At 35.7% G+C, this 57,671-nt stretch carries 49 protein-coding genes (1 of these 49 running past the window's edge); 29 read left to right on the plus strand and 20 right to left on the minus strand.

Annotated elements, in window-relative coordinates:
• Positions 1-387: 387 nt before the first annotated feature.
• The 4 genes from A6M55_RS08570 to A6M55_RS08585 all read right to left on the minus strand — a co-directional run bounded on the left by A6M55_RS08570 (position 388) and on the right by A6M55_RS08585 (position 4,014).
• Positions 388-1,110 (minus strand): hypothetical protein, encoded by a 723-nt coding sequence (locus A6M55_RS08570; RefSeq protein ID WP_229235497.1) that lies wholly within the window; start codon positions 1,108-1,110, stop codon positions 388-390.
• Between the two features lie 174 nt (positions 1,111-1,284).
• Positions 1,285-1,770: a hypothetical protein gene (locus A6M55_RS08575; protein ID WP_156511011.1), complete on the minus strand. Its 486-nt coding sequence runs from the start codon at positions 1,768-1,770 to the stop codon at positions 1,285-1,287.
• 149 nt (positions 1,771-1,919) lie between these two features.
• Entirely contained in the window at positions 1,920-3,419 is a 1,500-nt protein-coding gene (locus A6M55_RS08580) for a hypothetical protein (RefSeq protein ID WP_064197242.1), read from the minus strand.
• On the minus strand, positions 3,409-4,014 hold the full coding sequence (locus tag A6M55_RS08585) for an RNA polymerase sigma factor (protein WP_064197243.1): 606 nt from the start codon (positions 4,012-4,014) through the stop codon (positions 3,409-3,411). Before A6M55_RS08585 ends, A6M55_RS08580 begins: the two co-directional genes overlap by 11 nt.
• A 153-nt stretch (positions 4,015-4,167) precedes the next feature.
• On the opposite strand from A6M55_RS08585, the gene A6M55_RS08590 reads away from it, so the two are divergent.
• From A6M55_RS08590 to A6M55_RS08635, 10 genes are all read left to right on the plus strand, one after another.
• Positions 4,168-4,869, plus strand: coding sequence for a hypothetical protein (locus A6M55_RS08590; RefSeq protein ID WP_064197244.1), 702 nt, complete (start codon positions 4,168-4,170; stop codon positions 4,867-4,869).
• 152 nt (positions 4,870-5,021) lie between these two features.
• Complete coding sequence (locus A6M55_RS08595) at positions 5,022-5,306, plus strand: hypothetical protein (RefSeq protein ID WP_064197245.1); 285 nt, start codon at positions 5,022-5,024, stop codon at positions 5,304-5,306.
• A 369-nt stretch (positions 5,307-5,675) separates the two neighbouring features.
• Entirely contained in the window at positions 5,676-7,046 is a 1,371-nt protein-coding gene (locus tag A6M55_RS08600; protein WP_064197246.1) for a protein-disulfide reductase DsbD, read from the plus strand.
• A gap of 128 nt (positions 7,047-7,174) precedes the next feature.
• Positions 7,175-7,759, plus strand: coding sequence for a hypothetical protein (locus A6M55_RS08605; protein WP_064197247.1), 585 nt, complete (start codon positions 7,175-7,177; stop codon positions 7,757-7,759).
• A 28-nt stretch (positions 7,760-7,787) separates the two neighbouring features.
• Positions 7,788-8,231, plus strand: a complete 444-nt coding sequence (locus A6M55_RS08610; RefSeq protein ID WP_064197248.1) for a thioredoxin family protein — start codon at positions 7,788-7,790, stop codon at positions 8,229-8,231.
• On the plus strand, positions 8,218-9,150 hold the full coding sequence (locus A6M55_RS08615) for an FAD:protein FMN transferase (RefSeq protein ID WP_064197249.1): 933 nt from the start codon (positions 8,218-8,220) through the stop codon (positions 9,148-9,150). The genes A6M55_RS08610 and A6M55_RS08615 overlap by 14 nt, the downstream gene beginning before the upstream one ends.
• Before the next feature lies 1 nt (position 9,151).
• Positions 9,152-9,370 carry a DUF4266 domain-containing protein gene (locus A6M55_RS08620; protein WP_064197250.1) on the plus strand — a complete coding sequence of 73 codons (219 nt, stop codon included), beginning with the start codon at positions 9,152-9,154 and terminating at the stop codon, positions 9,368-9,370.
• 144 nt (positions 9,371-9,514) lie between these two features.
• Positions 9,515-10,804, plus strand: coding sequence for a DUF3570 domain-containing protein (locus tag A6M55_RS08625; RefSeq protein ID WP_064197251.1), 1,290 nt, complete (start codon positions 9,515-9,517; stop codon positions 10,802-10,804).
• Positions 10,805-10,831: 27 nt separating this feature from the next.
• Positions 10,832-11,362: a hypothetical protein gene (locus A6M55_RS08630; RefSeq protein ID WP_064197252.1), complete on the plus strand. Its 531-nt coding sequence runs from the start codon at positions 10,832-10,834 to the stop codon at positions 11,360-11,362.
• 9 nt (positions 11,363-11,371) lie between these two features.
• Positions 11,372-12,265, plus strand: coding sequence for a glycerophosphodiester phosphodiesterase family protein (locus A6M55_RS08635; protein WP_064197253.1), 894 nt, complete (start codon positions 11,372-11,374; stop codon positions 12,263-12,265).
• A 17-nt stretch (positions 12,266-12,282) separates the two neighbouring features.
• On the opposite strand, the gene A6M55_RS08640 is transcribed toward A6M55_RS08635, so the two are convergent.
• Both A6M55_RS08640 and A6M55_RS08645 read right to left on the minus strand, forming a co-directional pair.
• The gene (locus tag A6M55_RS08640) at positions 12,283-12,948 is read right to left on the minus strand and encodes a hypothetical protein (protein WP_064197254.1); all 666 of its coding nucleotides are present in this window, start codon (positions 12,946-12,948) and stop codon (positions 12,283-12,285) included.
• Positions 12,945-13,277 (minus strand): PadR family transcriptional regulator, encoded by a 333-nt coding sequence (locus A6M55_RS08645; protein ID WP_064197255.1) that lies wholly within the window; start codon positions 13,275-13,277, stop codon positions 12,945-12,947. Before A6M55_RS08645 ends, A6M55_RS08640 begins: the two co-directional genes overlap by 4 nt.
• A gap of 228 nt (positions 13,278-13,505) precedes the next feature.
• Between A6M55_RS08645 and A6M55_RS08650 the strand changes: the two genes are divergently transcribed.
• Positions 13,506-14,426, plus strand: a complete 921-nt coding sequence (locus A6M55_RS08650; protein WP_064197256.1) for a fasciclin domain-containing protein — start codon at positions 13,506-13,508, stop codon at positions 14,424-14,426.
• A 198-nt stretch (positions 14,427-14,624) separates the two neighbouring features.
• Entirely contained in the window at positions 14,625-15,125 is a 501-nt protein-coding gene (locus A6M55_RS08655; RefSeq protein WP_064197257.1) for a LytTR family DNA-binding domain-containing protein, read from the plus strand.
• Between the two features lie 8 nt (positions 15,126-15,133).
• Here the strand turns inward: A6M55_RS08655 and A6M55_RS08660 are convergent, their stop codons facing one another.
• Together A6M55_RS08660 and A6M55_RS08665 are read right to left on the minus strand one after the other, a co-directional pair.
• Entirely contained in the window at positions 15,134-15,886 is a 753-nt protein-coding gene (locus A6M55_RS08660) for a LytTR family DNA-binding domain-containing protein (protein WP_064197258.1), read from the minus strand.
• A gap of 31 nt (positions 15,887-15,917) precedes the next feature.
• Positions 15,918-16,979, minus strand: a complete 1,062-nt coding sequence (locus A6M55_RS08665) for a sensor histidine kinase (RefSeq protein ID WP_064197259.1) — start codon at positions 16,977-16,979, stop codon at positions 15,918-15,920.
• Positions 16,980-17,317: 338 nt separating this feature from the next.
• On the opposite strand from A6M55_RS08665, the gene A6M55_RS08670 reads away from it, so the two are divergent.
• The 7 genes from A6M55_RS08670 to A6M55_RS08700 all read left to right on the plus strand — a co-directional run bounded on the left by A6M55_RS08670 (position 17,318) and on the right by A6M55_RS08700 (position 25,466).
• Positions 17,318-19,864 carry a TonB-dependent receptor domain-containing protein gene (locus A6M55_RS08670; RefSeq protein ID WP_064197260.1) on the plus strand — a complete coding sequence of 849 codons (2,547 nt, stop codon included), beginning with the start codon at positions 17,318-17,320 and terminating at the stop codon, positions 19,862-19,864.
• 255 nt (positions 19,865-20,119) lie between these two features.
• A complete protein-coding gene (locus A6M55_RS08675; protein ID WP_064197261.1) occupies positions 20,120-20,980 on the plus strand; it encodes a dienelactone hydrolase family protein in 861 nt (286 codons plus the stop codon).
• 39 nt (positions 20,981-21,019) lie between these two features.
• Positions 21,020-21,535 carry a heme-binding domain-containing protein gene (locus A6M55_RS08680; RefSeq protein WP_064197262.1) on the plus strand — a complete coding sequence of 172 codons (516 nt, stop codon included), beginning with the start codon at positions 21,020-21,022 and terminating at the stop codon, positions 21,533-21,535.
• A 132-nt stretch (positions 21,536-21,667) separates the two neighbouring features.
• Positions 21,668-22,231, plus strand: coding sequence for a YceI family protein (locus A6M55_RS08685; protein WP_064197263.1), 564 nt, complete (start codon positions 21,668-21,670; stop codon positions 22,229-22,231).
• A gap of 135 nt (positions 22,232-22,366) precedes the next feature.
• Positions 22,367-23,065 carry a hypothetical protein gene (locus tag A6M55_RS08690; protein ID WP_064197264.1) on the plus strand — a complete coding sequence of 233 codons (699 nt, stop codon included), beginning with the start codon at positions 22,367-22,369 and terminating at the stop codon, positions 23,063-23,065.
• A 27-nt stretch (positions 23,066-23,092) separates the two neighbouring features.
• Positions 23,093-24,103 (plus strand): TraB/GumN family protein, encoded by a 1,011-nt coding sequence (locus A6M55_RS08695; protein WP_082892965.1) that lies wholly within the window; start codon positions 23,093-23,095, stop codon positions 24,101-24,103.
• Positions 24,104-24,221: 118 nt separating this feature from the next.
• Positions 24,222-25,466, plus strand: coding sequence for a DEAD/DEAH box helicase (locus A6M55_RS08700; RefSeq protein ID WP_064197265.1), 1,245 nt, complete (start codon positions 24,222-24,224; stop codon positions 25,464-25,466).
• 124 nt (positions 25,467-25,590) lie between these two features.
• On the opposite strand, the gene secG is transcribed toward A6M55_RS08700, so the two are convergent.
• The 5 genes from secG to miaB form a co-directional block, all read right to left on the minus strand.
• Complete coding sequence (gene secG / locus A6M55_RS08705) at positions 25,591-25,959, minus strand: preprotein translocase subunit SecG (protein WP_064197266.1); 369 nt, start codon at positions 25,957-25,959, stop codon at positions 25,591-25,593.
• Positions 25,960-26,080: 121 nt separating this feature from the next.
• Positions 26,081-26,743 carry a hypothetical protein gene (locus A6M55_RS08710; RefSeq protein ID WP_064197267.1) on the minus strand — a complete coding sequence of 221 codons (663 nt, stop codon included), beginning with the start codon at positions 26,741-26,743 and terminating at the stop codon, positions 26,081-26,083.
• Between the two features lie 79 nt (positions 26,744-26,822).
• Positions 26,823-27,380, minus strand: a complete 558-nt coding sequence (locus A6M55_RS08715; protein ID WP_064197348.1) for an LptE family protein — start codon at positions 27,378-27,380, stop codon at positions 26,823-26,825.
• A gap of 7 nt (positions 27,381-27,387) precedes the next feature.
• The gene (locus tag A6M55_RS08720) at positions 27,388-28,716 is read right to left on the minus strand and encodes a sigma 54-interacting transcriptional regulator (protein ID WP_064197268.1); all 1,329 of its coding nucleotides are present in this window, start codon (positions 28,714-28,716) and stop codon (positions 27,388-27,390) included.
• A 93-nt stretch (positions 28,717-28,809) separates the two neighbouring features.
• A complete protein-coding gene (gene miaB, locus A6M55_RS08725) occupies positions 28,810-30,234 on the minus strand; it encodes a tRNA (N6-isopentenyl adenosine(37)-C2)-methylthiotransferase MiaB (RefSeq protein WP_064197269.1) in 1,425 nt (474 codons plus the stop codon).
• 259 nt (positions 30,235-30,493) lie between these two features.
• Here miaB and A6M55_RS08730 point away from each other — a divergent pair, with 259 nt between their 5' ends.
• Complete coding sequence (locus A6M55_RS08730; RefSeq protein ID WP_064197349.1) at positions 30,494-31,810, plus strand: gluconate:H+ symporter; 1,317 nt, start codon at positions 30,494-30,496, stop codon at positions 31,808-31,810.
• A gap of 135 nt (positions 31,811-31,945) precedes the next feature.
• Positions 31,946-36,982 (plus strand): 3-coathanger stack domain-containing protein, encoded by a 5,037-nt coding sequence (locus A6M55_RS08735; protein ID WP_064197270.1) that lies wholly within the window; start codon positions 31,946-31,948, stop codon positions 36,980-36,982.
• Positions 36,983-37,090: 108 nt separating this feature from the next.
• Here the strand turns inward: A6M55_RS08735 and A6M55_RS08740 are convergent, their stop codons facing one another.
• Positions 37,091-37,606: a hypothetical protein gene (locus A6M55_RS08740; RefSeq protein WP_156511012.1), complete on the minus strand. Its 516-nt coding sequence runs from the start codon at positions 37,604-37,606 to the stop codon at positions 37,091-37,093.
• Positions 37,607-37,724: 118 nt separating this feature from the next.
• Between A6M55_RS08740 and A6M55_RS08745 the strand changes: the two genes are divergently transcribed.
• Positions 37,725-41,714: a 3-coathanger stack domain-containing protein gene (locus A6M55_RS08745; RefSeq protein WP_064197272.1), complete on the plus strand. Its 3,990-nt coding sequence runs from the start codon at positions 37,725-37,727 to the stop codon at positions 41,712-41,714.
• Here the strand turns inward: A6M55_RS08745 and A6M55_RS08750 are convergent.
• Positions 41,711-44,083, minus strand: coding sequence for a BamA/TamA family outer membrane protein (locus tag A6M55_RS08750; RefSeq protein ID WP_197491682.1), 2,373 nt, complete (start codon positions 44,081-44,083; stop codon positions 41,711-41,713). The two genes, A6M55_RS08745 and A6M55_RS08750, sit on opposite strands and share 4 nt — an antisense overlap.
• Before the next feature lie 188 nt (positions 44,084-44,271).
• Here A6M55_RS08750 and A6M55_RS08755 point away from each other — a divergent pair, with 188 nt between their 5' ends.
• The 7 genes from A6M55_RS08755 to A6M55_RS08785 all read left to right on the plus strand — a co-directional run bounded on the left by A6M55_RS08755 (position 44,272) and on the right by A6M55_RS08785 (position 53,749).
• Entirely contained in the window at positions 44,272-45,021 is a 750-nt protein-coding gene (locus A6M55_RS08755) for an RNA methyltransferase (protein ID WP_064197274.1), read from the plus strand.
• Positions 45,022-45,126: 105 nt separating this feature from the next.
• The gene (locus A6M55_RS08760) at positions 45,127-46,437 is read left to right on the plus strand and encodes a serine hydrolase (protein WP_064197275.1); all 1,311 of its coding nucleotides are present in this window, start codon (positions 45,127-45,129) and stop codon (positions 46,435-46,437) included.
• Between the two features lie 151 nt (positions 46,438-46,588).
• Complete coding sequence (locus tag A6M55_RS08765; RefSeq protein ID WP_064197276.1) at positions 46,589-49,426, plus strand: TonB-dependent receptor; 2,838 nt, start codon at positions 46,589-46,591, stop codon at positions 49,424-49,426.
• Between the two features lie 184 nt (positions 49,427-49,610).
• Positions 49,611-50,975 (plus strand): FGGY-family carbohydrate kinase, encoded by a 1,365-nt coding sequence (locus tag A6M55_RS08770; protein WP_064197350.1) that lies wholly within the window; start codon positions 49,611-49,613, stop codon positions 50,973-50,975.
• A 179-nt stretch (positions 50,976-51,154) separates the two neighbouring features.
• Positions 51,155-51,952 carry a ParA family protein gene (locus A6M55_RS08775; protein WP_064197277.1) on the plus strand — a complete coding sequence of 266 codons (798 nt, stop codon included), beginning with the start codon at positions 51,155-51,157 and terminating at the stop codon, positions 51,950-51,952.
• A 108-nt stretch (positions 51,953-52,060) separates the two neighbouring features.
• Positions 52,061-53,158, plus strand: coding sequence for an acyl-CoA desaturase (locus tag A6M55_RS08780; protein ID WP_064197278.1), 1,098 nt, complete (start codon positions 52,061-52,063; stop codon positions 53,156-53,158).
• A 6-nt stretch (positions 53,159-53,164) separates the two neighbouring features.
• A complete protein-coding gene (locus tag A6M55_RS08785) occupies positions 53,165-53,749 on the plus strand; it encodes a Crp/Fnr family transcriptional regulator (protein ID WP_064197279.1) in 585 nt (194 codons plus the stop codon).
• 137 nt (positions 53,750-53,886) lie between these two features.
• Here the strand turns inward: A6M55_RS08785 and A6M55_RS08790 are convergent, their stop codons facing one another.
• The 5 genes from A6M55_RS08790 to A6M55_RS08810 form a co-directional block, all read right to left on the minus strand.
• The gene (locus tag A6M55_RS08790; RefSeq protein ID WP_064197280.1) at positions 53,887-54,561 is read right to left on the minus strand and encodes a response regulator transcription factor; all 675 of its coding nucleotides are present in this window, start codon (positions 54,559-54,561) and stop codon (positions 53,887-53,889) included.
• 78 nt (positions 54,562-54,639) lie between these two features.
• Positions 54,640-55,431, minus strand: coding sequence for a sensor histidine kinase (locus tag A6M55_RS08795; protein ID WP_064197281.1), 792 nt, complete (start codon positions 55,429-55,431; stop codon positions 54,640-54,642).
• Positions 55,410-55,970 (minus strand): hypothetical protein, encoded by a 561-nt coding sequence (locus tag A6M55_RS08800; RefSeq protein ID WP_082892966.1) that lies wholly within the window; start codon positions 55,968-55,970, stop codon positions 55,410-55,412. The genes A6M55_RS08795 and A6M55_RS08800 overlap by 22 nt, the downstream gene beginning before the upstream one ends.
• Positions 55,971-56,136: 166 nt before the next feature.
• On the minus strand, positions 56,137-56,496 hold the full coding sequence (locus tag A6M55_RS08805) for a hypothetical protein (RefSeq protein ID WP_064197282.1): 360 nt from the start codon (positions 56,494-56,496) through the stop codon (positions 56,137-56,139).
• 310 nt (positions 56,497-56,806) lie between these two features.
• Positions 56,807-57,671: the 3' portion of an MFS transporter gene (locus A6M55_RS08810; protein ID WP_064197283.1), read on the minus strand. The gene runs 722 nt beyond the window's last position; only the last 865 of its 1,587 coding nucleotides appear in the window; its start codon lies off the right edge, out of view; it ends in the stop codon at positions 56,807-56,809.

Here is a 57,671-nt window from a genome sequence, read left to right on the forward strand (position 1 = left end):
GCCTTTCCCGCTACTAAATCCACACAACTTTTATCTTTAATATTTTATTTCTATATAGAATACGAATTTTTTTTGCAAAAGGTTGCACCGAAGTGCGAAAATATTTGCGTTCTCAATTATGATTCAAAGATAAAACAAAAATATATGTTGTTACAAGTATTTTTTTATTTTTTTCTCTTTGATGACACAAACATATAAAGAATCTTATGCAATTGCAACAAAAAAAAATAAATTTTATTGTATGAAACCATAAAAATATTTTTTTATCGAGCGGTATCAAAAAAAGTAAAGCCACAACTCTTAATTTATGCTCGCAAAACAAAAGTAGAGTTATTTTTGGGTTTTCCTAAAAAATATGGAGTTTTATTTTCAAATTTTAAAGCTGTTTTAATTAATTATGTTTTCAGGCTTTTTATTTTTGAATATCCATTTGTATAGGTCTGTCAATAGTTCTAATTGCACGTTTGCTCCCAAGCTATAATAAAGACCATTGTAGTTTGTAGGAATATTTCTTTGATGCATAGCATAACGGTAGCCTCCTTGTACGGATAATCCACCCCAACGAGTAGCTTTCCAACCAATATAAACTCCTGCTTGAATCGGAATAAAATAATCTTTTCTTTTCCAAATAAGAATTTCGTTGAATAAGCCTACATTTTCGTTTTTGGTTGCACCAATACCAACTTCAACAGGAACGCTTACTCTCCATCGTTTATTATTGATGAAGTTTTTCCAGTACATTAGACTAAAAAAATACAAGTCAGTTTTGGTGTAATAGTCAAGATTTACTCGTTTAGCAGCCGATTTTCTTAGGTCGAGTAAGCGTAAGTAAGAATTAAAGTTGAGCCAATAATATCCCAAAGTAATCTGATTTCTTTTTCTACCTAAAATAATACCTGTATTTACGCCCCAAATGTTTACTCGTTGCTCTTTAATTATTGAGCTACGAGCATCCCAGTTGATGGCATAACTGAGCCGTGGTCGAAGACTATCTGGATAAGTGACAATTATGGTATCTGAAAGCGAATTTTGAGCGAATACCTTAAAAGAAAATAGGACAAACAATAAGCAGAGAAATCTACTATAAATTTTAATTCTTTTGAAATTCAAAAATATAATTTTGTTTATTTTCTTCACAAACGGTTTATTAAACTTATTTTTTAACGCAGTTATTTACGGGATATTATACTATTTGGCTTTTTAAGGTATTAAAAATTGTAGATTCATGATAAAAAAGGCTCTCATTTTATTAAATAAGAGCCTTTTCATCAAAAATACAGGATTTTATTTCTTTTTACCCTTTTGGGCTTTGGCTTTCACTTCTTGATAGGCCTTAAATTGCTCAGGAGTAAAGATTTTTTCAAGTTCTTTATCTTTCTTTGCCTCCAATGCTTCCATTTTTTCTTTAGCGTTGGCTATTTGGGCAGGCGTTGGTTGAGTGCTACCAAACTCTTTTTTGATAAGCTCGTATAAATCTTTCCGTTGGTAAGCATAATCTTCATTGAGCGATGAAACCAAGATTTCTTGTTCTTCATCTAACTTAAATTTCTTTACCATTATGCGGGTTTCTTCTTTTGCTACTTCGTCGGGGTCGGGTGGCGGTTTTGGTTTGCCATTATCGAATCCTGGATTATTGAAGGCACTGTTATAGCCTCGGCCATAACCACCGTAGCCACCACCATATCCACCACCGTAATATTGAGCATAGCTACTCAAGATACAGCCCAAAACGAAGATTGTCGAAAGCACTATTTTTTTAGAATGCTTCATAGTAATATTTGTCATTAATTTTTCAAGGTCATCTGATTGCTCAAATTTAATACATTCTCATGATTTTATAGAATTCAAACCGTTTTTTTACAATAAAAAAGCCCAAATTAGCGAACTAATCGGGCTTTGGGTAAGTAAGTTGTAGTGTTTTATCTGCTCAGTCGATAAAAACCGTTGAGTTTTATACCAATTTGCCAGTTTTCTTCTTGGTATGAAATCGGTTTTATTTGTGTAATAAAATACGGACTTAGCTGAATGGAATACTTTTGCCAACGCTTCTCAATACCTGTCGAAAACAGTAAATTATTGAAAAGCTGCGTATTACCTCTGATGCTAAATCGGAAATGGTCTTTATCTCGGAATGAATTTTGGTCACTGAAAGACACAAACTGACGACTGTAAACATCAAGATTGCTCCCAGCTGTTAACAAAACCGTAAAGTTTTTAGGTAAAGGCAGTCGATAATTAAAATAAACGGGTACTTTAAAAAGTGCCTGATTGATATGAATATCGTTGATTTGGCTATTATCATTGATTCGAGATTCGTATTCTTTTCTGAAATCTTTCTTGGTATCTCTTCTAAATTCTTCTTCATCATCAAAGTCTTTCTCATCAAAGAATGTCGATAAACCAATTCCTGTTGTAATACTCCATCGTTTACTTAGCAAAATATCGGTTAACACATTGAAACCACCGTATTCGTCGGCCATTTCTACGCCAAAACCAACTCGGTATTTTAGATTTGGCAGTGTTATAGTTGGCAATTTGAAAGATTTCTTCTCGCTTATTTTTACAGACGATTTTGGTAAAATGAAATCTCTTCTTGATAAGTCAAAAATAGCTTTATTTTCATCAAAATTGTAGCTACGATGCGATAAATGAGCATCATTGAATCGGAAGCTTTCAGTTGCTTTGGCGACCGAATTGGGCGTTGAAATTGGTAACGTTGCACCAATAACGTTTGCCGAAACCTGTTCAGTCAACACAAAATCTGCTTTTTTAGTATTTGTACTTTTTAAAGATATAGCGTTTTCGTTTACTGATTCGCTATGATACTTTGACTCCGCATTTTGCTTTCCGTCTTTTCTGACTGAGGTTTCCGTTTTTCTAACTTTAGAAATGTTTTTATCTAAATTATTTTCGCTTGAATTTGTTATAATATGCTCTTTATCAGTTAGTTCAATGTTGTTTTTTGTTTCTTTTGTTGATTCATCTGCAAATTTTGGAGAAGTGTTTGGGATAGTGTTTTTTGTAATTTCACTTTCCACTACTTCGCTGTCATTGTTTGCAGGTATCGGTATATATTTTGTGACAAAAACAGTATCTGTTTTTTCGATTACAATCTCCTTTGGGGCAATAGTCTTAGTTAAGGAGTCAGCTTTTGCTTGCTCCAATTGGGTATTCAGAACTGAAAGTTGTTTTAGTAAAGATTTATTCTCATAGGTTTTATAAACGGTTGTTGTTAGTAATGTAACGATGATTAAGGCCCCGACCGAGTAAGTAAGGACATGGCCAAAACGCTGCCAAAAACTCAGAGGGATGTGTTGGCCAACATAACTCTGAATTCGGTCGATTTCTTCGTTATTGAAAGGTGGATGAAAGTTCTCGACTTTTCGTCTGAACTCTTCATCAAATTTGTCAGTTTTCATTGAATTTATTTTTTCGAACTGCGTAAATATCAAATAAATGCGGATAATGAACTCTTATCATCTCCTGTAATTTTATGCGAGCATCTTGAAGGTTCGATTTTGAAGTTCCCTCCTGAATGCCCAGTTTTTCGGCAATTTCCTTGTGTTTATAGCCTTCAACCACATAAAGCATGAAAACCATCCGATACATCGGCGAAAGTTTTCTGACAAGGTCCATGATTTCTTCGGTCGATAATTTGCTGATTACATCATCATCAAAATCAGTGATTTCTATCTCATCGACAGCAATGTGTAATTGGTATTTTTTATTGCTTCGATAATAGTCAATGGCAGTATTTACCATAATTGTTCTAACCCATGCTTTGAATGGTTGTGAGTCATCGTATTTGGGTAGGTTGGTAAATATTTTTAGAAAGCCATCGTTGATAATTTCTTCGAGTTCTTGGTCGTTACTCGAATAACGTGAGCAGACGCTCTTGGAATACCCTAAAAAGAGTTTGATGAGCGTTCGTTGGGCTTGACCGTTATTGTCAATGCAAGCCTTAATTACGCTGTCGAGGTTATCTTCCGAAAATGTCTTTTTCTTAAAAAACAAGCTTGTACAATTTAGTTTAGGTATCTAACTCTCATTACGAACGTGGGGCGAAAAGGGTGGGGTAAAAGAAAAAAAATAGTTACCCCACCTTTTTTGATGGCCTTGCGTAATGGAGAATGAAAACGAATTATTAATACAAAATAAGCGAATTTTATGAGAAAGTATGGAAAAATGATGCTTTTGTGTGCGACTTTAAGCTTAGGCTCGTCTGTAAATTTGATGGCACAAGATTCTACAAAATCAGAAATGAAGACAGTTTTTAGTGGAAAAAAAGCAAAGCTGAAAGTAAATTATTTGGGTCTTTATCTTGCACCAGAGTATCAGTACGGGCAGGTCGGAAGCGGAACTACCTCGTTGGGTGGAGCAGCTTTGATGTTACAGTTCAATAAAAAGTTTGCCATCGGGGCAACGGGTTTTGGTAGTTTCCGTAATCGCCAAAATACTGATTTGAATGCACAATTTGGTGGCTTCAAGATGGAATATACTGTAATGCCCAATGCAGCAGTACACGTTTCATTTCCTTTGGTGATTGGCGTTGGTGGTAATGGATTTGATTTTGATGATGACCGAGGAGGCCGAGGTCGTGACCGAGATTTTGATGATATTTTTGATGATGATAATCGTTATAACATGAGTAGAATTATTCAACCTGGTATAAATGTGGAAGCTAATTTATCACGTTATGCTAAGTTTTATGTTGGAGCAAATTATCGTTTTGCTTTTAATCATCATTCAACAAATACTACTGATTTAAGTGGTTTTGCAGCAAATGCTGGTCTGAAACTGGGTATTTTTGATTATGCTTTGAAGAAAAAAGCTAAGAAAGCTAAGAACCCAGAAGAAGGTAAGATTTAATTTTTTTAAATTTTAATCACTATGCAACCAATTTAAAGTGCGTTTTCGTCCTTGTGTTATATTCCAAAAATTGTTGTAGTTGAGGCCTCGACTATTTTTACTAAACCTTGTTTTGGACTAAACTTTTCAATCATAAAAACCATTCAAAGCAGATGAAAAAAATAGTTGTATTAGCATTTTTTGCTCTTGGAAGCATTTATTTTATTGCGTGTAATAGAGATACTATTAGCCCAGATTCGATGTCGATTGATGCCGTTTCGGCGGCTACTGCCCATGATTCTACCAAACATAAAGGTGATTCATTGCATAAACGCCACGGAGATTCTTTGAAACGTGGAGGCAAAGATAGCCTACATGTAAAAATGCCAAAAGATTCATTGAAAGTAAAACCTGATTCGCTTACTGGAAAGCCAAAGAAAAAGAAGAAAGGTAAGTGATTTTTGCATATTTTGGAGCGTTCTGAATATTAACACTCAGAACGCTTTATTTTTGCTGTTTTATATAAGCAATATTTACAATCGTATTTCGATATTTACCCGCACAAAGTTTTTGAAAGGACGTAACCATCCGTTGAATACCAAATGAACAATCTGTGTTGTCAATTAGATTAATAGGTAAGTAATCTTGAATTCTTCTGCAACCTTTTTCTTGAAGACTTCGTCATTCATTCCAAACGATTAGCGTAGGTAGAATGAAATTTATGAAACTAACCGCTTCTTAATTATTGATAAACTTTTCTCGCATTACCCCACTTATTCAAGTTGGTTTACGTATAGATTATAAAGTACCATCAAACCTATTTTTTTATGCACGAACAACAGTCTTTGCTCGGTTTTTTATCTGTGGCGTTTTTGGCAGGAGTGGCCAATCTTTTTATGCCTTGCATTTACCCGATTATGCCTATGACGGTCAGTTTTTTTACTAAACAAACTGACGGCTCACGCAAAGCCATGTTTTATGGTTTTTCAATCATGTTTGTTTTTGCTCTGATTGGCTTCGTAACAATGGCTTTTGGAGCTCCATTTCTCAATTTTATTAGTACACACTGGTTGCCAAATCTTATTTTCTTTGTTATTTTTATTGTTTTCGGAATCTCACTTTTGGGGGCTTTCGAGATTGTGTTACCACATCAATTCGTTAATCGCATTGATGGAATGTCGGAAAGTGGTGGTTGGTTGGGGATTTTCTTTATGGCCTTAACTTTGGTGGTAGTTTCGTTTTCTTGTACTGCTCCGTTTGTTGGTTCGTTGCTGATTTTGGCTGCACAGGGAGAAGTTTGGCGACCTTTGTGGGGAATGTTGGCTTTTGGACTTCCTTTTGGTTTAGTTTTTACACTGTTGGCCATGTTTCCTCAATGGCTCAAAAGTATGCCAAAATCAGGTGGGTGGATGAACGAAATGAAAGCCGTTATGGGTTTTGCTGAATTTGCTTTGGCTCTTAAATTTTTAAGTAATATAGACCAAGCCTATCACTTTGATTTACTACACCGAAATACGTTTTTAAGCATTTGGATTCTGATTTTCGGAATCATCGCATTTTATATTGCAGGTTTCATTCGATTGCCGAAAGATACCAAAGTAAAAACCTATCACTGGTCGAGAGTAGCTTTTAGTGCTATATTTTTTGTGTTTACATTTTATCTCATTCCAGGAGTTGTTCAAGATAAACCGCTTGAATTACTTTCGGGAATACTGCCTCCGCAAGATAACCAGTCTGAATTGGCGGGAGTTTCGCCCGAAAAACTCCGACCAATGCCGCATGGTTTGTCAGGTTTTGTCGATTACGACGATGCTCTTGCCTATGCAAAAGAAGTGAACAAACCACTTTTACTCGATTTTACTGGGTACGCTTGTGCGAATTGTCGAAAAATGGAGGAAAATGTCTGGGTAAAACCAGAAGTTTTAGAACGTTTGAAACAAGATTATGTGATAGCCTCACTTTATGTCGATGATAAAAAAGAATTGCCCAAAGAAAAGCATTATACTTCAACCTACGATGATGAACTAAAAACAACCGTAGGTGATAAAAATATGGATTTAGAAATCACGAGATTCAACAACAATGCCCAACCGTATTATGCCGTAGTTGACGCCAGCGGAAAAACAATCGTTGACCCAATTGGCTATTCAAGCGTTGAAGATTTTGTTAAATTTCTTGAAATTGGTAAAAAGAAATAGATAAAGCCAACCATTTTTATTTCAGTTTCGTCTTTAGTTAAGAGGTGTCAGTTTTCTAAAACATACCCCACCCTTTAGCAATGACTTACGTAATTAAAAGTATTAACCGTTATTAAAAAAAAGAAATTATGACACGTTACGAATTTTTGAAATCAGCAGGTTTTAGTGGAGGAGCTTTAATGGCTTTGCTTACATCATGCGTCAGAGAAGATGATAAATATGTAAATGCTTTAACGGTTTCGCCAGATGGCACAACAACTGGTACAACCACAACAACCACGGGAACAACAACTGGCACAACAACAGGAACTACGACTGGTACAACTACGGGGACTACGACTGGTACAACTACTGGAACAACTACAACGACAGCAACTGGAGTGATTTCGACTGAAGAACTCAATAAAATAACGAGTACGAAAGTGAAAATAGACTTAACATCTGCCACTTATGCTAAATTAAAAACGGTTGGGGGCTATGTAATTGTTAACAATATTGTAATTGCACTATCTAAGTCAAATACTTATGTGGCGGCAACTGTAACTTGCTCACACGAACCAAAGAAAAGAATTATTTACAGCAATAACGAATGGTATTGTACTGACCACGGAGCAAGATTCTCGTTGACAGGAGCAGGTTTAAATTCAAACGGTAGAGCTGGGCTGGCTGTTTATAAAGTTGCTACCGACGGCACAACATTAGTCGTTTATTAAGAGAAAACCGTTAAACTAAACTAAAAACATGAAATTTTTAAGCATTCTTCTCACATTCTTAGTGCTCGATGGCTCTCCACAATGGGGACTCGATTTCGATAAAGCAAAAGCCGAGGCTGTTCAGAATCATAAATACATTATTATTAATTTTTCTGGTTCGGATTGGTGTGGTCCGTGCATTAAACTCAAACGAGATGTCTTAGATACACCCGAATTTCTGACTTTTGCCGATAAAAATTTGGCTTTAGTTCGTGCCGATTTTCCAAGATTAAAGAAAAACCAATTGGACAAAAAGCAAACTGCTCAGAACGAAGCCCTCGCCGAAAAATACAACCAAGAAGGCAAATTCCCACTCACAGTTTTAGTGGGTGCAGATGGAAAAGTTTTGAAAGAGTGGGATGGTTATCCAGCAGGAATTACTACTGAATCTTTTGTGCAGGAAATCCAAAGTATTATCAATGCCAGAAAATAAGATTTTTCATAAAACACTCCGACTGATGGGTAATCGCTTTACTATCAGTGTAGTAAGCGAAGATGGAGCTTGGGCAGAATCACAAATTGAGGCTGCAATTGTAGAAATCAGTCGGATTGAAAAACTCTTGACTACGTTCAGCGATGATAGTCAGACCAACCAAATCAACCAAAATGCTGGTATAAAACCTGTAAAAGTTGATAAAGAAGTATTTGACTTGATTCAGCGTTCGCTCCGAATTTCATCGCTCACTGATGGAGCATTTGATATTTCTTATGGCTCGATAGATAAGCGTTTCTGGAATTTCGATAAAGAAATGACCTCTCTTCCCGATGCCGAAGCAGCCAAAGAATCAGTCAGATTAATTAATTATAATAATGTGATACTCGATACTGAAAATCAGACTGTTTTCTTGAAGGAAAAAGGTATGAGAATTGGTTTTGGTGGAATCGGAAAAGGTTATGCTGCCGAAAGTGCCAAACGTTTACTTATAAAAAATGGTGTAAAAAGTGGCATCGTAAATGCCGCTGGTGACCTCACAACGTGGGGAAACCAACCTAACGGGAAACCTTGGACAATCAGTATAGCTGACCCCGAAAATAAGCATGAAGCATTTTCGTCATTATCTATCAGTGGGTTGGCGGTTGCTACTTCTGGGAGTTATGAAAAATACGTAATTATTGACGGTAAAAAATATTCACATACGATTGACCCCAAAACTGGATTTCCAGTGTCAGGAATAAAAAGTGTGACGATTATTTGTCCAAATGCCGAATTGGCCGATGCAATGGCCACACCAATCACAGTTTTGGGTGTTGATGCTGGTCTTAGCCTTATCAATCAAATGCAACAAATAGCATGTATCATCATTGATGATAGCAACACAATTTATACGTCAAATAACATTAATATTTCATAAAATGAAATCAATCAAAATAGTTGCTCTTGTAGTTTGTTTACTCGGCTCAATGGCTTCGTGTGTAACGGTGAAAGAATATCAAAAAAGTCGTATTAACGATTCAGAAATGGAATTGGCTGCTCGTAAAGCCGAGAAATTTGAAACCAGTTTTTATCTCTATCGTGAAGGGGCTTCAGGGGCAAATGGTGGGAAAAGTGGTGGAGGCTGTGGTTGCAACTAACAATGTTGGACGAAATAAATTTTCGTTAAATGTTTGATATTAAGATAGTTATATGCCAAGAGATAAGGTTTCTAATGTCACATAATGAGTAAAACAGCCGAATGCGTTGAATCCTTTTCTCGGCTACCTAAACAATTCCTATTTATGAAAAAAGTAATAGTAACAATTGGTTTATACGTTGGTATGTTAAGCGGTGCTTATGCCCAATACGATAATACCAAATTCATATTTAAAAACAAGAAAACTGAAACTACTAACACAAAGCCAACATCGAGTAAAGAATATAAACTAAGCTCTAAGCCCGTTGCCGAAAGTGGTTTTCGTTCGTTGAAATTAGAAGAAGTCAACCTTGTTTCGGCATATTATGCTCAAGACGGTAACCATTCGGCCGTGACTGGCGGGATTGGAACAGAAAAGTTGTTTGATATTGCTAATTCGTTGGATATCAAATTATCATTTACCGACAAAAAAGCTCGTAAACATTCAATCACTGCCGATGCTTCTGTTGATTATTATTCATCAGCTTCATCCGATTTGATTGACCCTCGTTCGGTTTCATCAGCTTCAATGTCGGATGTTCACTTTTACCCAACTTTGTCATGGAGCCGAAAAGATGATGGAAAACATAATACTGTTGGAGCAAGTTTATCTTATTCAACCGAATGGGATTATAAATCTTACGGTGGAAATCTGAGTTTTTCAAAATCATCGAAAGATAATAATACCGAATTGAGCCTAAAGTTGGGAGCATTTTTTGATACTTGGTCGGTAATTTTACCTTATGAAGTTCGACCAGATAATTATGGTTCGGGAGCAGAAGGTGACCAAAATATTGACTTTAAACGCCGAAACTCATATAATTTATCAATTGGAGTTTCGCAGGTTATTAATAAACGTTTACAATTAATGGCGGTTATTGAGCCATCTTATCAAGAAGGGCTTTTGAGTACGCCATATCACCGAGTTTATTTTACTGACGGTACGCTGAAAGTGGAAAAACTACCAGGTACTCGTGCGAAATTACCAGTTGGTTTGCGTGCCAGCTATTTCTTGGGTGATAGATTTATCATTCGTTCGTTTTATCGGTATTACCAAGATAATTGGGGTATGAAAGCACATACAGTCAGTGTTGAGGTTCCTGTAAAAATAACCTCGTTTGTGTCGGTTACGCCGCATTATCGTTTTAATAGCCAAACTGCTGTTGATTATTTTGCTCCAATCAATAGCCATAAACTGACCGAAACTTATTATACGTCAGATTTTGATATTTCGGATTTTAAAAGTGCATTTTGGGGAGCAGGAATTAGAATTGCTCCGCCCGATGGTGTTCTCGGAATTAAACATTGGAATACTGCCGAGCTTCGTTATGGACATTATAATCGAAGCAATGGCATGGTTGCAAATATCATTACATTGAGTGCCAAATTCAAATAAATTGCTAACGGAGAGCAAGATTCGTGGATGAAAAGAAAACAAATTTATTGGCTCATCGTATTTTTAATAGTTGTTCAAGGTAAATCATTTTCGCAGGTAGTTCAGCAAAAATCTATTCGGAACCTGATTTATCTTGAAGCGTTCGGGGCGGGAGGTTATGGCTCGTTGAATTATGAACGAGTAATTTTTCAGCAAAAAAATAAGCTGACTCCCAATTTAAAAATTGGTGTTCGTCTGGGAATTAGCACTTTTCATCTCAAAGATTTTAACAATAAGTTTAATCCTGATGTTATTATTCCAGTAGCTATCAATGCTATTTATGGAAAAACGCATCACCTTGAGGTAGGATTCGGACAGACTTTTTCGAATGTAACTCAAACAAATAGCACAACGTTTGCCGTTGAAAGGCAAACAACCTTGAATTCAAACTTTACTGCTGGTTATCGTTATCAAAAATCGGAGCGAGGCATCATTTTTCGCTTAAACTATTCACCTATTATTTCATCAGACAAGTTATATAACTCATGGTTTGGGTTATCAATAGGTTATGGTTTTTAACGAAATTTTATGAAAAAAATCTTTTTGTTTCCACTACTCAGTTTATTGTTTTCTTGCGAAAAAGAAACCGAAATATTTGAAGTTGAAAACCTCAGCCGAGACTACATAACGGTTTTAGGACATGGCGGAATGGGGATTTCGTCAATTTATCCAATCAATACTTTCGAGTCTATCATGAACTGCCTAAATTTAGGAACTGATGGCAGTGAAATTGATGTTCAAATGACCAAAGATAGTGTTTTGGTGGCATTTCATGACTCAGATTTGAGCGAAAAAACCAATCTAACAGGTTCAGTCAGCCAATATACTTTTGCCGAACTCCAAGCGGGCTATTATGATGAAATGCCTTATAAGTCTTATGCAATCATCTCGCTCGACCAATTATTCTCAAATATTGATGATTTATCTTCTCACAAATTTACTTTTGATTGTAAACTCTATAATGCAGACAAAAACGATGATGCCTATTTAGGCAGATTTGCCAACGCAATCGAAGCAATTGCTCTGAAATACCAAATTCAGCGAAAACTTTTAATTGAATCAAACGATAAAAATTTCTTGACGCTTTTGCGGGCTAAAAACTATAGTTTCAAACTTTTTATCTATCCGCAAACTTTTGAAGAAGGTTTAGAAACCGCCCAAGAATTGAATTTATTCGGAATCACGATTGCAAGTGAAGATATTACGGCCGAACAAGTACAACAATCGCATGATGCTGGTTTTAGGATAGCCGTTTGGAATGTGCAAACCGAAGATGAAAACATTGCAGCCATCAGAAAGAACCCCGATTTTATCCAAACTGATAAAGTGAAACATTTAGTAGAGGCCATGGCGGCTACTGATGAGGTGTATTATGCGATGTTGAAGCAAAGAATAAAGGCGGATTCTTTGCTTCGTAAATAGAGTAGTTGCTGAAAAATTTATTTAAATGCTTCTGGATAAAGCCTTTTTTGCTGATTGAATAGTTTATCTAAAACATCAATTTCGGCTAAATAACTGATACAGATAATTGAAAAGATTATAGGAATGAGGGCTGGATAGTTATTGCTCAAATCTGTTATAGAAAGTTTAAAAAAGATTTGAAATATCAAAAGCGAAGACCCAAAAGATGAACTCATGATGTAAATATTCTCGAATTGTAGCAGTGGTTTCGTTACACTTCTTTTTACTTGAATAGACTTTACAATGAATATTACATTAAAAATCACAATTGAGGCATAAAAACAGTAAGCAATGAAATCTTTGTTTGAGATTTCGAAAACTTTATAGCTCATCAGCAAAATCATTGCAAACAATATAATTTTGGGTAATCTGAAATATTCAATAAAACTTTTTCTAAACAACTTTCGGCCTTTGATGGCTGCTTCCATCCCTTTTTTCTCGACAAGTTCACTGAAACCGAAAATTCCAAATTGGGCATATACTTGTTGTAGGGCAGTTTCAAAATTGATATTGCTTGTACTCATTTTCTCTTCGATTGAAGTAGCCAAGTGGTCAACGAGTTCGGTCTGAACATCATAATGTTCTACATACTTTTTGCGTGTAAAAGCGTATAGTTCTTCAATTTGTGCTTTGGTTAATTTCATAGTGTTGCCAATTTAGGATTTAAGATTAGGTTTAAATTTTCAGCAAAGGCACGGAGTTCGGCTATTCTATCAATTGCTACTTCGTTTCCTTTTGGTGTGATTTTATAGTATTTTCTTACTCTTCCTTCTACTTTTTCGGTTTCAGCCATCAAAATCTCTTCTGCTTCAAATTTATGAAGAATCGGGTATAAAGCCCCTTCAGTAATTTGAATGTCTTCCTGTGTTATTTCTTTTACTTTTTGCGTAATTTCATAGCCGTACATTCGGCCATTGTCGTGTAGCAGTTTTAGAATTATCGTGCTTAAACTACCTTTTATGTGTTGATTCATTGCTGATTATTTATTTCAATGAGCGAATATACATAATTTTCTTATACATCAAATTCTTATGTATTATTTCTTGAATAAAAATTAAATTTAATTTTTATTCACTCCATTTTATTTGCCATTGACTCCTTAAATATTCACGTTCGCTCTATTTCAATAGTTGGTTGGCGTTTTTGAAGCGTTATACAATTGTTTAAATCATTAATCAACAACTTTATTAATTCAATCGTTATGAAAAAAATTAAAGCCCTGTTAGGAGTAAGTATTCTTGTAAGTTCATTGTCTTTTGGTGTGATGTCTTGTGATGACACTGATGAAACACCAGCAGCAAAAGATGTCGTAGATGTAGCGTTGGCAGATAGTCGTTTTTCAACATTGACCAAACTTTTAACTGACAACGGACTCGTTTCGACCTTGAAAGGTACAGGTCCATTTACGGTTTTTGCCCCAACAAATGATGCCTTTGCCAAAATTGATGCAAGTAAATTGACTAATGCTGAATTAGTTAACATCTTGAAATCTCATGTGATTAGTGGAAGAGTGTTGGCGGCTGATGTACAGTCAGGAACTGCCACAACGCTCGGTTCGTCGATTTTTCTTTCAAAAAATTCTACTGGGGTTTTTATCAATGGTAATAGCCAAGTTACAACTGCTGATGTTTCTGCATCAAATGGCGTAATACATGTGATTAATAATGTAATTGTGCCACCAACCAAAAGTTTGGTTGAAATTGCACAGGGTGATCCAAATTTTTCTGAATTAGTATCTTTGGTCCTTGCTGCTGATGCTTCGGTTGTTACAGCCCTCTCTTCTGCTTCTACAAGTGGGCTTACAGTTTTTGCACCAACTAATGCAGCGTTTACTGAATTGTACAAAACAATACCAAAAGCAACATTGCTTGACCCAACTAATAAAGCTCTGTTGACAAGTGTTTTGCTTTATCATGTGGTTCCTGGCAGAGTATTTTCATCGGATTTACCAAATGTAAGTGGCGAAGTCGGTACTGCTAATCCTGCAGCAAAACTTACTTTCGATTTGGCCGGTGGAGCAAAAGTGAAAGGAAAAACAAGTGGAAATTCAAACATAACTGCCGTGAATATTCTTGGAACAAACGGCGTAGTTCATGTGATTGATAAAGTTTTATTGCCGTAATTATAGTTGTTTTTGTGTTGAAGGTCGAGGTATTCTTCGGAATGCTTCGACCTTTTTTTTGAGATTTATTTAAACAATTTTCAATCAAAAAGGTTATTACTTACATAAACTACCTATTTATTTATTACTGTTGAAATTGACAAACTGCTTTTCCCTTTGAGTAAAATAAGTAATAATTAGTCTAAATTCAAGAGATAGATGAGGGGGTTAATATTTGAGGAAAAGACACTCACGGTAGATAAAATATCTGAACTTCTGAAAGATTTTAGTTCAGAAATCAAAATACAAAAAGTTGAGTCTATCAACAAAAATTTTCGTTGGTTTAGTCCAATCGAATTCCAGCAAACAGGCAAATCCAATTTCAAAAATCGTTTTTTAGTAAAAACTGGCAATAATATCTTGTTCAAAAATATTGATGAGATTGCCTATTTTTTCGCTGAAGACAAAATCGTTTATTTGGTGGCAAATGATACCAAACAGTATATTGTGGATTATCGTTTGGAACAGCTCGAAGCTTTGCTGAATCCACACGTTTTTTATAGAATTAATCGAAAATTCTTTGTAAAAATTGATGCTATTCTCAAAGTTAAACAACTGTCTAATAATCGTTTACAACTGTTCTTGAAACCGCATTTCGAGCAGGAGATTTTCATCAGTAAAGAGAAAGTAAAAGAGTTTAAGGCATGGCTTGACCAATAAAGGGGCTATTAGCTTACCTGTTTTTTCTCTATAAACTCCTTGAATGTCTTGCGGTAGGTATCGCTGATGGGAATAAAATTTTTGCCAATCTGTATTTTTTCTTTGTCAATAGCATCAATGGCGTCGAAGGCAATTATATAAGAATTATGAACTCGAATAAATTGATTTTCAGAGAGTTGACTTTCCAGACTTTTCATGGTTTGAAGAGTGACAATCTTTTTGAGCGTTGAATCTTTATCTTTGGTGTGAATGCAAACATAATCTTTCAATCCTTCAATATACTGAATTTCATTGAGGCGTATCTTGACGAGTTTTGTGCCATCTTTCACAAAAATAAAACCGTGATTGCCTTCTGAACTGACTAAAACTTCCTGCACGATTTTTTCTTGAACGACTGGTTGGGTAGCGGTTAAACGAATCGTAGCTTTTTCGACTGCTTTTAGGAAACGTTCTAAGCTAATTGGCTTTAATAAATAATCGAAAACTTCAAGTTCGTAGCCCTCAAGGGCATATTCAGAGTATGCGGTAGTCAAAATCACCAAAGGTTTTTTTTGCAGAATTTTCAGCAATGTAATGCCAGTAATTTCGGGCATTTGGATATCCGAAAATAATATATCGACCGTATTTTCACGTAGAAAATCTAAAGCAGTCAATGAGCTCGAAAACGATTTTAGCAGGTTCAAATGTGGAACTTTCTTCACATAAGCTTCCATTAGGTTTCGAGCCAATGGTTCATCTTCGATAATTATGCAAGTCAACATTAATTGTCAATTATAAATTGTTAATGAATAATTAAGCCAAATTCAGTTTCAAAACCACGATATAATCTTTATCATCTTCGTTGACAATCAACTCATAATTATTTGGGTAACTAAGCTCCAAACGACGGTTGACGTTCTGTAAACCGATTCCTGATTTCTCGTTGGTTGTTTCGAGGTTTGGTGGCAATTTACTGTTTTCTACGCAATATGTACATTGTTGTCCATCAATATGTATTGAAATATTTACATAGGCGTTGGTCATGCTATTGCTCACACCGTGTTTGAAAGCGTTTTCGAGGAATGTAATAAAGATAAGTGGTACAATCTGCACTGAGTCAGGGTTACCCTCGATATCAAAAGTAATTGGTACTTGGTTGTCCAGACGAAGTTTTTCGAGACTGATGTAATTCTTCATATATTCAATCTCCTTAGTCATCGAAACCTTCGGATGATTAGAGTCATAGAGCATATATCGCATCATTTGCGAGAGTTTCTCAATCACTTCGGTCGTATTTGGTGAGTTTATCATCGCCAAATAATAAAGATTATTGAGTGTATTAAACAAAAAATGCGGGTTTACTTGTGCTTTTAGAAAACGCAGTTCGGCGGTTAATTTTTCATTTTCAATCTCACTTTTTTTAGCTTCCAGCTCAAACCAGTCTTTGGCAAAGCGTAGCATCCCGATAAAAATAGCTATAAAAATAGCAGCAATTACGTGCTGACTTATAAATTTTGATGAATATAAAAAGCCTTTCGCTTCCTTGATTTCTAAATAAATATATCGCTTTAAAAAGATATGACAGGTAATGATAATCGTAAAAGGTATCAAAAATTCAATTAAATACTGTCCAAAGTTTTTATGAACCAAGAAACGTGGCAAGCAAATAAAGTAATTGAAATAGCTTATCAAAGCCATGAAAAATATTTGCGTAGAGGCGTCGAAGAATGACCTTTCATAGTTTGGTTCTTCTCCGTGGCGGCTGAAAGTAATCTGGTAAAAAAAGAAAGAAAAATATAACGCCCAAAAAGATAGGTGTAATAACAATATTCTGTTGGTTGTTGACCCTCCAATTTTCTTGATGAAATTCTGCATTGTTTTTATAATTAAACGATTGCCAGATGTATGATAGGCTTCATAAATAATATCAAAGTTTGTTTAAAAACTCGGTTAAATGCAACCTGTGTCTTTAAAAAGTACCCATTTTAACCCCTATTTTCTACAATTAGTACAATTTTATCGACATTTCGGTTTAACTATTCTACGCTTCGGTATCGTCGAAATATCCGCCCAGTCGTCGAGTTGAACGCCTTACTTATCTATTATTAAAAATAGTCTCAGAATTTAGTGATTGATTTGTTGCAGAATTCAGCGACACAGAGAAGTTGAACAATTCTTAGAAACCGACATTCAAAATACTAAATAATAAAACAATGAAGAAGTTAGCATCAATTTTTACACTTATAATAGCTGCCACGACATTGGCAACTGCACAGTTTGGCCCTGGTGGTCCAGGCGGAATGGGCGGCGGACAAAGAGGTGGCGATGGCAATGGAAGACCAAAAGCTACACCTGCTGCACCAACGCTTAATCTTGACGGAGACGCTCCAAAAGGAAATTCAAAAGTTTTTGGTTTTGTGGTTGACGAAAGCGTTTCAACAGCCGTTGAATTTGCTAACGTTGCTCTTTATACTAAAGATACAAAGAAAGTAGTTGATGGCACAATCGCTGACGAAAAAGGTAAGTTTTCAATGAACCGTGTGGCGGCTGGCGAATATAACTTGGTTATCACATTTATCGGTTTCACAGATAAAACCATTGAAGTAAAAGTTGAAAAAGGCAAAGACAACGATTTGGGCGTAATAAAATTGGCTCAAAGCGTAAAACAATTGGATGAAGTAACCGTAACAGCCGAAAAATCAATGATTGAAGAAAAAGTTGATAGATTGGTTTATAATGCCGAAAAAGATTTGACCTCAAGAGGTGGTGATGCTGCTGATATTTTGCGTAAAGTTCCGATGCTTTCGGTTGATTTAGATGGAAACGTTTCGTTGCGTGGAACTTCAAACATCAGAGTTTTGATTAACAACAAACCCTCTACAATTGTGGCAAGTAGCATTGCTGATGCCTTAAAAATGATTCCTGCCGATTTGATTAAAAGTGTTGAAGTAATCACGTCACCATCAGCCAAGTACGATGCGGAAGGTTCGGGTGGTATCATTAATATCATTTTGAAAAAATCTACTTTACAAGGTTTAACGCTCAACGTTGATTCGGGTGTAGGTATTCGTGGCTCAAACTTGAGCTTAAACGGAAACTATCGTCAAGGTAAACTGGGCGTAACGTTGGGTGGTTTTGGCCGTGCGTTCTATAATAAATCGTTGGTTACTTTAGATCAAACTACGCTAAGAAATGGTGTTTCGACTCTAACAAATCAATCGGCAGATGCGAGTGATAACGGACTTTTTGGAAGATATAATTTAGGTTTTGATTATGATCTGGCCAAAAACCAATCGCTTACTGCTTCGGTAGCGTTCGGTACTCGTGGTTTTAGCCGTACACAGGATTTTACAATCAATCAGTTTACAAATAATGTTTTGAATTCGACTTCTTATAGAAATGTTGATAGCCGAGACGCCTCAAATTCGGTTGATTTAAACCTTGATTATATTCGTACTTTCAAGCCTTCACAAGAGTTTTCGATTTCTGGTCAATACAGCCAAAATAAATTAACTAATAATTTCTTTACTGATTTGTTGGGTAATTCACAAGAGCTGGTAAGCCGCCAAAAAAACTTAAACCAAAACTTTAACAAGGAAATTACTTTGCAAACTGATTTTCAGACACCAATCAAACAAAATCAAATGTTTGAGGTAGGTTTAAAAACAGTAAGACGTCAGGTAGATAGCGATTTTGAGTATTTAGTGGCTAATCCAACAGGGTCGTTTTCATCAGATGCCCGTAATCCAGGAGGTTTATTGAATTATAGCCAAAATATTGCCGCAGGATATGTTTCATACACTCTTACAACAAGGAATAAATATACGGTCAAAGTGGGTACTCGCTATGAATATACAACCATCGACGCCAACGACCAAAACAATGATATTGTAATTCCTGCTTACGGAAATCTTGTGCCGAGCATCAATATTTCAAAGCCTTTCGGTAAATCATCGACCTTGAAATTGGCTTACAATAACCGTATTCAAAGACCAGGTTTACAACAACTTAACCCAAACCTTAATATTTCAAATCCTCAGAGTATTTCAGTAGGTAATCCAACTTTGAGACCCGAAATCTCAAATAACGTTGAATTAGCTTTAAGCACAAATATCAATAAAACATATTTGAATGTTTCGGTGTTTGGTCGTCAGACAAACAACTCAATCACGCGTATTTCGATGCCGTCAGATTCGGTTGTTGGGGCAATCATTACCACATTTGAAAATATTGGTAAAGAGCAAACTTTCGGAACAAATATCTTCGGAAATTTCTTCTTAACACCAAAATGGACATTGAATGGAGGAGTTGATATATTCTATAATTATTTAGAAGGACAACAAACTGGTTTAGATGGGCTTTCGGCAAAAATAAGTAATGATGGTATCGTAGTTAGTGGACGTTTACAATCGTCAATTTCTTTGAAGAAAGGTTGGGCTGTTCAAGCTTCAGGCGGTTTCAGAGGAAATCGTGTGCAGCTTCAAGGTTCACAAGGTGGAATGGGTATGTATTCAATCGGTGCAAGAAAAGAATTTGCTAATAAAAAAGGTAGCATCGGTCTTGCTGCTGAAAACTTCTTCGGAATGAAAATGAGAAGCACACTAACCACGCCAATGTTTAATCAAGTAATGGTTAATAACCTTTATAACCAAAACGTGAAACTAACTTTCAGCTATAAAATTGGTAAAATGAAATTTACTGAAAGCAAAAAATCGAAAGTGAAAAACGATGACGTGATGGGCGGTGGTGATAATAACTAAGAATAACATCGAAGAATGGTCTTGGAGAAACTGATTTCTTCGAGCCATTTCTCAGGAAATATAAAGATTTTTATTTTGATTAGGTTGAAAAATTAGAAGGCTTGCGATTTTCAGCAAGCCCCTTCTTTTATCAAAATAGAGCCTATCTTTCAACGTTTATTTGTTTTCTAACGTATTGTATAAAATTTCGATACCTTTACTTCGATTAGAGTTTTAATTATTAATGTTTTATCAACCTAAAATTATCCTAAAACTATGAATCAAGAAATTATCAACCTTTTCGATGAGTACACGCACAAGCCACTCACTCGAAGCGATTTTATGACACGTTTGGCAAAGCTCGCGGGTGGTACTGCCGCTGCGATAGCCATTTTGCCATTATTAGAAGTAAATTACGCCCATGCTACTACCATTGCTGAAGACGATGAAGACATAACTACCGAAGAGGTTACTTACGAAGGCGATGGCACAACAATGAAAGCCTATCTGGCTAAACCTAAGAAAATTTCTGGGAAAATTGGTGCAGTTTTAGTGATTCATGAGAATCGTGGACTTAATCCGCACATCAAAGATGTAACTCGCAGAGTGGCAAAAGCAGGATATTTAGCTTTGGGTGTTGATGCACTTTCGCCGTTCGGGGGTACTCCTGCCAACGAAGATGAAGCTCGTGGTTTGTTTGCCAAACTCGATGCTCAGAAAAATATCAATAATTTTGTAAAAGGTTTTGATTACTTACGCTCACTAAAAGAGTCTAATGGAAAAACCGCTTGCGTTGGTTTTTGTTGGGGTGGAGCAATGGCTAATCAGATGGCCGTAAATTCGCCGCAACTCAATGCAGCAGTTGCATATTATGGTCGTCAAGCAGAAGCTGCTGATGTGCCAAAAATCAAAGCATCTTTGATGCTACATTATGGCGGACTTGACGAACGAGTAAATGCAGGAATCCCAGCTTTCGAGGCTGCACTAAAAGCCGCAGGCACAAAACACGAGATATATGTTTATGATGGAGCTAATCACGCTTTTAATAACGATACCGCTCCAACCCGATATAATGCCGAAGTAGCCAAATTAGCTTGGGAGCGAACGCTTCGTTTGTTTAAAGATACTTTATCTTGAAAATAAAATTTATAAAAAACTAACCTAAAATTTACGAATATGTTAAAGAAAATTGCTCTTGGAGTTGGGGTCATATTGATTCTGATTCAGTTTATACATCCAGAAAAAAATCTTTCGGATGATAATACGTATGATATTTCAACACAATATGCAGTACCAGCCGATGTAAAGCAAGTCCTTCAAGTTGCTTGTCGAGATTGTCATTCCAATAAAACTGAATATCCGTGGTACAACAATATCCAACCCGTTGCCTTTTTCTTGGCACATCACGTAGATGATGGTAAAAAACACCTCAATTTCTCAACTTTTACTAAACTTCCGATTGCCGTACAAAATCATAAGCTTGAAGAAGTGATTGAGACCGTCGAAGAAAACGAAATGCCTTTGGAATCTTACACGGCTCTTGGCTTACACAAAGAAGCTAATCTTACCGATGCTCAACGTCAATTAATTGTTGAATGGGCAAAAACTCAGATGGCCACACTAAAGGCCAATTACCCTGCCGATAGTTTAATAATGAAGCGTCGCAAGCCTGAAGGCGAAGCGGGTAAATAATGCATATAGTCTATTTCGTTAATAGATTGTTAATGTTGTTAAAATAATTTGTCAAGACATTATATGTCATTACATTTGTCCAGCGTATTTAGTCTAATTATTCATAAGTATTAACCAAAAAAACACAGTAAAATGAAAAAAATCACAGTACTTGCTTTTGCTTTATTAGCATCGGTTGCATCTTTTGCACAAAAATGGTCACTTGACAAAGCTCACGCTAAAATGACTTTCACAGTTACTCACTTAATGATGTCAGAAGTTGATGGTGTATTTAAAAGCTTTGATGCTTCAATCACTTCATCAAAAGAAGATTTTTCAGATGCAGTTTTTGAATTGACGGCTGATATGAAACAAGTGACTACTAATCAAGAAATGCGTGATGGTCACCTTCAAAAAGAAGATATTTTTGATACAGCTAAATTTCCAACTTTAACTTTCAAAAGTACATCAATCACTCCAGCAGGTCCAAAAAAATATAAATTGGCGGGTAATGTAACAATGAAAGGAGTTACAAAACCAATCGTTTTAGACCTTACATTGGTTGGTACAGGTACAAACCGTCAAGGTAAAAAATTAGTTGGTTTCAAAGTAACTGGTGCGTTGAAACGTACAGACTTTGGTGTAGGTGCAATGCCATCAGCAGTTGTAGCTGAAGAAGTAGAACTTAGAGCAAGTGGCGAATTTGCTGCTCAATAATAATTAGGTTTTATACCTCAAAAAAAGCATACTGAGAAAATATTTCGGTATGCTTTTTTGTTTTATGACAATCGTCATATTTTTTAAAAACTGACTTTGATAGCTTTGCCTATTCAGATTCTAAGAAAGAAAAATATGACATCAGTAAACGACCTCATTGATAATTCTAAAATGCTTCAAATGATTACGGAGCGATTAGAAACTACGCCTAAAACCAAAGCAATTACTCATCTCGAAATGAACCCCGAGTTGATTGAACTGATTTTGGATTTATACAATGACGATGAAGATTTTCCTTTCGAGAAAATGCAGAAATTTTCGGTTGCAGATATTCTTGATTATCTACAAGCAACACATAAATATTATTTAAGCAAGAAATTGCCCGAAATTGAGCAATCATTATTGCATATTTTTAGCAAATATGGTCAAAGTCACCAACTTTTGGCGAGTTTGGCAATTTTCTTTAATAATTATAAAAATAAGCTCGTTGACCATATTCGTATGGAAGAAAAACAATTGTTTCCGTACATACGCCGAATGATTGTTGCTTCAAAAGTGAAGCCCGTATGTGCTGAAAGCCTTGAGCTTGATCCCGAATTTTCAATAGAAAAATTTATTGCCAGCCACTCTCCAATAGAAGATGAGTTGAAAGAAGTGAGCGAAATAATCAAGCAATATTCTGACAACAAAACCACTCCATTACCTTACAAAGTTTTCTTGAATCAGGTTGAACTATTTGAGCTTGAACTCCGTAAGCACGCAATCATCGAAGACCACGTTTTAGTACCTATGGTAGTAGAATTGGAAAAGAAAACCAAGCATTTATCTTTGTGAACATAAGTAATTTGAGACTTAGGTAAAATGTATATGGTATTACAGTGGAGAGACTACTTATTACAGACTATTTTCAAAACACATACCTCAGATAAAAATGCAAGGCTCGGTGAACATTCATCGGGCTTTTTTGTTATTTTTAGAAATCATTTTCAAACATTCACGCCTATTATCATGAAATACAAATTCATCGTTTTCATCGCTTTACTTTTGCAGTTATCACAAACTTTCGCACAGCAAACACAAAAAGGCTTACTTTGGGAAATTTCGGGTAACGGATTATCGCAGCCTTCGTATGTTTTTGGCACAATTCATATGATTTGTCCAGATAAGTTTTTTGTTCCGAAAGGCACAGAAGAAAAACTGAAGGTTGCCCAACAAATCTTCTTAGAGATTGACATGGACGATCCACAAATGATAATGAAAACTCAAAAGCTGATGATGTCGAGTGATGGGAAAAAGTTGAAAGATATTATGAATGAGGGTGATTATAAGGTTTTTAGTGAATATTTTAAGAAAAACGTAGGCATGGATGTAACGATGTTTGGTCCAGCAAAACCGATGCTCTACATGAGCGTTGCGATGATGAAATCAACGGGCTGTTCGATGCCTAAATCTTACGAGGAGTATTTTGTGAAAGAGGCCAAAACTGAAAAAAAAGAAGTTTTGGGACTCGAAACCATTGAAGATCAAATGGCTGTAATGGACAAAGCACCGATTGAACAACAAGTTTCATGGTTGATGGAAATTGTAAACGAAAGTGAGAAAGGTAATGAAACCTACAATCAAATGATTGATTTGTACATAAAACAAGATGTTGAGGCTCTGACAAAAATGATTTCGGAGAAAATGGTGGGCATGAAAGGGATGGAAGAAGAGCTGTTGGATAAAAGAAATCAAAATTGGATTCCTGTAATCGAACAGAATATTAAGCAGAAGTCAACTTTTTTTGCCGTAGGAGCGGGGCATTTGGGCGGAGAAAAAGGTGTATTAAAACTTTTGAAACAGAAAGGATATACCTTGAAGAGTTTAGAGTAATAGATTTTGAAATTTCTCAGAAACGAAACAATCACGGCTTATTTATTGCTAATAAGCTACTTAATGCTATATTTGTAAGTATTAAAGCTTTCACAAGTCCTATTTAATTATTAAAAAATTGCAATTTAACGAACTTAACCTTCATGATGACGTACTGACAGGAGTGGACGCCATGAATTATTTACAAGTCACTCCGATACAAGAAAAAGCCATTCCGATTATTCTTTCTGGAAAAGATTTAATAGCATCGGCACAAACAGGCACTGGCAAAACCGCAGCTTATTTGATTCCGATTTTAGATAAAATTAGTCGTGAACCGAGTAATCATACTTCGGCACTCATATTAGTACCTACCCGTGAACTTGCCAAACAAATTGATGAACAAATAGAAGGTTTTAGCTATTTTATTAAAGCTACCAGCATTGCTATTTATGGTGGAGGGAAAGGCGAAGACTGGGACCAACAACGCAAAGCTTTGGTAAAAGGTGCAGATATTATTATTGCTACTCCAGGCCGTTTGATGGCTCACATGAATTCGGGCGAGGTAAAATTTGATAATTTAAAGTGTTTGATACTTGATGAAGCCGATAAAATGCTCGATATGGGCTTTTCGGAAGATATTCTTTTTGTGTTGAAACATTTACCTCAAAATCGCCAAAATCTAATGTTTTCGGCCACAATGCCTAAGAAAATCAGAGATTTTGCTGATAAAATCCTCAAAAACCCTGAAGAAATTCGTTTGGCAGTTTCAAAACCAGCAGTGGGAATTGACCAACAATTTTATTTAGCTTCTGATGAGCAAAAATTACCATTGTTGATTCATCTGATGAAAAATACTGTCGCCGAATCGGTCATTATTTTTACCTCACAAAAGTCGATGATCGATAAAGTTGTTCGGATTTTAAATCGAAATAAATTTGAAGCAAAAGGTATTTCATCAGACAATTCGCAGGAAGACCGTGAAGAATCATTGAGGGGATTTAAGAATAAACAATTCAAGATTTTGGTAGCAACGGATGTGCTTTCGAGAGGAATTGATATTAATAACCTAAATTTGGTAATCAATATTGATGTGCCTCGTGATGCCGAAGATTATATTCACCGCATCGGCCGAACCGCCCGTGCTGAAACTACGGGTACGGCTTTTACTTTTATCAATGAAAAAGACCAATATCGTATCGCAAACATTGAGAAATTACTCGAAAGAGAAGTAGAAAAACAAAATATTACTGAGAGTTTAGGACTCGGAAAAGCACCTGAATACAAAGCATCACAAGCTCGCAAACCTTACCGAAAACCAAGTGGTAAAAAGAAGTTTTTTAACAAAAAAGGTACAGAAAATAAGAAGCCAACAGCAGGCTGATTTAGAGCCCCAAAACAACGCAGCAATAAATAAAAAAGCAGTAGTAATATTAATTGCTACTGCTTTTTTATTTATCTAAACTTTATGTCATTAAATGACACAAAATAGATTGAAGAAATATTAATTATTTGGTGGGCTGTGTTGCTGGTGCAGGAGTTGTTGCTGGAGTCCCACTTGCAGGAGCTGCGGCTGGTGTAGCTGCTGGAGCAGTTGGGCGAGCTGTAGCTTTTTCTACATTTAAGCCGTTATCATTGGCCGCTGCACCTGTTTTGTCCAAAAATATACCTGCTGTTAAAGCACCTACAATGATGAATGCAAAAAAGCCCCAAGTAAGTTGCTCAAGAATATCGCCAGTGCGTTGTACACCAAACATCTGTGAACCAGCACCACCAAATTCGCTCGAAAGACCACCACCTTTTGGGTTTTGAATCATAATCACTAATACTAACAAGATGGCAACAATTACCATTAAAACTAAGACTGTAGTGTACATTTTTACAATGAATGATTAACTTATGAATAATATTTTTAAATTTCCTTTTATTTAAGAAATGACAAAAAATATGCTGAAAGACTTGATAATGAATGAGTTATTTGAAAAGTGTTTTCAAAAACTATTGCATTTTTCTTTGTATGTCAGCTATTTTTTCCGCAAAGTAAGCACTTTTTTCGGGATTTTTTACTAAAAGTTTCTTATAAACTTCAATTGCTTGATCGAAACGACCTTGACGAGATAAAATCTTGGCATAACTTTCGGTTAGCAGTGGCCCTTTGAGAGTTGTACTACGCTCGCTCAAATCTTCTACTTCTTCGTTGATTCCACCTTGTCTGATTGGCTGAATGCGTGGTTCTTTTTTTATAAATTGTTCAATAATGGCCAATTGTTCGTCTTGAATATTTCTTAATGCTGGTTTTGCAATAGATTCTATTAATTCTTCTTCCAATTTCTCACGGTTTAATTCTTCTTCAATAGTTCCTTGCGAAAATTTATGCTCGATTGGAATTTCTGATATTCTGATAGTCGGTACAGAATTCCAATCCATGTCATTTTCGATTACTTTTCTTAGTGCATTTCGGCTGAGTGCATAGATGGCAGCTTTCCGAACAGCATCTTGGGCAATTTCGGGTGCTTTTGTATAAATTCCTTTGGCAATGAGCGTATAACCCAACTGAAAATACGGGAACTTCTTAGTTGCATTTTCCATCAGCATTATATCATTAAGTGATAATGCCTGTGGGTTGCTCATGTAGTCTATAAAATTATTTTTATTAAGCATATTTTTGTTTAATGGATAATGTATAATTGACAATGAATAATTGTAATTCATTATACATTTTGCATTGTTCATTAAATGATTACCACTGTGCGGCTGTATCGGTAAAAATATTTAACACGAGTTGGTCAATTATCTTAGGAACTAAACTACTTTCTACTTGCGAAAGATTTTGTTCTTGTGGAAAATCTTGATAAAAAGAAAATTCTTTTTCAAAACTTTCATCTTCGTATTTTGCATTAACAAATCTCACTTCTACTCTGATAGTTAGTCGGTTAAGGGCTGCTTTGTCACCAGATGTTGCCGAAACTGGCGTTAATTCATAGCCTACAATCGTACTTTCGAGTAGTAAGTCTGCATCACTTGGCTTGAGCTTTAGACTCGTATTACGCTGGTAATATTCTTTCAGTTTTTCTGTGAATGTTAATGTAAGATTGGCAGGGCCACCAGCCGTTCCCATCGCTACATTCTGAATCGTAATCGTCTTTAAGTCGTCTTTGAGCGTTGTACCAGTGAAAGAGTAAATCTTGCAAGAGCTTAGGGAAAAAAGACTAATGACTAATGAATAATTGATAATGAAGAATGTTTTCTTTAATAGTATTCTATTAAAATTTCCCGTTTCCCATTTTCTATTTTTCATTAAAAAATTATTCATCTTCAATATCATATTGTTTGATTTTTCGGTAAAGTGTACGTTCTGAAATTCCTAAATCTAAAGCGGCATATTTGCGTTTGAAGTTGTTTTTCTTCAAAGCCCGAACAATCATTTCTTTTTCTTGCTTTTCGAGAGAATACGAATTTTCTTCGGTTTCATGCGAAATATCTTCAATATTTATCCTGTCACCCTGTAAGCTATCAATTTTGATAATATTTTGATTATCAATGGGTTGGTAGTTCGGGTAGTTCGTTTGCTGTGGCGGATTATAAACAGTTGGAGGAATTAAAGCCACACTATCTTCTTGGTGAATATCTTCAAATAAGCCTTGATGCTGCTGCAAAATATCTGCATTCATCGAAACACTACCTGCTTGCCCGCCTTGCATGAGCGAAAGTACTAATTTTTTTAAATCAGTCATATCTTTTCGCATGTCAAATAGCACTTTGTATAGTAAATCTCGTTCCGAAAAATTACTATCATTTCCGCCATTTAAGCCTTTCAATAGTGTAGGAAGGCCACTTGATTGCTCACGAGGTAGATATTTTGCTAAAATTTCGGCCGAAACAAGGCGTTCAAATTCAAGAATTGTGATTTGTTCAGCAATGTTTTTTAGCTGACGAATATTTCCTGGAAAACGGAAGTTCATCAACATTTGCGATGCACTTTCGGTCAAATCAATGGGACGAATATGATTTTTTTCAGCAAAATCGGTTGAGAATTTTCTGAAAAGTAGTTCAATATCGTAGCCACGCTCACGAAGTGAAGGAACTCTAATAGGAACTGTATTGAGACGATAATACAAATCTTCTCGGAAACGCCCACGTTCAATAGCGTCAAGCAGATTTACGTTGGTAGCCGCTACCACACGCACATCTGTTTTCTTTACTTTAGATGAACCGACTGGAATAAATTCACCGTTTTCGAGTACACGAAGCAATCGTGCTTGTGTACCGATGGGCATTTCGGCAATTTCATCTAAGAAGATCGTACCCGTGCTGGTTGTTTCAAAGTAGCCTTTTCGGTCGTCGATTGCTCCTGTAAATGAGCCTTTTATGTGGCCAAAAAGTTCCGAGTCAATCGTTCCTTCGGGAATCGCTCCGCAGTTAATGGCTATAAATGGCCCGTGTTTGCGAGAGCTAAGTGCGTGAATTATCTTTGAAAATGATTCTTTACCACTACCACTCTCACCATTTATCAATACAGTCAAGTCAGTAGGGGCTACCTGAATCGCCACGCTGAGTGCGTGGTTCAACGCAGGAGCATTACCGATAATGCCGAAGCGATTTTTGACTGATTGTAATTCTGTATTATTGCTCATTTTAATTGCCTTTTAGCTACTGGGATTGATCTTCCAATTAACTATTAGTTATAGAACTAAGTAATTATTAATTCTACATTTTTAATTTCACGTTCATTTAACCGCCTTTCCAATCAAGGTTGCCGACGAACATTCGGTTACTAAAACATTTACATAATCGCCTTTTTGAAAATTCTCTCTTGGGAAAATTATCATTTTGTTTTGGTCGTTTCTTCCCGAGAGATGTTCTTGCGAACGTTTTGAGAAACCTTCAACCAATACTTTATAGACTTTGCCAAGCGAAAGTTGATTGCGTTCTAAAGAGTGTTCACGTTGACGAGCTATAATTTCAGCCAATCGACGGCTTTTTACATCATCTGGCACATCATCTGTTAATTTCTTAGCGGCTGGAGTATTGGGTCTTTCGGAGTAGGCAAACATATAACCGTAGTCATATTTCACGTAGTCCATCAACGAAAGTGTATCTTGGTGGTCTTCTTCAGTTTCAGTGCAGAAGCCAGCAATCATATCTTGCGAAATACCACATTCTTCGCCCAAAATCTCACGAATACGGTCGATTTTTCCCATGTACCACTCACGGTCGTAGGTACGATTCATCAATTCCAGAATACGGCTACTACCACTTTGAGCAGGTAGGTGAATGTATTTACAGATATTATCGTACTTTTTCATGGTGTAAAGTACTTCGTCGGTAATATCTTTCGGGTGAGATGTCGAGAAACGAACCCTTAAATCTGGACTAACTTGTGCCACCATTTCGAGCAAATTTGCAAAAGTAACTGTCGACTCATCAGCCGATTGCCATTTATACGAATCAACGTTTTGTCCCAGAAGAGTCACTTCTTTATAGCCTTGATTGAATAAATCGGTCGCCTCTTTGACAATTGAGTTGGCATCTCGGCTGCGTTCACGTCCACGAGTGTAAGGCACAACGCAGAAACTACACATATTATCACAGCCACGCATGATGCTAATAAAAGCCGTTACACCATTAGAATCCAAACGAATTGGGGTAATATCGGCGTAAGTTTCTTCACGAGAAAGAAAAACGTTTACAGCTTTGTGGCCTTCTTCCACTTCGTTGATAAGGTTTGGCAAATCACGATAAGCGTCGGGACCAACCACCATATCAACAATTTTTTCTTCTTCTAATAATTTAGTTTTCAGACGCTCGGCCATACAGCCCAAAATACCGATTTTAACATTCTTACGTTTGTTTTTCATCGGTACAAGGTGTTGAAGGCGATGACGCACTTTCTGCTCGGCGTTTTCACGGATAGCACAAGTATTGAGCAATATTAACTCAGCTTCTTCAATTTTTGAAGTGGTAGCAAAATCATTTTCTCTCAGAATCGAAGCTACAATCTCGCTATCGGCAAAGTTCATCTGACACCCATAACTTTCTATATAGAGTTTGCGAGAAGCCGTACTCTTTTCATCTTCACTGATGCGAGCCACATCAAGGTCTTTCTTATCTTCTTCGTTGAGAATCTTTAATGAGTTTGTAACTAATTCCATGTTATTTTTGAGTGTAAAAGTTCAATTTTGGGAATTGGACTACAAAATTACAACAATACTGACAGATTGTCAGTTTAAAATAACTTAATTTTTTAGTGGAAAGTTTGATGAATGGTATGAATGGTCATTGAAACGAATAATGAGGCAGATAAATGGCTATTAATCAAGTCAATAAAATCTAATGATCTGATATTTTTAAATGAAATAAATTTCATTTAAAATGTATATTTTGCACGATAATTCAACCTTTACAAAAAAAATGCCTCTCATAATCACAATTATCGGCCTTATTGTGCTGATTTTACTTATTTCTTATTTCAAAATTCATACTTTTTTAGCCTTTCTGATAGTTTCGTTGGGAACTGGATTGGCACTGAATATGAGACCTGAAGCAATTCTAAAATCAATTCAACAAGGGACAGGTAGCACACTCGGTTCGATTGTGGCCATTATTGCACTCGGAGCAATGCTCGGAAAATTGGTGGCCCAAAGCGGAGCTGCTCAGCGGATTTCTACCAAAATGATGGAACTCATCGGCACAAGTCATGTGCGTTGGGCATTTATGATTACTGGCTTTTTGGTTGGGCTTCCACTGTTTTATTCGGTCGGATTTATGTTGCTTGCTCCGTTGGTTATTACGGTGGCTTATCGTTTTAAATTACCAGCGGTTTATATTGGTTTGCCGATGTTGGCTTCGTTATCGGTTACACAAGGATATTTACCGCCGCATCCTGCACCGTTGGCAATCGTGAAGCAGTTTAATGCCGATATGGGGCTTACACTTTTCTACGGAATCATCGTTGCAATTCCCGCAATTTTAGTTTCGGGGGCTTTGTTTGGTTCAACTTTAAAAAAATACACGACATTACCCAATAAAGCATTTATTGCTCCCGACCTTACAGACGAAGAAATGCCTTCAACTTTTAATAGTATGCTCTCGGTTTTGTTGCCAATTATTCTTATTAGTTTTGCCACGGTTGCTGCTTCTTATCTTCCCGAAAACTCTTTTTTGCATAAAAGCTTCTACTTCATCGGCGACCCAGTTGTGAGTATGTTTATTTCGGTTTTGGTTGGAATTTATTTGCTTGGAATCAAACAAAATAAATCAATGTCCGAAATAACCAACCTTTTGGGCGATTCAATCAAAGACGTGGCAATGCTATTTCTGATTTTTGGCGGTGCGGGTGCTTTAAAACAAGTGCTGACCGATGGGGGCGTAAGCCAATCAATTGCTGATATGATGGCAAATTCTTCGCTTCATCCTTTAATTTTGGGCTGGGGAATGGCGGCCATTATTCGAGTAGCCGTTGGTTCTTCAACGGTTTCGGGGATTACGACTGCCGGTTTTATGTTGCCATTACTCGCTTCAACTAATACCGAACCACATTTAATGGTTTTGAGTATCGGTGCAGGAAGTATGATGTTTTCGCACGTAAACGATGCTGGTTTTTGGCTTTTCCGAGAATACTTTCAGCTTTCCATGACCGACACCCTCAAAACATGGTCAGTTATGGAAACTCTTGTGTCGGTTACTGGGCTTTTAGGAGTATTAATTTTGAAAAGTATTATTGGTTAAATGACATTTTTGACATCAATGAGATAATTATTTAATAAAATATTTTCACAAAATGATATATTTGTTCGATTAAAGACCACCATGCTGTTGGTTTAAAAACAATTCTTCACAATTTATTTTATAGAGAAACTTTTTATGAAGTGTACAACTTTGCTTTTGCTATTTTTGAGTATTGTAACATTTGCTCAAGTTAATTTAAATCCATCAATAACTACAAATTCCGAAAGTAATTTCCTTTGTAATCAAAAAGAGATTATTTTATCTGTAAGTATTAAAAATAGTGAATATACTTATCGTTGGTACCGAGATGATATTGTAATAGCTACTTCAAACACTCCATTCTACACGGTAAATCAAGGAGGAAAATACTATGTAAAAATTACAGGTAAAGATTTTGAACAAAAATCTGATGAGATTTTTATCAATGATTGTGAGGTACAGTTGCAAAAAAACTCTGTCATTGAAGAGCTAAAAGAGCCGAGTTCTGAGTCGAAACAAAAAGAATTGTTGGCTAACTTTAATACAGCCTCGAAAAACTATACAATTAAATTAGCACAAGGTTTACCTCAACTTGTATCCACAAATCCAATTATTTGCGGAGCAAATACCAGCACAACACTATCCGTTACGAATACAGACCCCAGCTACACTTATACTTGGCTTTATTCTACTTCATCGTCTGGAAATTTTTCAACAATTTTGAATGAAACTAACTCGATGTACACTACATCTACAGTTGGGTATTATAAAGTCTTTATTAGCGACGGTAGTGGAAATATTACAATAGGACCTTTGTATGTAAGTAATACTCCCTATGGTATTATTAGTGATTCTTTTAATAATCCGTTTGGTACGATTAATACAACAGTCGGGCAGCCAGTTCAACTCAAGTTTACGCTTTTTGGAACAGGGCCATGGACAGTGAATTATTATGATGGAAGCTCAACAAAATCTGTACTTGCAGCAACTTCTCCTTTCTACTTGACTGTTTCGCCAACACAAAACCGGTCATATTATATTTCATATTTATCAAATAATACTTGTTCGACAGGCTTCAATGGCAATAGTGGATTGGTAAAAGTAGTGGTTGATGCCACTACATCCATAAATCTTACTACACCTTCTACTACATCGGTTTGTCCCGGTGGAACTATCGAAATACCTTACACAACAGTTGGTACTTGGACAGATGAAAGAAAAATTTATCTCGAATTAATTAATTCAAGTGGTACATCTACTTATAGTTCATATGGATATTATTCGTCAAATTCAATGCTTTTTCCTATACCAACGGGTATTTCGTCAGGAAATTATAAAATTAGAGCTTCTGTGAGTTTACCATCGATTACATTTCCAGTAGTAAGTTCATATACCATAAATGTTTCGGGTGGGGTATGCAATCCAACAGCTTTTATTACAATGGGGTCTTCTAATGTTGGTTGTTCAAGTGTATCGCTTTCGGCCTATCCATCATCAAGTGATTATACATTTCAATGGCTTTTGAATGGAAGTCCAATTAGTGGAGCTACAAACTATTATTATGGTGCCACGCAAACGGGTAGTTATTCAGTTGTAGTTTCAAAGTCAAGTACAGGATATAGCTCTACATCGGCAGCACAATCAGTAATTGTTAATTCTTTGCAAGCAAAAATTACATCAAATAATCCCTCGCTTTGTGGTTCAAATATAGCAGCTACGCTTAATGCTTCGCCAACAGGTGTAGGTTTTACATATCAGTGGTATAAACAATCATCATCAGGAAGCCTTGAGTCTATTGATGGAGCAACTCAAGCAACTTATACAACTAATGTTACAGGACAATATTATGTGAATGTCAATAATGGAAATTGTAGTAATATGTCAAATAGTTACTATGTCGGAACAGGCCCGATTGCTATAATGACGAATATGAATGACGAGAAGTACAGTAGTGTAAATACTTCGGTTGGACAAGCAGCACAATTAAAAATAAGTTTGTATGGAGGTAGTTCATGGACTTTTTCTTATAATGATGGTAGTAACACAAAAATTGTAGCGACAAACACAAGTCCCTTTATTTTGACATTAACCCCAGAACAAAATAGACGTTATAGTATTTTTAATGTAACAAGTAATTGTTCAAATAATAATGGTTACACTACTGGTTATAATAATATAATCGTAGCCCCCGAAACCGCAATCAGTCTGACTACTCCTGGTACGATCACAGCTTGTGCTGGTGGATCAATTTCAATACCTTATAATACAATAGGTACTTGGACAAGTGAAAGAAATATAGCTCTGGAATTATTAGATGCAAGTGGAAATTTTATAAGTACTTATTCTTATGTGTCTGGTTTTGCAACTAATCCTATTGTATTTCCTATTCCTGAAACTTTGCCTATCGGTACATATAAAATTAGAGCATATAGTACATTACCTTTCATAGCGAACAGTACTTCGTCCACATATTCTATTAATGTAAATAGTACGGGATGTAGTAGTTCGGCTATTTTCACTGTCAGTTCCACTAATGTTTCTTGTACATCTGTTTATCTTACTGCTTACCCGTATTCATTATCGAATGCTTACAGCTATCAGTGGTATCTAAATGGGAATCTTATACCTAATCAAACAGGGCGTAATTTTACTGCTACCCAAACAGGTAATTATTCTGTGAGAGTTACAAGAGCAAGTTCAAACTATGACCAGACAACTTCACAGCAAACTATAACAATAACAGGTTTTAATGCATCTATTACATCGCCCAACAGTGTTATTTGTGGAACAAATACGACCGCCACATTAAATGCAAGTTTTGGTGGAGTTGGTGCAACTTATCAATGGTTTTATTCAGCTTCAATAAACTCATTTATACCAATCGATGGAGTTACAGGACAGGCATATACTGCTACTTCGGTTGGATACTATAGAGTTTTGGTTAGACAGAGTAGTTCTGGGTGCGAAAGCTTAAGCTCGCCATTTTATGTTGGTAATACTCCTTATGGGGTTTTGAGTGACCAAAATGATAATTTAAATGCTATAGTCAACATTTCGTCAGGGCAAACCGCTAACCTTAAAATGACGTTGCATGGACAAGCTCCGTGGGTCGTAAAATATTATGATGGTAGTCAGACAAGAGTCGTTAATGTTACTTCAAGTCCATATATTTTACAAGTAACACCTAATCAAAATAAGATGTACTATATATCAAGTGTTAGTAATTCTTGTGGCGATGGCTATGGAAATGGCAGTGTGCTTGTTAATGTTGATAATTCAACTTCAATTTTACTTAATACCCCAAATAATACAAATATTTGTACTGGAGGTTCTATCGAAATACCATATACTACAGTAGGGACTTGGACAAACGAAAGGAGTATCAATATTGAACTAATAGATGCTAATGGAAACTATGTTTCAGGAAGTGGAATGACGATGGCATTTACAAACCCTATTAGATATTTTATTCCTTCATCTTTAACACTCAATGGTACATATAAAGTTAGAGTACGTCCAATTTTGCCATATATGAGCAATTATACCACAAGTACTTATACATTAACAGTAACAAGTACAGGATGTCTGCCTGCTGCTGTTATTTACCTTGGAACATCCAATAATACCAATTCTAATTCAAATAATATATGTGGTAATGCACCTTTATTTGCTTCACCAAGTGGAAGTGGAAATCTATATAGTTGGTATAGAGATGGTAATTTGGTTTATACTTCAACTGGTTCGTCAAGTTATTTTGCCTCAACAAGTGGTAATTATAGTGTTATTATATCTAATTCATCAACAGGATATAATTCCACATCATTAAATTATCCTATTACAATAAATATGGAGTCAGCTAATTTTTCTGGTAATCCAGTATTGTGTGATGGTGGGTCTGCAATAACACTAACTGGTGATCAGACTTCGGGAAATTATGAGTGGTTTTATTCACCTTCTGGTGTTGGTTTCACTAAAGTAGTTGGTCAAAGTTCATCTACTCTAACCACTTCTAACCCTGGGATATACTATTTTGCGGTTAATAATGGAGGCTGTCAGGCTATCTCAAATACTTATCGTACTTGCCCTATACTATTAAACTACTCCTCAGCTACCGTTTGTCAACAAAGTGGCTTGTCGATCACTTTTAGCTCATATTTATATTTAACAACAAAATATACTTTACAATTGATAGATGCTAATACAAATGTTATTGTGAATGATAATTTAGCCACTGTAATGGGCTCGACATCAGTATCAACTTATACGCTATATTTTAATTTACCAAGTACAGTAGGAGCGGGTGCTTATAGATTACGAGTAGTGTCTAATACGCCCAATTACACATCAACAAGTGTAGGTGTACTTACCGTAAACACATCTACTTCATCCACTGCCCCTACACTTGGAATAAGTCCTAATGTAATTACATCAATTCCTCAAAATGTTGTTCTTACAGCTTCGGGGTGTAGTGGTACTGTTTTTTGGTCAAACAATGTTCAGGGAACTACGCAAGTAGTGAGTGTACAAGAGACAACAACGTTTACAGCCTATTGTAATGTGAATAATTGTAATAGTACATTGTCGAATATAACAGTAACACTTCAGTGCGACCCACTCGAACCAAATAATACTTACTTGACACCAACGATAATTACTAATAATACTTATCAGAGTGTTGATGTCTGTTTAGACAGCGGAAATGATAAAGATTATTTTGCCTGGGTTAATAATGGTAAAGTGTACTACATTTTAGTCCGTCCTTATAGTAGCTCCAATACAGGCAATTATAAGCTATCAGTATCGATGAATAATGGTGTATTGACAATGGAAACCAAAGCAATCACGGGTGGGTCAAATTTGGATACCTATATAATATTATATGATTCTGATGGTATTAGCGAATTGGGTTATGATGATGATTCAGGCGATGGTAATTTTTCATTATTGAATTATATATTACCAACAAATCCTTGTCCTTCGAGTTTAGAATTATACTCATCATTATTTGATGTTTTGAGTGGGCAAATTACAGTGCCAAAAGCAATACAAATTACATCTTCCAATAAATTAAATAATAATTCAGTTACCAATTATAGAGCAGAAAAAGCTATTATGTTAAACCCCGGTTTTGAAACAAAATATTCATCGACAGGTACTTTTAAAGCTGAAATAAAAGGTTGTAGTGATAATTAATTCTAAGTCAGTCTTTTTTATCTATAACCTTTGTATTTAGGTCTATTTATTATTTGAAATATTCGAGTGATGCTTATAAAAAGGGCTAATTAAATGAAGCTCGTAAGCTTACTTCAGAGTAAAACTATTCAGAAAAGGCTCAATAAAAGGCTGATAAACAGCATATTTTGTAGTTTCAGTCGAAAACGTAACGATATAAACTTTGCTTGATTTTACGTAGTAGTATTGTCGCCACGTTTGTTTATGCGTGTCTTTTTCACCTGAGTAAGTAACTCTAACGACATTTGATTTTAACTTCTTTTTCTCAATTACTTTAAAGTTTTTGACAACTTTTGGCAAATAACCAATCGAATAAGTGGCGTATTGGTCGGCTGTGTAGCTTGCTGAGGGCAAAGGATTGAACGTAAGATTGATACTCTCGGTATATCCATCAGGCCAAGAAAGTGTATCTGCAGGCGAAAGAATAGAACATTCATTCACCGCACAGCCCGCCTTTAATCGCCAAGAACTTGGATAGTCGATTTTATAGGGTTTGAAGTCTAAAACTTTTATGCTATCTGCTACAGATGAGGCATTGGCCGTAAACCCGAGAAAAATTAAGAATGTAAAGAAAAGGTTTTTCATGTTTTTTGAGAATAGTAAGATTTGATGTATCATTCTTCCTCATTTTTTGATTTCAAACGAAAATTTGTGTAAAAATGAAGAATAATTATTGTGTATTCATGCTTTATGATAGAAACCAATGCAAAATAAACATAGCTTTCTGAAAAATTATAAATGCACACTTGATATTTTAGATTCTACAAAAATTATTAGATTTGTTTTTTCAAAATTCATGCTGACAAAATCTATAAGACTTCCACTTTGGCTAATTTCTTTCTATTTTACGTATAGCCAAACTATTTTTGCACAAACGTTAAGCCCTGCTTCAGTGTTAAGCGATTCTTTGATTTGTGCAGGCGAGGAAATTACGGTTAAACACACTCCCGAACCTGATTATTCTTTTTATCAGGTTGAAGCGATAGATATAAATAATGGGTTTGTATATCCGTTGGGCAATTTATATATCTTACCTAAAAAGGATAACCATTTATACATTAGTACAGAAAGTTTGTTGCAGTTAGCTCAAACATCAGTATTTAACGTTCAGATTTCTGCCTTTAATTATTTAGGCATACTCTTAAACAAGGTTATGCTAACTCAAAAATTGATTGTTAATCCAAGACCTAACGTAGTTCTCAGTTACAGTACAGGGCAAGCTTTAGAGTATCGAACCTTAGGAGAATATCTATCTTTAAACCTTATAAAATTAAGAGGTAAACTTCCTTTTTCATTTGTCATCGAAGATTCGATTAAAGTAAATATGCCTGTTGATACGTTTACGTTTGTCTATGATAAGCGGTCAAATGAAAACTTTTTTTTAGGTGATTTAAGAGATGCCAATGGTTGTAATAATTCAATTGAACACTTCAGCGTAGGAGCTTATCACGATTTTGAAACATATATCCAGATTTCTGAACGGAGAACAACAGCAGAGCCGTTGAAGAATAAGTTTTTTTGTAAGGGTGAGGTATTAGAGGCTCGTTTGAAAGTTAAAGGCGTAATTCCAGAAAATCTCAGATTTATTCCCAAGTATCGCTATCATAATAGCCCCAATTGGCAAGAACTACCAGTGTTATTAGATTCGGCTGGGATATATTTAATACAACTGCCGTTGATGATTGACGAAGGAACATATAAAATGTCTTTTTTCCCTGATAATCCGATGTATAAAACAAAAGTTGACAGTGAGCATGAAGATGAATTTACTGTGGTAGAAAAAATAAGTGCGTCAATTTATTCAAATGGACAGATTAAGGTTAATAAGAATGAAACATTTTATTTAAAAGTATTAATTAACAAGAATAAAGGGAATCCGACTTACATTAATGCTTATGAAGTTGTATTAAAAACTAATTTTAATAAGCAAATAAAGTTGCAATTACAAAATTTTGAAAATTATGTAAGGATAGATACTTTAACACAAACAACAACATTCTATATTGCGAGTATTAAAGCCAAGGGGAAAAATAATCAAAGCTTCGAATTGTGTGAACAGGCCGTTTTATCGGGTCAAGTTACAGTAGAAGTATTTGAGAAGTCCAATAAGGATATAATTATTACTTCTTTGGAAGTTTTTAGAGACCAATGTGGTGAAGGTACTTTTAAAGTTAGGTATAATGTATTAGGTAGTGTTTCGAATTTCGATTTCAAACTTCAATTAAAGGCTATTAATTCAAGTAGTCAAGATGAAACTGCCTATTTTGATGTCCCAACAACAGCACTTGGAAACAATACTCTCGAAGGTATTTTGCCGAACGATACTTTATTTGCCGACTATCTGATACGAATTATTTCAAATGCTAATAATTTATATGGTTCCGAATATGGAAGGTTAAGTAATTATGCACATCCTCCAGTTTTTTATCTATCAGGAGATGCCTATGTTACAGCCTCACAAAGTCCAGTAATTTCAATTGACAATCCAAGATGGTATTATGATTTAGATTATTATAATATAAGTTTTTCAGCAAATGAAACTCATTGGAGTTATTCTGCGATAAGAATTGACCCTAAGAAAGAGATAACACTCGAAATTCCTCAAAATTTACTCTTACAACAAGAATTTACTATTCTTCCAGCGGGTGCTTCGGGAGGATACTGTGGCAAAGCAACGTTAAGGGGGGGGGCAAAAATTCACATTGTACCGAACTCCCCAATTCAACTAACGTTAATTAGTAGTCCTACGGTTTGTGTGGGAAGTAAGTTCTATTTTACTTATAATTTAAGTTATGTCTTTACAAAAAAGAATACTTACAGGCTTAGGTATTCACAGGTAGAAAATCCTAACATAATTTTGTATGAACATTCGATTTCTTTGAGTACAGAGCAAGGAACTGGCAGTTATCCAGTAGGTGGTTACAATTTTGAAATGAATAGAGATTATTATGTATATTTAGTTTCAGATAACCCGCATGCAGTTAGTGAACCAATAATAATACACCCTCGTCAAAGACCTTTTCAGTTGGGTGGAAACACTAATTGGGAATTATTAAGTAGTAATATATTAGAATTTAATCTTAATTTCTCAGGCATTCCTCCCTTTAAATTTAAGTATTTTGACGGAGATTTTAGCAGAGAATTAATAGCTACATCTAATAATTATACTTTCAGACCGTATATAGATTCATTAAGTTCACGAAGTTTATTTGATTCTGCTTATAAGATAAAAATTACATCTCTTGAAGATAAGTATTGTGCTGAAGACCGACCAATTAGTTTTGGCTTTTTTGGCTATTCGCTTGACAAAGAGTTAGCCTCAATTATTATATTTCCACCCAACAAATTAGAAGTTTGTCAAGGTGCAACTGTAAAAATTCCATTTAAAAAAGACAAAAGCGTTTCAAACATTGTTCTACAATTTTATCATCCAACCGAACAAATATTTTATGATTTGAACACAATAGTTGGCGTAGATACGATAGTCTTGAATTCTATTCAAAATATTCCGACTGATAAACCTATTTACTTCCGAATAAAAGGGAGAAAAGAAAATCAAACAATTTTCAGTACATCTACTCATAATTATACTACATTTTTTAGTAATGCCCAAGTACCAACAGCAACAGTTTTGCCTCAAACTTTAGCGTATAAAGAAAATGCACAAAATTTCAATTTAAAAATCAATTTTACAGGCTCTGCTCCATGGACGTTAAACTATACTCTTAATGGCCAGAGAAAAGAAATTACAACATATAGCAATCCTTATTATTTAAAACTAAGTACAGGATATAATGTAGATTCATGGGTGTTGACCTTAAATAGTGTCAAAAATGCCTGTGGAGTTGGAAGTGCAACAGGTACCGTAAATTTGATAAGAGCAAATTTTGATGTTTCACCAGAGACAGCCTATTTTACAAATTTTTGCCAACTCTCAAAGTCTGATTTTACAATTGTAGGCGTTGAAAATTTTCCCAATAATACGAAACTTTATTTTGTGTCTGAGAATTTAGACCGACCCGATAATGTTTATGAAGTTCCATTTATACGTAAAGGAGGAAATCTTGTGCAAATCACTATTCCTGAAAATTTACCAAGTGGTATTGATAAAAGTAATCCCAAAACCTATAAAATTAGAGCGGTTTGTACTTCTCCTACGCTCGAAGGTGATTTTTTTCATTCGTACAACAATGAGATAATAAAAGTAAATGTTTGGGGAAGAAAGCCTATTGTTACGGTTAGTGGTACACAAACAATTGTCAAAGGTGACTCTGCAATAATTACTTTTAGTATGGATAAATACGTAGAAGGCACTTCATGTACCTTTAACAATTTTACATACGATTTTTCTGATAAAACTTATCAGATGGTTGTTAAACCTACAAAAGATACAACTTTCAGACTGACTTCTGCGAGTCATCCTGTTTGTGGTGCTGAGTTAGGTAATCCTTCTGAATCCATAATTACAGTGAGGCTTTGCCCACTTGAAACTAATATTACTTCTGATGCAAGTGCTGGCATAGTGAAAAAATATCAAGCTGAAAAAATTGAAGCTATCAATAAATTAAGTTATCAATCACAAATTGAATATAATGGAGAAAAGTCTATATTGCTAAAAGCTGGTTTTGAATCTTCACAAGGAAGTATTTTTAAAGCTCAAATAAAACCATGCGTGAACGAAAACTCCCCTTAAAACGGATACCCAATGGCAAAATGAAATACAGGATAATATTCATTGCTTCGCTTGAGTTTCAGATTATCCAATACAAATCTTTCGCCTGTTGGTTTTATGGGGTCAAAAACTTTTACACCCCAGTCGAAACGAGCGACAAAATAATCTAAATCAAGACGAATACCTGCACCTGTACCAACCGCAATTTCTTTATAAAATCTTGTCCAATCAAAATTTGCTTGGTCAATTTTTGAGTCAATCTGATACCATTTCCAAACATTTCCTGCATCAATAAAAAATCCAGCATTCCAATTGCCAATAAATCTGAACATATATTTACGGTATTCAATACTCGTTTCGAGTAAAATATCGCCAGGTTGCTGCGAAAAACGATTTTTTATTGTCGTTCCCAAAGCCGAACCAGGCCCGAGTGTACGTGGACGCCACGCACGAATACTATTTGGCCCACCAATAAAGAAATTTTTCTCGAAAGGCATAGCTTGGTTTTGCCCGTAAGGATGAGCAACTCCCAAGTTTAGTCGATACGCCCAAGAGTCTTTTTTATTGATAGGAATATATTTTCTAAAATCAAGATTCATTTTGATAAACCTAAAATAAGCTCGATTGGTAGTATCAAGTGGAAAAATTTGGTCAATAAACTTAATCTGATTCTTATCGGGGAAAAAGTTTAGCGTTGTACCGCCCGATTCAACGAAAAATCTAATGTATTTAGCTTTAATGTTTTTGCCTTGTATCTGATTATTAAATACATACGTGCCGTTGATACTCGACACAAACTGAGGGTCATAGAGTACTTTTAGGTTAGGGTTATCAAGTAAAACTTGCTCAAAACTCGCACTTTTGAATGGTGTATTTATCAAGTTAATATCAAACGGTGAAATTACGATAGTTTCGTATTTCGAGCGTTGCCATGAATAGTTGCCAGTTAGGCGAAAAACCTGCCTTTCAAATAATCTTTGTTTTGAATTATTAAAACTTACAGCCAGTTGTGTTCGTGGACTTTTTAGACTTAAAAGGTTTGATATTTTGTTAGAAAAAATAATTTTAGGAATATTTAAAGCCAAATTTGCTCCCAGTTCACGGCTACGTTGAGTAGTAGAATCTAAGCCTGGTTGTCCTTCGAGATTGGCACGAAATCCGAGTTCGGTAGTTTCTAAAATACTTAGTAGATTTCTGGCACGAAGCGAAACACTCGCACCTCCACCCAAAATATTATTTATGTTATTGACATCAAAATTATAAGCCGTTGTATATTTTGGGTTTGTAGGAGCAATAATGTCGGCTCTTAGTTGATTATCAGGTAATTGTGTGAATTTTACATTGGCAAAAGCAAACTGGTCGAGGCCATAAAGTTGTCGGTTGGTTTCATTTACGAGCGATGCCTTGAAAAGTTGATTTGGCCGAATGAGAATTTTCTTATCCAAGATTTTTGTAGGAAATTTCTTGCCAATAAATGTATAGCGAATACTATTAAGTTCGATGTTGGTCGTATCAACCTTGAGGTTATTTTCTGTGGAAGCATCGGCAGAAATAAAATTGATAGATTCAAGCGTAAACTGTTCGTGTTGTTCTTTTTGATTTGGATTTCTAATCGTTACCGTTAGGTTTACTCTGTAATCTCGTCTGATGTAATCAGTCGTGTCAATTTCTACTCCGATATAACTTTTAGCGATGAAATTAAAATAGCCGTTTTCTTTCAAAAGTGCTTCAATACGTAACTTTTCAGCATCAATATTATCGAAATCGACTCGGTCGATTCTTTGGAGTAATTTTTCCTTTACTTTGCTTTTCAGTAAGGAATCCACTTTTCTATCAGTCACGTCATACCTAATAGTATCAATCAAATAAGCTCTTTTTTCATCAATTAAATAGCTGATTTTGATACGCTTGTTTGTATTTGCCGAGTCGATTTGGTATTTCACTATGCTATCAAAAAAACCTTTGTTGTATAAGTATTTATTGATAGTACCGCTTGTGCGTTTGATAGCACTCTCGGTAATGATTGCTGGAGCTTCGCCTATATTTTTCATCCACCAGTTTTCTTTGGTGTCGAGGCGGTCTTGATAAACGTTTACTTTTGATAGATATTTTTTTCGTTTTTTCTCAATTTTAGCATCATACACCACAGGATTTGACAGATTATCCAAACGATTTTGCCATTTTTCTAAGCGTTCTGTGATTTTTACCGAGTTATAAAAAGTTTTGCCCAAATTATAGAAACCAACATAAGGTGTAACGGGTAAGTATAAAATACGTCGATTAGGCTTTTGTGTGGGTGGAATCAGTAATTCGAGTTCTTCCGTTGAGATTTCTTTATTACCTTTGAATTCAAAACTATTTAGGCGGTATTCATCACGTTCGAGCTGCACTTTTCGAGTACACGAGCTTACTATAAAAACCATCAAGCAAGCACACGAAACCTTGTAAAAGCGTTTTTTATTGAGAAAAATATTTAATACCAGTCTAAAACTTGATACTATTTTTAGAATCATAATTGATTGATTATCAGTTTTTTCTATCAGGAAAATCCTTTGTAAATCGTAAATTTTCAAAAGTAATGTTTTCAAAACAACAACAAAAGTACGTTCAATCCTTGCAATTAAAAAAATATCGACAAGAACACCAACGATTTTTAGTGGAAGGTGCAAAAAGCGTGCAAGAATTATTGGGTTCAGACTTAGAAACTGAGTTATTGTTATGTACGCCAAAGTTCTTTACAGAAAACGAAAAATTACTCAAAAAAATATCAGTTGAGCAAATTTCACAGACTGAACTCGAAAAACTCGGTACACTACAAAGCAATGATGCTGCCTTAGCGGTAGTGAAAATGCGAGAAAATAGACCATTAATTGCTGATGCCGATGAATTTGCCTTAGTTTTAGACGATATTCGTGACCCCGGAAACCTCGGTACGATTCTTCGTATTGCCGACTGGTACGGCATCAAAAAAGTAATCTGTTCCGAAACAACCGTTGATTTTTACAATCCAAAAGTAGTTGCAGCTTCAATGGGTTCGTTTACAAGAATTAGAGTTTATTATTCTGAAATTTCAAAATACTTTGAAAATATTGTAAAAAACAGCAAAATTGAAATTATTGGAACTTTTTTAAATTCTGAAAATGTGCATCGTTTTGATTTTCCGAAAAGTGGCTACATAGTGCTTGGGAACGAATCGAATGGAATAGGAGCGGAGGTAGAAAAATTAATTACAAAAAAAATAACGATTCCGAGATTTGGGGAGGCAGAATCGTTGAATGTAGGAATTGCAACGGCGGTGGTGCTTGATAATTTGCGTAGGCGAGAATAAAATTAAATTTTATAAAAATCGACTGATAAAATAGAAAACTGTTTCGTATTCAGTTATTTATGAAGTAAAAAAGTTTCTGTGTATATATTCAACTCATATAATCTAATGAAAAAACTTCTCTTTACAACCCTTATTGGTTTGCTCTTTTTTCAGGTAGAAGCCCAAACGCAACTCACCTCATCGGTTTCATCAAAACCACTTTCGGTGGCTACAACTCCCGAATCGGTTGGAATTTCTTCCGAACGACTCAAACGTATAGACAATGTGCTAAATCAGCTCGTTGAGCAGAATAAATTGCCTGGAATGGTGGCACTTTTTACTAAAAATGGCCAGATTGTTTATCAAAAAGCTTTTGGTTATTCAGATTTTCAGACTAAAAAGGTCATGAAAACTGATGATATTTTTAGGATTGCTTCGATGACAAAAGCCATTACTTCAACGGCCGTCATGATGCTTTACGAAGAAGGGAAATTTTCACTCGATGACCCAATTTCAAAGTTCATTCCCGAATTTAAAAATCCTCGGGTGATGAAATCTTTCCGATTTTCCGATACTACCTATACGAGCGAGCCTGCAAAATCTGAAATCACGATTCGTCATTTGTTGACGCATACGTCTGGGCTTGGCTACGGCGTAATTGATGGCGATGAAAGCTTTAAGATGATGTACAAAAAAGCAGGAATTACTGACCTGTTTACTACCGAAAACATCAAAATTGCTGAGAGTGTCAAGAAACTGGCAAAACTTCCGCTGCATCATAACCCAGGAGAGAAATTTACTTATAGCGAAGGATTAGATGTGTTAGGTTATTTCATTGAAATCGTTTCGGGGCAGCCTTTTGATGAATATTTGAAACAACACCTTTTCGAACCCCTCGGAATGCAAGATACCTACTTCTATTTACCCGATGCTAAAAAAGACCGTTTGGTATATATTCATAAACCTGATAGTGCAAAAACTTGGGTACGTTTCCCTGTGACTTTCTATGATCCGAGCTATCCGATTTCGGGAGCAAAAACATTCTTTTCGGGCGGAGCAGGACTTTCTTCAACTGCCAAAGATTATGCAACTTTCTTACAAATGTTGCTTAATGGTGGTACTATGAATGGCAAACGTTTTTTGAGCCGAACTACGGTTGATTTACTAACAGCTACCAACCAAACTGGCGAACTCTTTGGAGGCTCGAAAGGAGAAAGTTTCTTTAGTCTTGGCTTTAGTGTAATAGGACAAGCAGGGCAAATCAAAGGTAATGGAAGTGCAGGAAGATTTAGTTGGGGTGGTTATTTTAATACAAATTATTGGGCTGACCCCAAGGAAAAAATCGTAATGGTGTTAATGAAACAAACCCAAGGTGCAGTTGATGGTGGCTCTGAAGCTCTTTTTACTCGAATGATTTATCAATCAATTGATGATTAATGCTTTCATTTATCTACACAACTACCTTTTTGGTCGTTTACAGACAGATTTGAACTAAACTTTTCTTAGTTTAAATCTGTCTAAATATCGTAGTAAGATAAAAACTTAAACATTACATTTCTACGATATAGTATAAATTACCAAAACTTACATGAAAAAGCTGCTACTTCAAATCTTCTTATTCACATTTGTTTCCCTGACTGTCTTTGCTCAAACTACCGAACTGGTAGGAATTGTGCAAGATGCACAAGCCAGTGTTGGGGTTTCGGGGGCAAGTATTTTATTGATAAACTCACGAGATTCTACGCAACGCAAAGGCGTTTTGGCCGATGCCGAGGGAAACTTTAAACTTGCCAATGTAAAATCAGGAAATTATCGACTAAGAATTTCTTCGATTGGCTATACAAATCTCGAAATGCGAGTTTCGATTGGTAATTCCCCAAAAAATTTAGGAGTTTTAAAATTGACCGAAAATGCTAATCAGCTCGGGGAGGTGACTGTGCGTGAAAAGCAAGTGCGTGTCGAACAGAAAGGCGATACGATTCAGTATAATGCAGGTGCATTTAAGACCAATCCGGATGCTACGGTTGAAGATTTAGTAAAGAAAATGCCAGGCGTAACCATCGAAAATGGTGTAGTAAAAGCACAAGGAGAAGAAGTACGAAAAGTAACTGTTGATGGACAAGAGTTTTTTGGCGATGATGCAGCTCTGGCACTCAAAAATCTTCCAGCTGAAGTGGTGGATAAAGTACAGGTTTTCGACCGACTTAGCGAACAATCTCAATTTACTGGTTTTGATGATGGAAATACTGTAAAAACAATCAATATTACTACTCGACAAAACAAAAATAATGGGCAGTTCGGAAAAGTCTATGCTGGTATAGGTGATGATGAGCGTTATCAATCGGGGGCGAGTGTGAATTTCTTTAAGAAAGATCAACGTCTTACAATTATTGGTTTATCGAATAATATCAACCAACAAAACTTCTCAAATCAAGATATTTTGGGTGTACTTGGCAGCTCAGGTGGTGGCGGTGGAATGCAGTTTGGTGGCGGCGGTGGTGGGCGTCCGCAAGGCGGCGGTGGCGGTGGTGGCCCTCGTGGTGGTGGCGGCGGCGGTTTTGGTGGTGGTGGAGATGCCAGTAATTTTATGGTTGGTCAACAACCAGGAATTGCCAAAACTACTTCTATCGGCTTGAATTACAGTGATAATCTGGGTAAAAAAGTAAAACTAAGCACCAGCTATTTCTTTAATGCTTCAAATAATGGCAATGAAAGCATTACTTCCCGTGAGTATTTGGGTACAGTTCCTCAAATGTATGATGATACAAGTGCGACTCGCAATAAAAATCAAAATCATAGAGCCAATATTCGTTTAGAATATACGATTGATAAAAGTAATTCGATAGTTTTTACGCCTCGTATCAGTTGGCAAAAAAATGACGCTTTATCGACAATGACAAGTGAGACTTATTTGCAACAACAAACCATCAATACTGCCTTAACCAGAAGGAACTCAGAGAATAATGGCTTTAATTTTTCGGGAGAATTATTATTTAGACACCGTTTTGCAAAAAATGGTCGTACTTTTTCGGTGAATCTTGGAAACAACACCAGCGACCAAACGGGTTTTTCTTCTCAGTATTCAATCAGTAGATTTTTTACAGGCAGAGACACAACTCAGATTGTGAACCAACAAACTCAGTCTCAGACCAATAGCAATCGAATGTCGTTAGGCCTTACTTACACCGAGCCTGTGGGAAAAACTGGACAGATACAGCTTGACCATAATGTAGGTTATACGCTCAGTTCGTCAGATCGTGAAGTCAATGCTTATGACGAAAAATTACTAACTTATTCGATTCTTAATAAATCTTTGAGTAATCTATTTGATAATTCGTATCTCACTAATCGTACGGGCGTAAGTTATCGTTTACGAGGAAAGCAAGGATTTTTTACTCTGGGTACAACTTACCAAAATGCCCAGCTGGCCAGCGACCAAACGTATCCGATTTTGCAAGATGTAAAATATGTATTCAACAGTATTTTGCCGAATGCCATGTTTAATTATAGATTTGAAAACAAAGCAAATCTTAGAATTTTTTACCGTACCAACACAAATGCACCTTCGGTTAATCAATTGCAAGGTGTAATCAATAATAGCAATCCAACCCAACTTTCAACAGGGAATCCGAATTTGAAGCAAGATTATAGTCACTCGTTATCATTCCGTTACGGAGTTACGAATGCTAAAACTGCTCAAAATATCATGATGTTTCTGAATTTAGGATATTCTAATAATGCCATAGTTCAGTCAACCTTTATTGCCGATAAAGATTACGAATTGGCCGATGGTATTATACTTTTCAGAGGTTCGCAACTTACAAAACCAGTTAACCTTGATGGTCAATTTAATGCTCGTACTTTCATCAGTTATGGTATTCCGATTTCAAAAATCAAATCGAATCTTAACTTTAGTGCTGGTGTGAATTATGCAAAAAATCCGAATTTGATTAATGATATTAAAAGTTTTACAAATACCTACGGTATCAACGGAGGTTTGGTTTTGAGTAGTAATGTGAGCGAAAAAGTTGATTTTACGCTTTCCTATTCGCCTACATACAGTTTGGTCAGAAATTCGGTGCAAACCACTCTCAACACCAATTATTTATTTCAGAATACCTCATTCAAAATCAATTGGCTTTTTGGCAAAGGATTTTTATTACAGTCAGAAGTCCTCAACCAAGCATATTCTGGTTTAGGTACAGGCTTTAACCAAAACTTTACACTTTGGAATGCAGGTTTTGGCTATAAATTCTTGAAAAAACAAGCCGCTGAATTACGTATCAATGTTTTTGATTTACTAAAGCAAAATAACAGTATCGCTCGAAATGTATCAACAGCTTATATAGAAGATGCTCGTAGTCAAGTACTTACACGTTATTTTATGCTTACATTTACTTATAACTTGCGTAATTTTAGACTATAAGTAATGTTTTTTAGATAAATGCCAGAAGGAATGTCCAATTTGGAGCTTCCTTCTGGCATTATCAGGCAGAGGCAAATTGTCAGAGCAGTACACTACAGGCTTGTTCGTATCAGATAAATTTGTATTTTTACACCCTAATTTATATGAGAAACAAAACAAGAAACAAAGCTCCAAACCAATCTACATGAAAGTCTGTGCCGTTTTTGATATTGGTAAAACCAATAAAAAGTTACTTCTTTTCGACGAAGATTATAACATTGTAAGAGAAGAACAATCGCAATTTGAAGAAATTCTGGACGACGACGGCTTTCCGTGTGATGATTTGATTCGCTTGAATACTTGGCTTAGAGATACTTACGAGAGCATCAAGCAAAATCCTGATTCGGGCGGCGTTCCGTATGAAGTAGTTGGCTTGAATATTTCGGCCTATGGAGCAAGTTTGGTACATCTAAATTCAGAAGGAAAACCGATTACTCCACTCTATAATTATCTCAAAAGCTTTACTCGCCAAATGAGTAAAGAGTTTGCCGAAAAATATACGTCAAATGTATTTACCGAGACTGCTTCGCCCGAACTCGGAATGCTCAATTCGGGATTACAGCTATATTGGTTGAAACATACTAAACCCAGTATTTTCCATCAAATCAAATACTCGCTGCACCTGCCACAATATTGTAGTTTTCTTTTCTCGAATCAACCTGTTTCCGAAATTACGAGTGTTGGCTGCCATACCGCTCTCTGGGATTTTCAGAAAAACGATTACCATGCTTGGGTCGAAGCCGAACACCTTCATTCGGTGGAGCAAAAACCGCAACTTTCAAGCAATATTGCAACTTCAGTCGATGGTGTTGCAGTCGGTATTGGCATTCACGATAGTTCGTCGGCACTTGTGCCTTACCTGAAATCTTTCGACGAAAAATTTATCTTACTTTCAACGGGTACTTGGACAATTAGTATCAATCCGTTCAATGATGAACCATTGACTAACAGCGAGCTACAAAAAGATTGTTTGTGTTTCTTAAATTTTGAAGGAAACCCAGTAAAGGCCTCAAGGCTCTTTGCAGGTAATGAACACGAACGCCAAACTAAACATTTAGCTGAGTATTTTGGTAAAGAACCTGATTACTACAAACAAGTAAAATACGACCAAGACATGGTTTGGTTTTTACGTAATAAATTCAAACAAGCTACCCCACAAACAGCTGATCTTGGACTCCTAAAAGATTGCCCATTTGTGGAGCGAAACCTTAACTTATTCAAGTCTTACGAAGAAGCCTACCACCAATTTATGCTTGATTTGGTGGCTCAGCAGGTGGCATCATTAAATTTGGTAATGGGATGGAGCAAACCCAAGCAGATTTTTGTGGATGGTGGTTTCTCGAAAAATGATATTTACATGAGTCTCTTAGCCGAAACCTATTTCGATAAGCAAGTGTATGCTTCCGAAATAGCTCAAGCATCGGCTTTAGGAGCTGCGTTGGTGATTCACGAACATTGGAATTCTAAACCTATCCCTCAACAGTTGATTGCTTTGAAGCGGTATTTTTAATCATTTATTTACAAAAAATTAAGTACAGGAAAATGATATTTTTTAGGGTTTTAGAGTGTTCGATAAAGCTTTTCAAATACTTGACTATCAAATAATTATAAAACAGAAAAGACATTTGTAATGAATGTCTTTTTTTTTATATTTGTTCTACTGAAACCTTTAATATATATACTTGAAATTTGAAAACGCTCAGTTTTGTGAACAACAAAGGTGGCGTCGGCAAAACAACCTCTGCTCAGAACGTAGGCGTAGCCTTGCATCGTTTTGCCAAAAGTAAGGTGTTGTTTATCGACCTTGACACCCAAGCAAGTCTTACTCGCTGTTTTGGTTATCATAATTTACATTTTTTCAATGGCGATAGTGGCAGTTTTATTTTAAATGATAAAACTTTTGATGAAGTAGTAGTTTCGACTGATGTCGGTGATTTACTGCCCGCCTCAATGGGGTTTTTAGCCGCCGAAGAGCGAATCCGAGCCAGTGCAGTTTTTCCGTTTAATCTCAAAATTGCCCTTGATAAAGTCAAACACCGCTACGATTTTATCATCATTGATTGCCCCCCAAGTTTATCCACCTCTGCCCGAATCGCTTTAGTTGCCTCCGACTTATATTTCGTACCACTTCAAGTTGAATTTTTAAGCTATGAAGGACTCCGTAATTTTCTTGCTTTTGCCAATCAACTCTCGATACTTTGTCCAGAACTCGAACTCGGCGGGGTTTTTGCCACTCGCTATAACCCAAAAATAAGACGTCGGTTGAGTGAAGATTTAGTAAAATCTACAAAGAAACAACTTAAAGAAAATTTTTTGGATACCTATATACGTGATAATATAGCAATTTCAGAAGCTCAAGCCAGCGGAAAGGATATTTTTATGTACGATTCAGAATCAAATGGGGCAATTGATTATTACAAGCTCACCCGTGAACTAATTAATAAACACTTTACTAAAAATCTTATGGCACAATTAATGAGAGCATAGATAGAATTCGTATAAATTATCCAAGAAATATTACTTTTTCTATAAAAAATTGTAGAAATAAATTGTTTTTGATTAGATTTGTTTTTTACCTAAACCTATAACCACTAAATGCAACCCGCCAAGTACGCTAAAGTAAAGTTTCTGAATAGAGACAAGTCTTTGTTTTTTTCAGCACTTCGTGAAAACATTGACTCTTATTTTGAAGCCAATTCTCTTGAAAAAACGGGTGGTTCAAAATTGCTTTTCAAGGCAATATTTATGTTGAGCCTTTATTTGATTCCCTTTGCACTGATTCTTACTGGAAATTTCACTCCATTACAAATGTTATTCTTGACAGTTGTGATGGGTTTGGGAGTGGCTGGTGTTGGAATGTCGGTTATGCACGATGCTATTCATGGGTCGTTTTCATCTTCCTCAAAGCTCAATAAGTTATTTGGTGCATCCATTTATTTACTTGGTGGTAATGTATATAATTGGGATGTTCAGCATAATAAATTGCATCATACATATACTAACCTACATGATATTGACGAAGATATTACGGGTAAATTTATGTTACGTCTTTCTTGTGGCGATAAACTGAAATCTGTACATCGTTTTCAGCATATATATGCGTTTTTCTTATATAGTCTAATGACAATTTCGTTTTTATGGAAAGACTTTAAAGAAATTTCATTGTACAATAAAATGGCCCAAACTGGTTTGGTTAAGCCTTTTCCCCGAAAAGAATTGATTACGCTGATAATCAGCAAAATTGGCTATGTTTTATTTATCTGCGTTATGCCGATGCTTGTACTTGATATTACTTTTGGGCAATGGTTTGCAGGTTTTATGGCCATGCACTGCACAGCAGGTATTATTTTAAGTACGGTTTTTCAGTTGGCTCACGTGGTAGAAGGTGCCGCTCAACCAGCGGTCGATGATAGAGGAAATATCGAAAATGCTTGGGCAATTCACCAGCTTAATACAACTGCTAATTTTGCAGGAAATAATAAGATTTTATCGTGGTATATTGGTGGGCTTGATTATCAGGTTGAACATCATTTATTTCCTAATATCTCGCATATTCATTATCCTGCTATTGCTTCCATTGTAAAAAATACTGCCGAAGACTTCGGAATTGTTTATAACAACAAAGAGTCATTTACGAAAGGTTTACAGTCACATATCAGAATGCTGCATAATTTGGGTCATGGAGCTGTGTAGAGAAAAATGAGTAAAGAAAGTTTAGTAAATTATATTCAGGAAATCTTACCGATGCCAGTAGATAAGGCGGAGTATATTGCTACCTTTTTTTCTCAAAAATGCTATATAAAAAATGACTTTTTATTAAAAGAAGGTAAGATATGCATCGAATCACATTTTATCGAATCTGGTTTTTTACGTTCTTATGTGGTTGATGTTGATGGGAATGAAGTTACGACCGATTTTTACGGAAATAATATCTTCGCTAATGATTTTTTATCGTTTTTTAAGCGAATTCCCTCCAATGAAAATATTCAAGTTTTAGCTGATTGCACAACTTGGATGATAAATTACGAAGATTTACAGACATGTTTCCATACGATTCCTGAATTTCGTGAGTTTGGGCGTATGATGCTTATCAATAATTATTCAAGGTTGAAAGAGAGAATGCTTGGTATAATTCAACTTACTGCCGAACAACGCTACGAAAGACTCGTCACTTCACACGCTGAGATATTTCAAAATGCACCACTTAAATATATTGCTTCTTATTTAGGAATTACTGATACTTCACTAAGCCGAATCCGAAAAGAAATTGCTCGTAGTAGATGAGGTTGTAATTTGTTACTAATTACCTGTTATTGGTGAATGGCTTTGTTTTTTGTGAAAGATATAAAGTGTTGGTAATAAGGGCATTATGTTTTTTTTGCCAATAACAAGTGAATAAATACCCAGTAACTAATTTCCGATCACAATAAAGTACTTGGGTCGAGTAGGTTGTTTTTTATCGAAAAAACTACCAAACCTGCCGTATTTCTCATTCCTGTTTTTTCGAGTAAATTATTTCGATGGCCATCAACTGTACGGACGCTTATAAATAATTTATTCGCAATTTCTTGGGCAGTATACTGCTTACAAATAAGGTCAAGTACATCAAGTTCTCTTTGAGTGAGAGTAGAAGGAATATCGTCTTGAATCAGTAATCGATGCTTCTTTCCTGTCAAACGGTTTTTCATAGCTGTCAAAAATGCTTCATTGAAATAAAAATCTTTTTCAATGACTGCCCAAATGGCTTTTTCGACTTCGGCTGGCTCAACGTTTTTGAAGAGATAGGCATTCACACCCAACTCCATGAGGTGCGTAACGAAGCGATCTTCGCTGTAAACTGAAAGAATAATAATTTTGATTTCAGGAAATTGCTGATGAAGAATTTTGGTTGTATCAACTCCGTTTAGTTCGGGCATAGATAGATCGAGCAATACAATATCGGGTTTCACTTCTGCTACTTCGATGGCCTCAATAAGAGCTTTTCCATTATCTACTTCGAGTATAATCTGGATATTTTCAAAGGAATTAACGATTGAAATCATGCCTTTGCGAAATAACACTTGGTCGTCAGCAATGGCTACGTTTATAGTTTTCATGGGGTATTAGAAATGGAATTCAACGGGTAATCTGAAATAGAACATCCTAATCATAAGCGTATTAGATGTTAAAGATACTTAATTTAAAGGAATACTTACATGGAGTTTTAGCCCTTCATTGGGTTTTGTTTCAAATTTTGTTGTGCCTCCAATCATTTTTGTTCGTGTTTCTATATTTTTTAAACCTAAGCTGCGTTTTAGGTAAGCCTTTTCAAAATCAAACCCTTGACCATTATCTTTATATTCAATTTCAAGGGTATTATTGTCAGTTTTTAAGTGTAGGTGCACACTTTCAGCTTCAGAATGTTTTACTGCATTGTTGAGTAATTCTTGAATGAGTCGATAAACAATTAAATTTATTTTGGGATCAATCGGCATCAGGTTTTCAACTTTTAGATAAATATCAATATCAGCGAGTTCCATAGTTTTTTCGCATAAACCTTCAACAGAATAGGCTAACCCAAATTCTTCCAAACCTTGTGGCAATAAATCATTTGAGATACGTCTTACATTATCTATCGTATTGTCGATCAGTGTTTTAGATTTATTACTAATTGTTTCGATATTAATTTGCTCGGTTGGGTTTTGTTGAATTTGTCCGACCAATAATCTAAGTGCTGAGAGTGCTGCTCCAACCTCATCATGTAGGTCTCTGGCGAGTCTTTTTCGCTCGGTTTCGATGGCTTCGAGTGTTCCTTGATAAAGTTCTCGTTGGTGTTTGGCTTCAGCTTCTTTAAATGTTAGGTCCTGTCTGATGATTCTACGCTGATACAATAAAATGAACCCTATAACTCCCGATGCCAAAAGCATCATGGCTATAGTGCCTCCAAAAAGCAAAATGTATAAATCTAACGGCGATGACTGTGCCATAAACCTATTGCTAAAAATATGTGTAAGATTAACATCAGAAAGGCGTGCATACCCCATGCAAGCGACAATAAGTAGTTATCTTCCTTGATGAAATTACTTAAAATGAAGATGAAGAGACTACCTGCAAAGTAAAACAAAAAACCTGAGTTAATCCAAAAAATTGGTTGTTTTGTTGGGTCACGAGTGTCTAATTCTATCAACATTTTATAAAAACAAGATAATGATAGAAATATAATTAGGATACCCTCCAAACCACTGGCGTAAGTGTTGAAATTGAAGATGCCTTGAATCCAAAAGGCATTAATAATAGAAAGCAGAATAAAGCCAAGTAGGGTAAATGGTAAGATTTTTCGGTTGAAAAAATTGCCAAAATACGTATGATAAAATAGACCAATTGTGATGAATTCTAAAATGGTGTAAAGGTGTAAGCCTGGTAATATATTTAATGTTGGATGAAAATAGGAAATAGTACGAGTAGAAGCTTCAGAAAAAGCTCCTAAAAGAATAAAATACCAAATGAACTTTAGTTCGTTTTTCAAGTATTTTATACGGAGTATACCAATAGTTATAGTCAACAGCAGTACGTAATGTACATAATCAAGCAGCCATATTAAAAAGTTATTTATCATCTAAAGTGCAGTATAAGGGCAAGCAATTTATCAGTGTTACTTACTCTCTTGTTTAAGCTATTTGTGGCAATTATCCTTAATCTTCAGGATATGGAGGAACGGGACGACTGTAATCATAAATGTTTTCATCTCCAGCTACCAAATGTGCTCCATCATCGACTTTCGTTTTTACATTCGACATCATCACACATCCGTATAATACATTATTTGGCACTCCATCAGCCAATAAATATTTCATCCCAAGAGTAAATTTTATGTATTTACTGCCTTTATTTTCATCGATCACTTTTTGAATTTCATCCACATGGAAATAAAAAGCTTTGAAGTCGGCTGGTTTAAATTTTTCGTTGTTCAAATAGTTTTGAACATATCCATTTGCATCTTCAGGGCTAATTGGTTTATCGTATTTTGGTGTACCATCAAGTTCCAAGGCCATAATTTATAGATTTAAGTGAAGTAATACAAATATATAATTTTGGGTTAGTGCTACAATACGTAAAAATACCTGTTTTGCAAAATTGTATTTAACTTAAATTTTTTTTGGAGAGTTTTGTTACTTACTTATCAGAGCAAAGCCACATCTTCTATTCCTAAAAATAAAACCAATGCTTACAAAAATCTCGTCTTCATATGATTCTGGAATGAAAGCTACCCAAGATTTTCTGAATAATTATAATTAATGCGTTTTTAGACATAAAAAGGTCACTTCTTATTGGAAAGTGACCTTTTTATGTTTTCTATAATTATCAATGACCTTTTCCGCCACCTTTTACTACTTCTTTATCAAAATCAATGCCTTGTTTACGTAAAACTCCTTGCACTACAATTCCGAAAACGAATAGGTAAACAAAACAACCAGCCGCCAAGAGATACGATTCTTGAATCCCAAATGAATCGGCAACTTTTCCTTGCACTACTGGGATGATTGAACCACCCAAAATCATCATAATCAAGAATGCTGCCCCTTGATTTGTGAATTTTCCGAGTCCAGCCGTGCCGAGAGAGAAAATACTTGGCCATAAAACTGAGCAGAATAATCCACCCGAAATCAATGAGAAAAGAGCAACTTTTCCAGTTGTCATTACGCCGATAATCGACATAATTGCACCAAGAGCTGTAAATATTAATAATAAACGAACTGGCTTTTCTTGACTCGCAAAGTAAGCCAAAATCATCACGGCTACACAAGCAGCGTAAGGATATAAATCGCTTACATCGCCACTATACAATGAATTTACAATCAAAACAATTGCAAAAGCAATGAAAGGAACAATCACTGTAAGGATTTTCTTCATTGAAGCCGAAGGATTGAAATTCCCGATAGAAGCTGTCCAACGACCAATCATCATGCTTCCCCAAAACAATGATACATATTTTGAAATTTGTGAAGAATCTAAGTTTTCAGTTTCTTTCAAATATTCACCAAGATTAGAACCAATTGTTACCTCAACACCCACATAAACGAAGATAGCCGTCATACCTAAAACTGCTTGTGGATAACTCAGTACCGAGCCTGCATTTTGTACAGCTCCCGATTTTCCTGCCAACGAATATATCATATATCCAATCATTAGAATACACATAAGTATAAACGTAAATGTAATGGCGATT

This window comes from Emticicia sp. MM, from assembly GCF_001649495.1.

Excerpts from the sequence above, each read along its gene's own strand:
- A6M55_RS08575 (WP_156511011.1), bottom strand. The coding sequence starts at position 1,770 with ATGAAGCATTCTAAAAAAATAGTGCTTTCGACAATCTTCGTTTTGGGC.
- A6M55_RS08580 (WP_064197242.1), bottom strand. The coding sequence starts at position 3,419 with ATGAAAACTGACAAATTTGATGAAGAGTTCAGACGAAAAGTCGAGAAC.
- A6M55_RS08590 (WP_064197244.1), top strand. The coding sequence starts at position 4,168 with ATGAGAAAGTATGGAAAAATGATGCTTTTGTGTGCGACTTTAAGCTTA.
- A6M55_RS08595 (WP_064197245.1), top strand. The coding sequence starts at position 5,022 with ATGAAAAAAATAGTTGTATTAGCATTTTTTGCTCTTGGAAGCATTTAT.
- A6M55_RS08600 (WP_064197246.1), top strand. The coding sequence starts at position 5,676 with ATGCACGAACAACAGTCTTTGCTCGGTTTTTTATCTGTGGCGTTTTTG.
- A6M55_RS08605 (WP_064197247.1), top strand. The coding sequence starts at position 7,175 with ATGACACGTTACGAATTTTTGAAATCAGCAGGTTTTAGTGGAGGAGCT.
- A6M55_RS08610 (WP_064197248.1), top strand. The coding sequence starts at position 7,788 with ATGAAATTTTTAAGCATTCTTCTCACATTCTTAGTGCTCGATGGCTCT.
- A6M55_RS08615 (WP_064197249.1), top strand. The coding sequence starts at position 8,218 with ATGCCAGAAAATAAGATTTTTCATAAAACACTCCGACTGATGGGTAAT.
- A6M55_RS08620 (WP_064197250.1), top strand. The coding sequence starts at position 9,152 with ATGAAATCAATCAAAATAGTTGCTCTTGTAGTTTGTTTACTCGGCTCA.
- A6M55_RS08625 (WP_064197251.1), top strand. The coding sequence starts at position 9,515 with ATGAAAAAAGTAATAGTAACAATTGGTTTATACGTTGGTATGTTAAGC.
- A6M55_RS08630 (WP_064197252.1), top strand. The coding sequence starts at position 10,832 with ATGAAAAGAAAACAAATTTATTGGCTCATCGTATTTTTAATAGTTGTT.
- A6M55_RS08635 (WP_064197253.1), top strand. The coding sequence starts at position 11,372 with ATGAAAAAAATCTTTTTGTTTCCACTACTCAGTTTATTGTTTTCTTGC.
- A6M55_RS08640 (WP_064197254.1), bottom strand. The coding sequence starts at position 12,948 with ATGAAATTAACCAAAGCACAAATTGAAGAACTATACGCTTTTACACGC.
- A6M55_RS08645 (WP_064197255.1), bottom strand. The coding sequence starts at position 13,277 with ATGAATCAACACATAAAAGGTAGTTTAAGCACGATAATTCTAAAACTG.
- A6M55_RS08650 (WP_064197256.1), top strand. The coding sequence starts at position 13,506 with ATGAAAAAAATTAAAGCCCTGTTAGGAGTAAGTATTCTTGTAAGTTCA.
- A6M55_RS08655 (WP_064197257.1), top strand. The coding sequence starts at position 14,625 with ATGAGGGGGTTAATATTTGAGGAAAAGACACTCACGGTAGATAAAATA.
- A6M55_RS08660 (WP_064197258.1), bottom strand. The coding sequence starts at position 15,886 with ATGTTGACTTGCATAATTATCGAAGATGAACCATTGGCTCGAAACCTA.
- A6M55_RS08665 (WP_064197259.1), bottom strand. The coding sequence starts at position 16,979 with ATGCAGAATTTCATCAAGAAAATTGGAGGGTCAACAACCAACAGAATA.
- A6M55_RS08670 (WP_064197260.1), top strand. The coding sequence starts at position 17,318 with ATGAAGAAGTTAGCATCAATTTTTACACTTATAATAGCTGCCACGACA.
- A6M55_RS08675 (WP_064197261.1), top strand. The coding sequence starts at position 20,120 with ATGAATCAAGAAATTATCAACCTTTTCGATGAGTACACGCACAAGCCA.
- A6M55_RS08680 (WP_064197262.1), top strand. The coding sequence starts at position 21,020 with ATGTTAAAGAAAATTGCTCTTGGAGTTGGGGTCATATTGATTCTGATT.
- A6M55_RS08685 (WP_064197263.1), top strand. The coding sequence starts at position 21,668 with ATGAAAAAAATCACAGTACTTGCTTTTGCTTTATTAGCATCGGTTGCA.
- A6M55_RS08690 (WP_064197264.1), top strand. The coding sequence starts at position 22,367 with ATGACATCAGTAAACGACCTCATTGATAATTCTAAAATGCTTCAAATG.
- A6M55_RS08695 (WP_082892965.1), top strand. The coding sequence starts at position 23,093 with ATGTATATGGTATTACAGTGGAGAGACTACTTATTACAGACTATTTTC.
- secG (WP_064197266.1), bottom strand. The coding sequence starts at position 25,959 with ATGTACACTACAGTCTTAGTTTTAATGGTAATTGTTGCCATCTTGTTA.
- A6M55_RS08710 (WP_064197267.1), bottom strand. The coding sequence starts at position 26,743 with ATGCTTAATAAAAATAATTTTATAGACTACATGAGCAACCCACAGGCA.
- A6M55_RS08715 (WP_064197348.1), bottom strand. The coding sequence starts at position 27,380 with ATGAAAAATAGAAAATGGGAAACGGGAAATTTTAATAGAATACTATTA.
- A6M55_RS08720 (WP_064197268.1), bottom strand. The coding sequence starts at position 28,716 with ATGAGCAATAATACAGAATTACAATCAGTCAAAAATCGCTTCGGCATT.
- miaB (WP_064197269.1), bottom strand. The coding sequence starts at position 30,234 with ATGGAATTAGTTACAAACTCATTAAAGATTCTCAACGAAGAAGATAAG.
- A6M55_RS08730 (WP_064197349.1), top strand. The coding sequence starts at position 30,494 with ATGCCTCTCATAATCACAATTATCGGCCTTATTGTGCTGATTTTACTT.
- A6M55_RS08735 (WP_064197270.1), top strand. The coding sequence starts at position 31,946 with ATGAAGTGTACAACTTTGCTTTTGCTATTTTTGAGTATTGTAACATTT.
- A6M55_RS08740 (WP_156511012.1), bottom strand. The coding sequence starts at position 37,606 with ATGAAAAACCTTTTCTTTACATTCTTAATTTTTCTCGGGTTTACGGCC.
- A6M55_RS08745 (WP_064197272.1), top strand. The coding sequence starts at position 37,725 with ATGCAAAATAAACATAGCTTTCTGAAAAATTATAAATGCACACTTGAT.
- A6M55_RS08755 (WP_064197274.1), top strand. The coding sequence starts at position 44,272 with ATGTTTTCAAAACAACAACAAAAGTACGTTCAATCCTTGCAATTAAAA.
- A6M55_RS08760 (WP_064197275.1), top strand. The coding sequence starts at position 45,127 with ATGAAAAAACTTCTCTTTACAACCCTTATTGGTTTGCTCTTTTTTCAG.
- A6M55_RS08765 (WP_064197276.1), top strand. The coding sequence starts at position 46,589 with ATGAAAAAGCTGCTACTTCAAATCTTCTTATTCACATTTGTTTCCCTG.
- A6M55_RS08770 (WP_064197350.1), top strand. The coding sequence starts at position 49,611 with ATGAAAGTCTGTGCCGTTTTTGATATTGGTAAAACCAATAAAAAGTTA.
- A6M55_RS08780 (WP_064197278.1), top strand. The coding sequence starts at position 52,061 with ATGCAACCCGCCAAGTACGCTAAAGTAAAGTTTCTGAATAGAGACAAG.
- A6M55_RS08785 (WP_064197279.1), top strand. The coding sequence starts at position 53,165 with ATGAGTAAAGAAAGTTTAGTAAATTATATTCAGGAAATCTTACCGATG.
- A6M55_RS08790 (WP_064197280.1), bottom strand. The coding sequence starts at position 54,561 with ATGAAAACTATAAACGTAGCCATTGCTGACGACCAAGTGTTATTTCGC.
- A6M55_RS08795 (WP_064197281.1), bottom strand. The coding sequence starts at position 55,431 with ATGGCACAGTCATCGCCGTTAGATTTATACATTTTGCTTTTTGGAGGC.
- A6M55_RS08805 (WP_064197282.1), bottom strand. The coding sequence starts at position 56,496 with ATGGCCTTGGAACTTGATGGTACACCAAAATACGATAAACCAATTAGC.